Raw genomic sequence first — 57,671 nt, 5'->3', positions numbered from 1 at the left:
ATCTTGTCGGTCTCGGGCGCCTGCGTGACCGGGTTCGAGTTCCAGCACATCATCGACATGATCGGCGGATCGAGCTTCATCTCGCCGGTGAGCGCGCGTCCGATCTGCAGGTTCGAGACGACGCGGGTCCCCTCCGGGATCAGGTCGGGCCGGCACATCACGTCGAACTTGTAGGGGTGCTCCCAGACGCCGAACTGGGTGACGCCGCCGCCGACATGGCGCCAGGCGCCCGTCAGGGCCGGGATGGACGACACCGCCCTGATGGTCTGGCCGCCGCCGTAATGACGCTCCAGCGCCACGCCCATGCGGATGCCGACCGGCTGCTCGGTCGCCATCTCGCGGGCGAGCGTGCGGATGTCCTCGGCAGGCACCCCGGTGATCTCGGCCGCCCATTCCGGCGTGCGGGTGCTGGCCCGCTCCTTCAGCTCCTCGAAGCCGACCGTATAGTTGTCGACGTAGTCCTGATCGACGAGACCTTGTTCGATGATCGAGTTGATCAGCGCCATGGCGAGCGCGCCGTCCGTGCCGGGCTTCGGCGCGATGTGCCAGTCGGCGGCCTTCGCCGTGCGCGACGCGTAGGCGTCGATCACGACGACCTTGGCACCCTTCTTCTGGGCATCCTTGACGATGGCCCAGTGGTGCAGGTTCGTGCTGACCGAGTTGCAGGCCCAGATCACGATGTACTTGGAGTGGATGTAGCTGTCCGGGTCGAGGCCGGCGGTCGGGCCGACAGTGAGCAGCCAGGCCGTGCACGAGCCCTCACCGCAGAAGGTGCGCTCGGTCACGGTGGCGCCCATGCGGTTGAAGAAGGCATCGCCGCCGTTCAGCCCGTGCACCAGACCCTGGTTGCCGAGATAGCTGTAGGGCGCGATGGCCTGCGGCCCGTACTGGTCGATGATCGCCTTCCAGCGCGTGACGATGGTGTCCAGCGCCTCGTCCCAGGTGATGCGCTCGAACTGTCTCTCACCCTTCGGCCCGACCCGCTTCATTGGGTAGAGCAGCCGGTCCGGATGATAGTGGCGCTTCTCGTAGTCCTTCAGCTTCACGCACAGGCCGCCGCGTGTCATCGGGTGGTCCGGGTTGCCGCGCACGCCGAGCAGCTCCCCGTCCTTGACCTCGAAGATCATCGAGCAGGTGTCCGGGCAATCGTGCGGGCAGCCGCCGAAGAAAGTCTCGGTCAGGCTCTCGGCCTGGGCGACCAGCGGGGAGTCGGGCTTGACGATCTCGTTCATGTTTCCTCCACGGCCGAGCGTCCCGCCTTATGTTTCCTGACGGGCCGGCCCGGTGCGTCAGCAGAATGCACTCAAGTGCAAACAATTCCAAATTTTGGTCCGGTGGAAGGACCAAAAGAGTGCTGGGCCATGGTACCAACCGTTTTGTCGCGGATCGGCGCCGTGCGCCTGAGATCTGGTTCGTGCCGACAGGGATGGGGTACGTCACGGCAGGCCGGCGACCTCGGGCAGGATGGACCGTGTGGAACTGACGCTCACCCTGGACGCCAAGTCCGAGAAGCCGCTCCAGGCGCAGGTGTTCGACCAGGTTCGGGAGATCATCCTGGATGGGCAGATCAAGGCCGGCATGGCACTGCCTCCGAGCCGCCTTCTGGCGGAGCGACTCCGGGTGTCCCGCAACACGGTGATGCTGGCCTATGAACGCCTGGCGGCGGAGGGCTACGTTAGGGCGCGCGGTACGGCGGGCCTGTTCGTGGAGCCGATCTCGCCGGATAGTCTCCTCCTGATCCAACAGGGCAGTCGGTCAATTACGAACGGCCCGGTGCCGGACACGTCGAGCGAGCCCTTGCTTTGCTTCGCCGGCTCGCCCGGCGGCGGCGGCGACCGGCCGGAACTCGATTTCTGGGTCGGACGGTCCGATCCTGCCGGGTTCCCGCTGGCCATCTGGCGACGGATCGTGGCGCGGCTTCTGGCGCGGGAGACGCCATACCTGACCGATTACTGCGATCCGGCTGGCCTCCCGGATTTGCGCGTGGCCATCAGCACGCACCTACGGCGTGCCAGAGCGGTGGCTGTGACCGAGGATCAGGTCATCGTGACCACGGGTGGGCAGGACGCTCTCAACCTCGTGTTCAACCTGCTGAAGGGACATACCCGACAGCTCTGCATCGAGAACCCCTGCTACCTCGGAGCCTCGCTGATCTTCAGGAACGCCGACCTGGAGATCCATCCGGTTCCGGTCGACGGCGAGGGGCTGCGAACGGACCTCCTGCCAACGTCCAAAGGTAGCCTGCTCTACGTGACGCCGTCGCACCAGTTCCCCACCGGGGCCACCATGCCGCTGACGCGGCGCCTGGCCCTGCTGCGATGGGCGGAGGAAACCGACAGCTACATCGTCGAGGACGATTACGACAGCGACTTCCGGTACGACGGGCCGCCGCTGACGGCCTTAGCCGGTCTCGACGGAGGCCGGCGCGTCTTCTATGCCGGGACGTTCTCGAAGTCCGTGGGCGCCGGTCTCCGCATCGGCTTCGCCACGGTCCCGCGCCTGTTTTGGGACGAGGCGCGAATGCTGAAAGCACGGATGAGCAACGGCCAGGCCTGGCTCGAGCAGGCCGCGCTCGCCGCCTTCATCGACGAGGGGCACTTCGACCGGCACCTGCGCCGCCTGAGGCAGGTCTACAAGGCACGCCGGGACTGCCTCGTCCGGGCGCTATGCAAGACGTTCGACGGGGCCGCCATCCTCGGCGGCGAGAGTGGCCTGCATCTGGTCTGGCGCCTTCCGCCCGGGTTTCCGCCCGCCCGGCAGATCCAGCTCCTCGCACGCGAGCAGGGCCTCGGGGTCTACGCCCTTTCGAGCGGGGCCGCCTACGATTTCGACCCCGGGGCACGGGACGACATTTTGGTCTTCGGATATTCATCGCTCAACGAAACGCAGATCGAGACGGCAGTCGGCGCGTTGCAGCAGATATTGCTTGGGCAAGCAGACCGCGGCGAAGGCACGGTTTGAGTCTGCTTCAGACCACCCAACGAAATGACTTCTTCGGCGTAGTTGGGCCGACACTCGCAAGTCCGCTCTGCGACCGAGATGGGCGATTTCGAGACTGTCCGCTTCCGGGTGACGATGCATCGAAACGGACTTTGCCGCCTCACTCGGTTGTCTTCCTCCTACTGCGCGAAGTCGCTTCGGTTGAGGCCATAACGCTGCATCTTCTCGTTCAGTGTGCGACGGGGCAGGTCGAGCAGGCGCATCGCCTCGGCGATGCTGCCCCGGGCCTTCTGCAGGGCCTGACGGATCAGGTCGCGCTCGAAGGCCTCGACTCTGGCTGCAAGCGGCCGTGCGTCGTCCGCCTCGGGTTCCGGCGCGGCGGCGAGCCGGTCCAGGCCGAAGGCGTGGCGCTCGGCGGCGTTGCGCAACTCGCGCACGTTGCCCGGCCAGGCATGATCGACGAGCTCTTGGACGAGACGGGCGCACAAGGGGCGCATCGCGCGCCCATGCGACTGGGCGGCGCGGCTCGCGAAATGCTCGAAGAGCAGCGGGATGTCCTCGCGACGCTCGCGCAGCGGCGGGATACGTAGTTCTGCGACGCCGAGGCGGTAATAGAGGTCGGCCCGGAACCGGCCGGACGCCGCCTCGCCCCGCAGATCGACCTTGCTGGCACAGACCGTGCGCAGATCGGCGGGGACCGACTGGTTCGAACCGAGGCGCTCCAGACTGCGCTCCTGCAACACGCGCAGGATTTTCACCTGGCCCGAAAGCGGCATCGCCTCGATCTCATCGAGGAAGAGCGTGCCGCGATGGGCATATTCGAGCTTGCCGACCCGGCGCTTGACGGCGCCCGTGAAGGCGCCGGCCTCGTAGCCGAACAGCTCGCTCTCGACCATCGTATCGGGGATGGCCCCGCAATTGACGGCGACGAAGCGGGCGTCCCGCCGCCCGGAGAAGGCGTGTAGGCATTGCGCGACCAGTTCCTTGCCCGAGCCGGTCTCGCCGTTGACGACGACGTTGACCGGCGTCGCGGCCAGATCAAGCACCTCACGCCGCAGGGTCTCCATCGCCCGCGATGTGCCGACGAGGCGGCTCTCGATGCCGGGGGCGTCGGCGACTGCGTGGAGGCGGCGCAGCCGCAGGGTGAGGTGACGCTTCTCCCGGGCTCGCCCGATCGCCCCGACGAGGCGCTCGGGCTCGAACGGCTTTTCGATGAAGTCATAGGCACCACGCTGCATCGCCTCCACCGCCATCGCCACGTCGCCATGGCCGGTAACGAGGAGGATCGGCAGGTCCGGGTCGCGCCGCAGGGCCTGTTCGAGTACCTCAAGGCCGCCGATGCGCGGCATGCGCACATCGGTGACGAGGATGCCAGGGAAGCGCTCATCGATCCGGGCGAGCGCACCGTCCGGGTCCTCGAAGGTCGTGACATCGTAGTCGGCGAGCGTCAGCCACTGGTGCAGCGCCTCCCGCACGGTCTCGTCGTCGTCGATGAACAGCACTTGGTTCGGCAGAGGTGCCATCGCGCTCACGCCTCCGCGGCCGGCAGGACGAGGGTGAGCACCGCACCCCGTGCGCCGTTCGCGGCGGCGAGGCTGCCGCCGAAGTCGCGCACGATCAGAGACGACAGCGACAGGCCGAGGCCAAGGCCCTCGCCGGCTGCCTTCGTGGTGAAGAAGGGATCGAAGACGTGCGGCATGTGCTCCTCGGAAATCCCACTACCGCTGTCAGCGACGCACAGGCGCCAGCAGGATGCCGCCTCGCGCATCGCTGTCAGGTCGAGCCGGCGTTCGGGGGCGTCGCGCATGGCATCAAGGGCGTTGACCATCAGGTTTAGGATAACCTGTTCCAGGCGCACCGGCTCGGCCCGTACCGTCGCTTCGGGCGGGATCGCGCAGGTCACCTGGACGGCCTCGACGCGGATCCGGGCTGCGAGCAGGTCGAGCGCCGCCGCGGCGGCAGCGTCGAGCCGCACCGGCTCCCAGTGCTCGGGGCCTGTCTTGCGGGCAAAGACCTTGAGGTGACGAATGATCTCGGCGATGCGCTGCGTCACCTCGGTCATGCGCTTCAGGTTCCGGCCCACGGTCGCGGTGTCGCCGCGCTCCAGGAAGACGGAGGAGCTCGACAGGAAGGTGCGCAGGGCCGCCAGCGGCTGGTTGATCTCGTGGTTGATCGCCGTGGAGATCTGACCGAGCGCCGCGAGCCGGCCGGCATGGATCAGCTCATCCTGCGTCGCCCGCAAGGCGGCGGTGGCGCGTTCCCGCTCAGCGATCTCGCCGCGCAGGCGCGCGTTGGCGGTGCTGAGGTCGGAGGTCCGCTCCGCCACGCGTCGCTCCAGGGTGAGGCGCATGGCCTGCTCGCTGCGCAGACGCTGCCGTCTCTGGCTCGCCGCCGCGAGGGCGAACGCGAACGCGAGGCACGCGATCCCGGCAGCGAGCGATGCCAGCAGAGCCTGACGCAGCGTAGCGTCGGTCTCGGCGACGTACCAGAGCGTCCAGCCGAGATCCGGCATCGCGGCCCGCTCGACGATCCCCGACATGGTACCGTCGCCGCAGGGAAGTTCGATCGTGCCCCCGTCGATCCACTCCGAGAGCAGGGGCCGCAGATCACTGTCGCCGTACTGACGCGCCGCTTGGATGCGAGCCGTGTCGACCTGCGTGAGGGGACGGAACGGGCGATACTTCCAGGCGGGCTCACTGGCCAGGAAGACGACGCCGGCCGCGTCGGAGACGAGGACGTGCTCACCGGCTTGGCGCCACTCCCGCTGCAGGCCTTCGAGGTCGATCTTGACGACGACGACCCCCGCAAAGCCGCCGTCGCGGGCCGGCACCGCCTTGCCGATGAACAGACCGGGCCGGTTCGTCGTGGTCCCGATGCCGAAGTAGCGTGAAGCGCCGGTCGCGACAGCCTCGGTGAAGTACGGTCGATAGGCGTAGGACGTTCCGACGAAGCTGAGCGGCTGGTCCCAGTTACTCGCGCTACGGGTCAGCCCGTCCCGGTCGAGGAGGTAGATCGCGGCGACGTCCGATGCCTCGGCGATAGCCTCCAGCTTCGCGTTGACGGCGGCGATACCGGCAGGCGCATCGAGGTTTCCGAGGAGGCCGCGCACTTCGGTGTCGAGGGCGAGGACACCCGGAAGGTACCCGTAGCGTTCGACGGCCGCGCGCAGCACCGCCTCGCCGATGACGAGGCGCTGGCGCGCGGCGCGGCGCACCTGCTCGTGGCCCGCCTCGAGGGTGACGCCGAAGACGGCGGCCGTGGCCACCAGGGTGAGGACGGCCAGCCCCCACCCCCAGGCGGCGAGGGGGGTCCCGCGGCGCGTGATCCGCCGTAAGGCCGCCGTCACGACAGGGGACACGCTCAAGACATCCTCGATCCCCTGATCCGACCCGGTGCCGGCTCACCACGGATCATTCCACCCGAGCAGACGGCTGTCATGCGCTATCGCCACTCAGGCGCATGAGCGCGCCGTCGGCCGGCCCGTCAACGGCGCAGGACAACCATCTTCTCCTGTGTCATGTCGCGCATCGTGTAGGGAATGCCGCCGACCCCGTAGCCCGAGTTGCGCCGCCCCGCGAAGGGCATCCAGTCGGTGCGGAAGGCTGTCGCATCGTTGACCATCACCGCCGAAGCGTCGAGGCGCTCGGCGGCGCGCAGGGCGACGCCGAGATCCTGTGCGAAGACGCTCGCCTGGAAGGCGAAGGGCAGCGCATTTGCCGTCGCGATGGCGGCATCGAGGTCGTCGTAGCGGTACAGGCAAGTGACGGGCCCGAACACCTCCTCCCGCGACACCCGCGCTTCACGCGCAGGCGACTGCAGAACGGCTGGGTTGAGGGTCGTCTTGGAGAGGCGTTCGCCCCCGGTCAGGCGTGCGCCCCTTGCCACGGCCTCGTCGATCCAGGCGCGGACGCGATCGGCTTCGCGCGGCTGGATCAGGGGACCGACCTCGGTGTCCGGCAGGAGCGGGTCCCCGACCCGGAGTTCCGCGACGCGCTCCAGGAACCGCTCGGTGAAGGCCGCCTCGATCTCGGCATGGACGAAGATCCGCTGCGTCGACACGCAGACCTGTCCGGCATGGTAGTAGCCGCCCTTGACGAGCGGCGTGATGATCGCGTCGAGGTCGGCGCTCCGATCGACGATGGCGGGGGCGACGCCGCCATGCTCCAGCGCGGAGCGCGTGCCCGGCGCCAGACGGCCATGCAGGTGCCAGCCGACGCGAGCCGAGCCGATGAAGCTGACGAAGGCGACGCGCGGATCAGTCGCCAGCGCCTCGGCGAGGTCGTTCGTCGCCGGAAGAAAGGTCTGGCACCACGGTTCGGGCAGGCCGGCCTCATGGACGAGCCGCACGAAATCGAAGCAGGACAGCGGCGTGGCGGACGCCGGCTTGACGATCACCGGGCACCCAACGGCGATGGCCGGCGCGACCTGATGGACGATCAGGTTGAGCGGATGGTTGAAGGCCGAGATCGCCGCGACGACGCCGATCGGCTCGCGGGTCGTGAAGGCCCAGCGTCCCTCGCTCGCGGGGGTGAGGCCCATCGGGATCTCGCGACCCGCGAGATCGCGTAGAGCCTCGGCGGCGTTGCGGACGCCGTCGACGGCGCGGTCTACCTCGATCCGCGCATCGGTGAGCGGCTTTCCGCCCTCGCGTGCGATCTGGCGGCTGAAATGGTCGCGCTGCTCGGCGATGCGGCGGGCGACCGCCTGAAGAACGGCGATCCGGGCATGCGCCGGCAGTCGCGCATCGCGGTCCCGGACGGCACGCTCGGCGGCGGTGAGCTTCCGCTCCAGGGCCGAAGCGTCGTCGTAGGGTAATTCAGCAAAGGGCGTGCGGTCGTAGGCCTGGACGATCTGCAGCACGGGCAACCTCCTTGCTCCACGGCTCCGCTTGAGCGTGGAACCGGTTCGCGGAATCGTGTCGGGTTCATGGATGGGATCGGCGCCGCCGCTCCGGTGGGGGCGGCGCCGTACCGGATTATTCGGCTGCGCCGAGCGCCAGGTCCGCGACTTTGGTGCGTAACTCGTCGACCAAGACGCGGGTATTCTCCGAGTAGTCGATCGGCACCGCCACGAGGTGAACGCCACCGGCCTGGAAGGCATGATCCAGCGTCGGCACCAGATCCTCGACCGCGCCGACCCGATGGCCCATGGCACCGTAGGATTCCGCGTACTTCACGAAGTCCGGGTTCTTGAAGGTCATTCCGTAGTCCGGGAACTGATCCACGGCCTGCTTCCAACGGATCATGCCGTAGGCCGAGTCGTCGAGGATCAGGACCACGAGGTTGAGCCCGAGGCGCACCGCAGTCTCCATCTCCTGGCTGTTCATCATGAAGCCGCCGTCGCCGCACACCGCCATGACGCGGCGCTCGGGGTAGAGGATCGCGGCCATCATCGCCGAGGGAAGCCCTGCGCCCATCGTGGCCAGGGCATTGTCGAGCAGCAGCGTGTTGGCGACGTAGGTGCGGTAGTTCCTGGCGAACCAGATCTTATACATCCCGTTGTCGAGGCAGACGATGCCGTCCTGCGGGATGACCGCGCGCACGTCGCGCACGAGGCGCTGGGGCGTGACGGGGAAGCGATCCTCGTCGTTGCGGTCGGCGATGCGCGTCAGGATGTGGTCGCGCAGGTGGAGCAGCGCGCCCGCGTTCGGCAGCCTGTCCTCCAGACGGTCGGCGATCAGCTTCAGGGTCGGACCGAGGTCGCCCACCACTTCGGCGTCGGGGTAGTACACCTCCTCGACGTTCGCGGGCGTGTAGCTGATGTGCAGCACCTTCTGGCCCAACTGGCCCATGAAGAAGGGCGGCTTCTCCACCGTGTCGTGGCCGATGGCGATGATGAGGTCGGCCGCGTCGATCGCCTCGTGCACGTAGTCGCGCTCGGAGAGCGCGGCGGTGCCCATGTAGAGGCGGGTGCCGTGGGCCACCGTGCCCTTCCCCATCTGCGTCGTGAAGAACGGGATGCCGGTGCGCTGCACGAACCCGCCGAGATCGCTCGTGGAGCGCGGGCGGCTCGCGGCGGCCCCGAGCATGATCAGCGGACGCTCGGCCGCCTGGATCATCCGGGCGGCGCGCTCGATCGAGGTTGGGTGGGCGACCGGGATATCGATCGGGTGCCGCGGTACCGTGTAGGCCTCGGCTTCCTCGGCGGCGATGTCCTCGGGCAATTCGAGCAGGACCGGACCGGGCCGCTCCTCCATGGCGACGCGGAAGGCGTCGCGCACGATGGTGGGGATCGAGGAGGCGGAGACGATCTGGCGGGCCATCTTGGTGATCGGCTTCATCGTTGCGATGATGTCGACGATCTGGAAGCGCGCCTGCCGGGCCTTGAGGATGCCCTTCTGGCCGGTGATGATGATCATCGGCATGGCGCCGAGATGGGCGTAGGCCGCGCCCGTGGCGAAGTTCAGCGCACCGGGGCCGAGCGTCGCGAGGCAGACGCCGGGCTTGCCCGTCAGACGGCCGTAGGTGGCGGCCATGAAGGCCGCGGCCTGCTCGTGCCGGGTCAGGATCAGCTCGATCTTCGACGTGCGCAGGCTCTCGACGATGTCGAGGTTCTCCTCGCCGGGGATGCCGAAGATGCGTTCGACGCCTTCGTTCTCGAGAGCCTGGATGAGTAGGTCGGATCCTTTGGGCACGACGCCCTCCTGTTGTTGGCTTGAGTCCGGCCGATCACGCAGGGGTCGACCGTCAGTTGCGCGAGTTCGTCGCTGGCTGAGGAATCTTCAGGGGTGATGGAGGTTGGGGTGCCGCGCGCGCCGGGCCCGCGGCAGCAATGCGCACCGGTGTTAGCCGCTCATCCGACCGTTGCCGTCGAGGTAGCCGTACTTGCGCGTGTCGGGCATCCAGAGCGAGGCGGCGAAGGCGACCGCAGCCATGGCGGCGACGTACCAGAAGAACAGGCTCTCGTTGCCGTAGGACTTGAACGAGAGCGCCACGTATTCCGCGGTTCCGCCGAACATGGCGTTGGCGATGGCGTAGGGCAGGCCGACGCCCAGCGCGCGCACCTCGGCCGGGAACAGCTCGGCTTTCACCACGCCGCTGATCGAGGTGTAGAAGGTCGCGATGACCAGGCCGACCATGATCAGGCCGAAGGCGGCGTAGGGGCTCGTGATCAGCGACAGCGTCGAGAGCAGCGGCACGGCGCCGAGCATCGCGAGCCCGCTGAACAGGATCATGTTGTTGCGCCGTCCGATCCGATCCGAGAGCAGGCCGAACAGCGGCTGCAGCAGCATGAAAGCGACCAGCGCCAGGGTCATCACCGTCGAGACTGATTTAAGATCGAGCTTGACCGTGTTGACGAGGAACTTCTGCATGTAGGTCGTCATCGTGTAAAAATAGAGTGAACCGCCCATGGTGAAAGCGAAGGTGATCAGTAGCGCGCGCTTGTGCTGCATCAACGCCCGCATCGAACCGGCGTCCTTGCTCTGCATCGTCTCGTGCGAGACCGATTCCTTGAGCGAGCCGCGCAGCATCATCGCGACGATGGCGGCGGCGGCACCGATGAGGAACGGGATGCGCCAGCCCCAGGCCCGCATCTCCTCGCCGGTGAGGATGTGCTGAAGGGCGAACACCACGAGCACCGCGAGCAGCTGACCGCCGATCAGGGTGACGTACTGGAACGAGGACAGGAAGCCGCGCCGCCCCTTGCCGGCGATCTCGCTCATGTAGGTCGCCGCGGTACCGTACTCGCCGCCGACCGAGAGCCCCTGGGCAAGGCGCGCCACCAGCAGCAGCACGGGGGCCAGCACGCCGATCGACTCGTAGGTTGGCAGCAGCCCGATCATCAGCGAGCCGGCGCACATCAGCAGCACCGAGAACACCATCGAGGACTTGCGCCCCCGTCGGTCCGCGATCCGCCCGAAGATCCAACCGCCGAGCGGGCGCATGAAGAAGCCGACCGCGAAGATGCCGGCCGTGGCGAGCAACTGTCCGGTCGTGCTGCTGGAGGGGAAGAAGGCGGAGGCGAAGTAGATCGACGTAAATGCGTAGGCGTAGAAGTCGTACCACTCGACGAGGTTGCCTGATGAGGCGGCGACGATGGCCTTGATCTTCTGGCGGTCCGTTGCTTCGGCGCGGGCGGGGATATCCCCGATCGCCGCGGGTGCAGCCGTGTTCATGGACGTTCTCCCTGTTGTGAACTTCGGCCTCACCGGAATGTGGCCGTGATCGACCCGCCCCACGAACCCGGGCCTTCGGCCTCTTCACGGTCAGCACCGACGGGATGCAAAGGAGTGATGGCAACCGGGATGCCAACCATCACGATCGCCAAAAGTCACGACGATACAGTACCTTAGGGGAATATGTCGTGAGACGGGTAGGCCAACTCTCGCCGATCGGGAGCCACCGTCGGCGGAATCTTGCCGATCACGTCAGGTCGTGTCCCCTGGCGTGGTGTAGCTCGCTGAGAGCCACCACGATCGCCGGCATGGGCCGGGAGGATCAGGCTGCCAGGGTCGGCAGGCTGACGGGGGGATCATCGCCGAACGGGGCGATGCTTTCCAGGGTCATGAAACGGGACCGCTGGACGGCCCATTCGTCGTTTTGTTCGAGCAGGATCGCGCCGACGAGACGGGTGATGGCAGCCTCGTGGGGGAGGATGCCGACGACCTCGGTCCGGCGTTTGATCTCGCCGTTCAGGCGCTCCAGCGGGATCGTGCTGTGGAGCTTAACCCGGTGAGCGGCCGGGAAGCCCATGTAGGCCAGTACGCCGGGCCCGGCGGTGTCCATCAGGGTCGCGCGCTTGGGCACCTCGACCCGGAGCTGATCGGCCACCTGCACCCTTGCTGACGGGCCACCTCCGCGTCGTCCTGGGCGAAGGCAGTGGCGAGGAAAACCGAGACGACGCGGCGACTCGCGTGGCCGGTATAGGCCAGCACGTTGCGCATGAAATTGGACGCGCCACCGCCTCACGACCCACGCATCCCACACGCGTCGACCCTATGGCCCTTGCCTGCGGAGCCCGCGCAGACATCCGTTCGAGCCTGAAGGCTTCCACTGACCCGTTGCGCAAGGCCGCCGCATGGGCTACCAGAGCGACACGGTCAGCACCCGTAGCTCAGCTGGATAGAGCGTTGCCCTCCGAAGGCAAAGGTCACACGTTCGAATCGTGTCGGGTGCGCCAATTCGATCAAGCACGTAACTGAATTTCGCCTGGGCTCTTGAGGGGCCGCGGAAGCGCTGCGGAAGCAAGCTGCAGAAAATCAGTGCGTGCCATCCCCTCGCTCGCATACCGCCTGACACTGCAGCTGCTTCGGTGACGTCGAATCACGGTGTGCCGACATGCGCTCCGTCGAGGCGTAGCGGCAGACCCCAACTTAAGGAAATCCTTTGTCCGATCACCTCCAGAGCCGAGAGCGGAAGCAAGCTGAGGCGGCCTTTGCGAGAGAGCAGAACCAGCCCATTCCTATGCCCGACGATGTGCCGCCCCAAAGCTCGGCTGATGAGAAAATGGCAAAGCAGAAGGCTGCACGCTTAGCGCGGGATGCCGCCCAGCCGACGGCGAAGAAATGTTAGCTGGGCAAATGAAGGCGAAGGGCTATTTGAGAAGAGCATCGGCAGCCCCTACCAGAGGAGCTAGCGTGTGGCTGCGGAAGGATAGGACTAACTTGTGTTAGTGGGTATATCATCATTGCAAAGAGGCGATCCTGCAACACCAACTGAAATTTACTGCGCCTAGGTTGTAGGACACAGGAATTTGAACAAATGTCTGCGCATCTGAGCACGTGCGGAGACGAAACGTGACCTTCAAGCTATTCTCACCTGATGGATTTACAGGAACTTCTTTTTATCAGACAAGAAATTTAAATCTCGCGGAAGCCGTAGCCTCCACCAATAATCAATAAAATTAACAATTACGAATAATCTCTCAAACAGCTGAGATATATCAGACTTTTTAAATTATGGCGGGTCGACATTAAAAATCACAACAATACTAGAAAACGGCGAGAACAATGGGCTCGTTAGATTAGAAGCTGGACTTTCGAATGGTGGGGGTATCTTACCTGGAGGCGGAAGTCGACCGATCGTGTTTATCAATGGCGGAACCCTTCAGGCGCGACAAACAGGGTTCCAAACGTTCGAAGGTATCAACGTCCAGCAAATCGGAACGAATATTATTTTATATCTGAGTTCCGTCACCAATCACCAGCCAGGACAGACGTTTACCCTCACTACCAATAGTTCATCAGGCTCATTCCCCGATCGGTTCAACTTCAATCCCTGCTTCGCATTAGGCACTCAGATTGCCACGGCAGAGGGTGAAGTCCCCGTTGAGAAGCTCACCGCCGGAGCCATCGCTATCACCGCCGGCGGTACACATCGGCCGGTCCGCTGGATCGGACGCCGTACCCTTTCGTACAACCATCATCCGCGTCGTGAGGCCGTCTGGCCCGTGCGTGTGTCGGCTGGAGCCTTCGGAGAAGGCCTGCCGCGCCGAGATCCGCCTGCACTCGCGCAGCTTCGTGCCCGAGCGCGTGCGTGTCGGTTCCGGCGATGGGCGCCGCCCCGGCGTGCCCCTGCGCGGTCTGTCGGTGGTGGACGGTGCCGGTGTGACGCGATTGCTGCCGATCGCGAGCGAGGCTCTGAGCCAGGGCTTCTCCGTTGTGCAGGGCGAGGCCGATCGGCCCTGGCGCTGGACGACGGGCGAGGCTGTCGTGCCTCCCATCCTTTGGGCCGGGACCGAAGGAGGCTTCAGCCTCGTCGTCGAACTGGCGCCTGAGGAGGGAACCATACAGGCTTGGCAAGCGCCCGCGATGGCGACGAGCCAGGATGCGTCCGAAGTCAGCCTTGAAGCCGCGGCGGCGTAGCAACTGACGGTCGGATTACAATCCGTCGTGATCATGCCTGGCCGCTGCAAGGGCGCGTCGGGCATTTCTATGCCGATCTGTCAGAGGTTCGAATGCGGATCTGTCATTCGAACCCGTGCCCCTCCCTTACGAAGGTTGTGCTCGCGGGGCCACACAGACGATCCGCCTCCTTCGACACGGACAAGCTGCCACACTCCGTGCAAAGGCCTCCCTCAAGCCTCCCTGATCGAGGTCAGCGGAGAAGAGTCGCCATGAGCAACCAGGGACAGCCGACCGGCGCCGAGGTCATCACGTTTCCGCCCCGCGTGGCGTCGACGACGCCGGATGCCGACATCGCCTCTATGATCGAGGTGCTTCAGGATCAGCTCACCTTGGCGCGCGAGGGGAAGTTGCGCTCCGTGGCCGTCGTGTCCGTTTCCGCTGACGGCGAGGCTATCGGCACGCAGTGGTCGTGCAAGGGGGCTGACGTCACCGGCCTGATCGGCAAGCTGACCGTGCTGACGCATGACTTGATGGCGGCTCGAAGGTAATCAGCGTAAGCTGCCCTCGTTCGGCTCGGGCGAGCAGGCAGACTTAACGCAACGCCAGTGGCAGAACGGCAGCCCTATGGTTGCGAACGAACCTCAAGGCGGCGTCGCCCCCATGCGTCACTGGGATATCGCCCGCCAGCCCCGGAGGTGTTCGTGCCAGTCTTCACCGCTTGGCCGGGTGCGCTCGCCCGACCGGCTCCGCCGGCCAAGTGACCCGTGGTGGAGCGGCCCACCGCGCACCAACTCTGCTCTCGAACCACCTCGTGGGGGCCGATCATCGAGCCAGCGCCGGCAATGGCGTTTTGCAGGGCGATGCAGCCGTGAGGGGCCTGTCCCATAACGCCTCCCGGATTGCGGCGGCCTCCGCCAACCGGATTCCGCCACATTCGGGACTGCACGCCCGGGACGCGAACGTGGCGTAGAGCGGCCCGTGCACGGGATCTCGAGCCGTGGCCTCGGTTCGAACGACAGCGCTCGTTCCTCGGGCCCAAGCGCGACGATCTCATCGGCAACCGATGTTCAGGGAGCGAATGGCGCGGGATCGCGTTGAACCTGACTTCCCGCGATGTCTGGACAGCCACGATGCCCATGAACCGATTGGCTGAGACCGAAGCGTGCCTTGCCCGCACCGACAGCGTCTGGCGCTCCGAGATGACGCGGCGGTTCGGTCCGGATGGCGTCCTGGAGTTCGGATACCGCGCGGAGGGCCGCGGGGAGGATGGAACGCCGATCCGCCGGGCCTTCGAGGCGCGGCGACAGGCCGTCGCACTCTGGCGTCACGAGCGGCGCACGGAAAGCTAGAGCGGCGGGAGACCGATCGAGCCCATGTGGTTCACCTCCGTCCTCGCCCTGTGGGCCGCCTACTGGGCCGCGATGTTCGCCCAGGTCGCGCACCTGCGCTCGCTGGACGATGGCGCGGGCGCCGTCACCTTCTCCTGGCTGTCCAGGGGCCTTCTCGCGGTCGGCGCTGGGCTCTTCCTCATCGCCAAGATCTCTTCACACGGCCAGAGCCTCTAGGCCCGGAGCCTCCGGGCTGAGGCCGTCGCGGGTCCGGGCGAAAGCGTCCGGCGCGCGTCGCCCTGCGATGTCCCGCCGGGACGGAATTCTCGCCGATGGACCAGCCTCGTTTCCGGCGTCTCCGCCGGGGGGAATGTCAATGGCCGCAGAGAGAAGAGGAGGTCTGTCAAATGAATTGAGCTTTTCCGAACCGTTTCATCAAGAACTCTGCTAGGACTTTCCCTTCGGCTCATGAAATAGGGACGCGCCGGGGTCCATGCGGTGAACGCGTCCAGCGAGAAAGACCCTTTATGACCCACGAGAACCCGAGCATGGAATTCTCGAATCTCACCGGACGAGCGACCCAGGACGGCATCACCGTGACGGTGAACGTCTACCGCTTCGCCGGCACCCAGGATCCCTGGACCCTGGAGGTTGTCGATCCGGCGGGATGGTCGACGATCTGGAGCACCACATTCGCGTCCGACGAGGATGCCCTCGATGCCTTCACCGAGGCCGTCGAGGAGGGGGGTGGCATGCGCGCCTTCCTGGAACCGCCCCCGACGCTGCACTGAGCGGCGGCGCGCCCGCGAGCGACAACGGCTCGCGCACGCGGCCGGCCCGCACGGCCATGCGCGGACATCACCGCGGTGGTGACACCTTCGGAGAAAGCCTATGCGCATCCTTGTCGGCTGCGAGATGACCTACGCGTTTCCTCAACCCACGCCGGTCATCGCGACGCTCAACGTGCATGCGTCGCGGGTCTCCGACCTCGAGCGCCCGGACTACCTCGTCACGAGCCCCTCCGTACCTCTGGAGGGCTACCGCGACAGCTTCGGCAACTGGTGCCAGCGCATGACGGCGCCGGCCGGCACCTTCACGCTGAAGACCGAGACGGTGGTGCGCGACGCCGGACGCGGGGACCAGCCCTGCGCCGACGCGCCGGAGACGCCCGTGGCGAAGCTGCCCACCGACAGCCTGCTGTTCCTGCTCGGGAGCCGCTACTGCGAGACGGACCGTCTCTCGCAGATCGCCTGGGACCTGTTCGGCCATCTTCCCCCGGGCTGGAGCCGCGTCCAGGCCATCTGCGACTACGTGCACGACCGAATCACCTTCGGGTACGAGCATGCGCGCGCCACGCGGACCGCCTTCGACGTGTTCGAGGAGCAGCGTGGCGTCTGCCGCGACTACGCGCATCTCGCCATCGCGTTCTGCCGCTGCCTGAACATCCCGGCCCGCTACTGCAACGGCTACGTCAGCGACATCGGCCTGCCGCTGCCGCACACCCCGGGCGACTTCGCGGCCTGGATGGAAGTCCATCTCGACGGCCGCTGGCACACCTTCGATCCACGCAACAACGCCTCGCGGATCGGCCGCATCCTGATCGCCTACGGGCGCGATGCGGCGGACGTGCCGCTCACCCTGACCTTCGGGGCCAACACCCTGACCCGGTTCGTGGTCACGACCGAGGAAGCCCCGCCCATCGCCTGACACGCGTGCCGCGCGCGTTCCCTCGAGCCCCGGCGCCGAGAGGCGCCCCACTCCAACATCCCGGCGCCGAGAGGCGCCCCATCCCACCCCGGAAAGACCCAACATGAGCCAGACCGACATGCTCGCCGAGAACGTCACGATCGCGGACCTCGCGGGCCGCAAGGCGGACCGCCTCGAGTATCTGAAGGGCGTCTACCTCAACATGGTCCCCGACCAGGCCAGCAATCCGACCCTGCGCGTCCGCCTCAGCCGCCTCGGCGTGGGGGTTCGGCCGGCCTACCGGATCGAGCGCGACGACACCGATGGTCAGACCGTCGTCATGGGTTTCTACCAGGGCGACAAGCACAAGCCCCTGCCCAAGCGGCTGCACGATTGCGACGGGCCGACCTGGAGCAACGAGACCATGAGCTACGTCGATCTGCGCACCCTCCACAACGGTGCGATCGGAGCATGAGTCGTCGATGATCGAGTTCTTCGACCGCGCCGGCGCCGAGGCGGCGTTCTGCCAGGACGGCCGCTCCCTGTACCTCTGGAACGGCAAGGCGGCGGCCTTCATCCAGGACGACAAGGTCTATGCCTATGACGGCCGCTTCATCGGCTGGGCGGACCGGGGCTGGATTTCGGATGCGGACGGCGCATGCCTCCTCTTCGAACACGACGCGGTCGGCGGCCCCCAGAAGCCGGAGCGGCGGGCGAAGACCACGCCCGGCCCACGCGGCGCGCGGCCGTCCCGCGCCGAACCGCACGACGCCCCACCGCGGCCCACCGCATCCCTGGTCTGGTCCGACAGGGTTCTGTCCGATCTGATCTGACGTCGCGCCGACCCCATCGGCCCACCGGCTCAACTCTCTGAGCTGTGCGCCGGTGAGGTCGCTTCTTTCAGGATACGAACCCGGCGGACCCTGGCCTGCTCCCCGGATTGCGGTTCTGCGTGCGGCCGTCCCGGCGCCTCAGCCGCCGGCCGCTCCGGCCATGATCGTGACGTAGACCGGACGCCCCTCCGGGCCGCCCCGGGTCAGCCGCACGCGCCAGAGCGGCGGCACCCGCTGCCAGCCGGCCTGCGGGCCGACATCCGTCACGCTCAAGGTCCAGGGCTCGCCGTTGGAGAAGGTGCCCTGCTCGATCCCGGCCTGCAGGCCGCGCGCGGCGCGCAGCGCCACGATGCCGGGCGCCTCGTCGCTGACGATGTCCGCGGACGCGACCCGGCCCAGGCCGAACTGCGTGCTGCCCGCGACCTGGAGCGCCGTGACGAGGCCGACGGCCACGATGGCGAAGGCCACCAGGACCTCCACCAGGGTGAAGCCCGCTTCCGCCTCCGCGGCCGGCGTCGCGTTCCGCATCACATACCCTTCGCTGGGCCCTGCCCTTCGCTGGACCTGCGCGAGGCCGGCCCGAGGCGCGTCTCGGGGTCGGGCCGCCGGACGATCCTGACACAGGCGCGTCGCGCAGGCGAGCCGGGCATCGGACCACGGGGTGAAGCCGGAGTTGTGGGATCGCCGGGACGCGGTACTCTGTCGGACAGGGAGACACGCCGATGACCACCTCGACGACGGCCGGCAGGGCCGCGCCCTCGATCTATGACCGGGACCTGGACAAGAACCCGGCCAATTACCAGCCACTGACGCCGCTCAGCTACCTCGACCGGGCCGCGCGGGTGTTTCCCGACCACACGGCCGTCATCCACGGCCCCCTGCGGCGCAGCTACGCCGAGCTCTATGCGCGCTGCCGCCGCCTCGGCGCGGCGCTGGCGGCGCGGGGCATCGGGCGGGGCGACACCGTCGCGGTCCTCCTCGCCAACACGCCCGAGATGATCGAGTGCCATTACGGGGTGCCGATGACAGGGGCCGTCCTCAACACCCTGAACACCCGCCTCGATGCCGCCGCCCTCGCCTTCTGCCTCGACCACGGCGAGGCCCGAGTCCTGATCACCGACCGGGAATTTTCCAAGGTGGTGGTCCCGGCGCTGGCCCAGGCCCGGGTGAAGCCCCTGGTGATCGACGTGGACGACCCGGAATTCACCGGCCCCGGCGAGGCCGTGGGCAGTCTCGGCTACGAAGCCCTGCTGGCGGAGGGCGACCCGGCCTGGGACTGGGCGATGCCCGGCGACGAGTGGGACGCAATCTCCCTGAACTACACCTCGGGCACCACCGGGGACCCGAAGGGGGTGGTCTACCACCATCGCGGCGCCGCCCTGCTCTGCCTCGGCAACGTGCTCACGGGCGCGCTCGGGCAGCACCCGGTCTATCTCTGGACCCTGCCGATGTTCCACTGCAACGGCTGGTGCTTCCCCTGGACCCTGTCGGTGGTGGCCGGCACGCATGTATGCCTGCGCCAGGTCCGCGCCGGCGCGCTCTACCAGGCGCTCGCCGAGCACGGCGTCAGCCATCTCTGCGGCGCGCCGATCGTGATGCAGCTCCTGCTCAACGCGTCCGATTCCGAGCGCCGTCCCCTGCCCCACCGGGTCGCCTTCCTCACGGCCGCCGCGCCCCCGCCCCAGGCGGTCCTCGGCGCCATGGGAGCCGCCGGCTTCGACGTCACCCACCTCTACGGCCTGACCGAGACCTACGGCCCGGCGGTGGTCAACGCCTGGCACCGGGACTGGGACGCCCTGGACGCGGACGCCCGCGCGGAAAAGATGGCGCGCCAGGGCGTGCGCTACCCCGTGCTCGAAGGCTTCGACATCCGCGATCCGGAGACCTGCGAATCGGTGCCGGCGGACGGCCAGACCATGGGCGAGGCGATGTTTCGCGGCAACGTGGTGATGCGCGGCTACCTGAAGAACCCGGAGGCGACCCAGGCCGCGTTCAACGGCGGCTGGTTCCGCTCCGGCGACCTCGGGGTGAAGCACCCGGACGGCTACATCCAGCTCAAGGACCGCTCGAAGGACATCATCATCTCAGGGGGCGAGAACATCTCGTCGATCGAGGTCGAGGACGCCCTGTTCCGCCACCCCGCCGTCTCCGCCGCCGCCGTGGTCGCCCGGCCGGACGACAAGTGGGGCGAGACCCCGATGGCCTTCGTGGAGCTCAAGCCCGGCGCCACCGTGGAGGTCGACGCCCTGATCGCCTGGTGCCGCGAGCGGCTGGCCGGCTACAAACTGCCCCGCCACATCGTGTTCGGCGAACTGCCCAAGACCTCGACGGGCAAGGTGCAGAAGTATCTTTTGCGGGAGCGGGCGCGGGAGGGGTGAAGCGCCGCTCCGCTCGATGGCTTGGATTCACCGAACCGGGAAACGTCTGGCGTCTCCCGGAACGTGATCCCCCTCCCCCTTGTGGGGAGGGGTCAGGGGTGGGGGTGGCTCCGCCAGCCTCCGCAGCCCAAACAGGGTCGCCCGACCACCCCCACCTCCGGCTCTCCTCCCCACAAGGGGGAGGAGGGACCCGCGCCCTTTGACAAAGCCGCAAATCGCTAAAAGAAAAGGCCGGGACGATGCCCGGCCTCCTCGATCGATCCTGAAAACGCGGTGGCTTACGCAACCCCGCCCGAACGCTCGAAGCGCTTGCGCTCGTTCGGGTCGAGGTAGGTCTTGCGCAGGCGGATCGACTTCGGCGTGACTTCCATGAGCTCGTCGTCCTGAATCCAGGCCAGCGAGCGCTCCAGGGTCATGCGGATCGGGGGCGTCAGGCGCACGGCCTCGTCCTTCGAGGTGGTGCGGATGTTGGTGAGCTTCTTGCCCTTGAGCACGTTCACCTCGAGGTCGTTCTCGCGGTTGTGCTCGCCGATGATCATGCCCTGATAGACCTTGGCGCCGGGCTCGATCATCATCGGGCCGCGATCCTCCAGGTTCCACATGGCGTAGGCCACGGCCTCGCCCTTGTCGTTGGAGATCAGCACGCCGTTGCGGCGGCCGGGCATCTCGCCCTTGTAGGGCTCGTAGGCCTTGAACAGGCGGTTCATGATCGCGGTGCCGCGCGTGTCGGTCATGAGCTCGCCCTGGTAGCCGATGAGGCCACGGGTGGGCGCATGGAAGACGAGGCGCAGGCGGGAGCCGCCCGACGGCTTCATCTCGATCATCTCGGCCTTGCGCTCGGACATCTTCTGCACGACGACGCCGGAATACTCCTCGTCGACGTCGACCACGACCTCTTCGACCGGCTCCAGCACGCCGTCGTTCTCGTCCTTGGAGAGCACCACGCGGGGACGCGAGACCGCAATCTCGAAGCCCTCGCGGCGCATGGTCTCGATGAGGATGGCGAGCTGCAACTCGCCGCGGCCCGAGACGAAGAACGAATCCTTGTCGGCCGCCTCCTCGATCTTGAGCGTGACGTTGCCCTCGGCCTCCTTGAACAGGCGGTCGCGGATCATGCGGCTCGTGACCTTGTCGCCCTCGGTGCCGGCGAGCGGGCTGTCATTGACGATGAACGACATGGTGACGGTGGGCGGATCGATCGGCTGGGCCTGGATCGGGGTCTCGACCTGGGGATCGCAGAAGGTGTCGGCCACCGTGCCCTTCACGAGGCCCGCGATGGAGACGATGTCGCCGGCTTCACCCACGTCGATGGGCGCGCGCTCCAGGCCGCGGAAGGCCAGGATCTTCGAGACGCGGCCGGTCTCCACGAGCTTGCCGGTGCGGTCCATGACCTTGATGGCCTGGTTCGGCTTGACCGTGCCGGACGCGATGCGGCCCGTGATGATGCGGCCGAGGAACGGGTTGGCTTCGAGAAGCGTGCCGAGCATCCGGAACGGACCCTCCTCCACCTTCGCCTGGGGCACGTGCTCAAGCACGAGATCGAAGAGCGGCGCGAGGCCCTGGGTCTGGTCGCCGTCCGGCGCCGTCGCCATCCAGCCGGCGCGGCCCGAACCGTAGAGGATCGGGAAGTCGAGCTGCTCGTCGGTGGCGTCGAGCGCCGCGAACAGGTCGAACACCTCGTTCACCACCTCGGTGATGCGGGCGTCCGGACGGTCGACCTTGTTGATCGCCACGATCGGCTTCAGGCCGATCTTGAGGGCCTTGCCGACCACGAACTTGGTCTGGGGCATCGGGCCTTCGGCGGCGTCGACGAGCACGATCACGCCGTCCACCATCGAGAGGATGCGCTCCACCTCACCGCCGAAATCGGCGTGGCCGGGGGTGTCGACGACGTTGACGCGGGTGTCCTTCCAGACGACCGAGGTCGCCTTGGCCAGGATGGTGATGCCGCGCTCCTTCTCGAGGTCGTTCGAGTCCATGGCGCGCTCCTCGACGCGCTGGTTCTCGCGGAACGATCCGGACTGCGACAGCAGCTTGTCGACGAGCGTCGTCTTGCCGTGGTCGACGTGGGCGATGATGGCGATGTTGCGAAGCTTCATAGGGTATCCGGAAGCGAGAAGAGCCCGTCACGCGACGGGCCGCAGGAATGCGGCCGGCTGCGCCGGGTCACGGGATCGAGCTATCGCGTCGCAATATAAGGTGTGGGCCTCCGGGGCAAGGGGGCGGGCGGCATCCCCCTCCCCCGCCGGACGCGGGTGCAGCAGGGGTCGTAGGATTGTGCGACCGGCCGTGGCCGGGATCGTGCGTCGACGTTGTGCGGCGGCACAGGGGCGGTCGTGCTTGATACGGAGACCGGGCGCGATGCTTCAACCTTCCTCATGGAAATGGGCCCGTGATCTTCTTCGGCGCGCATGGACCGGTAGGACGCCGGCGTTTCGCGCGGGACTTTTGCCGGGGACGCCCGATGCTCGGCATGACCTGCAAATGGCGAGCGGCAGACTGATGACTCTCCAGTCCAACATTGAGAGTAGCAGACGCTTAACCTTGGCATTAAGACCTTCAGAGCGTTCATCTATCGGTGACTTTTACAACCCATGGTTATATTCAGCCATCCGGGGGAGCTACTGATGTTAGGACGCGTATTTGGCCGCAGAAAGATAAATCCGGCCGTACCGATTTTAGATAAGATATTATTGACAAAGGAGGCGACAAATGATACTGACAATCAATGTATCTTATCTCTCAATGCAAGCATAGTGAATTACTTTATTACAGAGTTTAAATATCTTATTCCGGAATTGCCGCCTGCGGCAATCGAAAGTTACTCCGTCGATTACTACGCGGCGCAAGTTAAAAATGGAGGCCATGGACAATTCGCGCACAATGCCAATGGCAAGCCCATCTCCTGGGCTTTCGCGCGTTCCGGATTGCTTGCCATGGGTGCGACGAAGCACCTTTCGGTGTTTGATCGCTTCGAGGCAATCATTAAACGCAATGACGCTCGGGCGCGACGCATCATAGAGCAGGGCGGCTTCGGCGAGATGGACCCTGAGGTCGAAGAACTCGATTCCGCCTTTTATGCCAATGACGTGACCTCCTCACTTACGGATATCAACGCTCGATGGCTTAAATCACGACCGAACTTGTACATCCTTCCGTTTTCCGAGATGCAAAACTACATCGAAGGGTTTAGTGTCTATCCCGGCATCCTTGCCAGAATGGCGAAGCCTTAGGCTTTCCGAGAGACAATCGTTAGGCCATCTGGGCGCAACGGTTCTAAGTTCGTAGTTCATCTTTCATAACAGCGACGACGCAACGATGTGGATGTTTGGGTGACTGACCGCTTTGCGGGATCAGTATTGATTCCTGGGTCAGCAACCGTTGGTCGAACCCGGGCAAACTGAACATCCGCCTTTCCTTTCCATCACTCGCTGGCGGCGAACCAGCCACTCCGTGAGGCACGGGCCGATCAGGCCCAAGCCGATCGCGGCCGGCGGCCGACTACTCAAGAGAGAATCCTGTCTCAGGTGATCGGCGCCGGGTTGAACAGGGTCAGGTCGTTGAACAGGCCCCAACGGTCCGACCAGGGCCGCTTGCGCCCGCTCGCCACGTCGAGGATGAGGCGGAAGAGTTCCTCGCCCATCTCTTCAATGGTGGCGTGCCCCGTGGCGATGCGGCCGGCATCGAGGTCGATGAGGTCGGACCAGCGCTCGGCCAGTTCGGTCCGGGTCGCGACCTTGATGACCGGCGCGTGCGCGAGGCCGTAGGGGGTGCCGCGCCCGGTGGAGAAGACCTGAAGGGTGATGCCGGACGCCAACTGGAGGGTGCCGCAGACGAAGTCGCTCGCGGGGGTCGCCGCAAAGATCAGGCCCTTGTCGCGCACCCGTTCGCCCGGCGCGAGGACCCCCGTGATGGCGGAGGTGCCGGATTTGGCCACCGAGCCCAGCGCCTTCTCGACGATGTTGTTGAGCCCGCCCTTCTTGTTGCCGGGCGACGGGTTGGCGCGCCGGTCGGCGCCGCCCTTGGCGAGGTAATCGTCGTACCAGGCCATCTCGCGGATCAGCGCATCGGCGATCTCGGGGCTCGCGGCCCGGGGGGTGAGCAGGTGGATGGCGTCGCGCACCTCCGTCACCTCGGAGAACAGCACCGTGGCACCGCAGCGGACCAGCAGGTCGGCGGCATGGCCGAGGGCCGGGTTGGCGGTGACGCCCGAGAAGGCGTCGCTGCCGCCGCATTGCAGACCCACCACGAGGTCGGCGGCCGGGCAGGTCTCGCGGGTGCGCCGGTTGAGCACGTCGAGGCGGGCCTCCGCCATGGTCATGATGCTGTCGAGCATCATGCCGAAGCCCGCGTGGCGCTCGTCCTGCAGGCGCACCACGCCCGTATCGGCGGCGACGTCGCCGGCCGGCAGCAGGCGCTCGGAGACGAGCTTCTCGCAGCCGAGGCCGACCACCATGACCTCGCCGCCGAAATTCGGGTTGCGGGCGAGGCTCTGCAGGGTGCGGATCGGGATCACCGCCTCCGGGGCGTTGATGGCGACGCCGCAGCCATAGGCGTGGGTGAGGCCGACGACATCGTCGACGTTGGGGTAGCGCGGCAGCAGCTCCTGCTTGATCCGCCGGATGGCGACGTCGAGGGTGCCGGCCACGCATTGCACGCTGATCGAGATCGCCAGGATGTTCTTGGTGCCGACCGAGCCGTCCGGGTTGCGGTAGCCCTCGAAGGTGTAGCCGTCGAGCGGCGGCAGGGGGGCAGGCACGCGGGTCGCCTTCTCCAGGGCGTCGAGGTCGGGCGCCACCGGCGTCTCGACGCTCGATTCCTCGACCCAGGACCCGCGCGGCAGGGGGCGCAGCGCGATGCCCACCACCTCGCCGTAGCGCACCACCGTGCCGCCCTCCGGAATGTCCACGAGCGCCACCTTGTGCCCCTGCGGCACGAACTCCACCAGGGTCAGTCCGTCGGCGAAGACCGTGCCGGCCGGCAACCCGAAGGCGTTGACCACGATGGCGACGTTGTCGTGCTCGTGCAGGCGCAGGGTGCGGGGCGTGTCCCCGGTGTTCTCAGTCATGGCGGCCGGTTCACCGAGCATGGTCGTTCTCCTCAGGTCTTTCCCGGTTCAGGACTTGCGCAGTTCGACGCGCCGGATCTCGCCGACGATGACGAGGTAGGCGATCATCGCGATCAGCGCGTTGCAGCCCACGAAGACCAGGGCGCCGTTGAACGAGCCGGACGCCTGGACGAGGTAGCCGATGACGATCGGCGTTGTGATGCCGGCGGTGTTGCCGAACATGTTGAAGATGGCGCCGCTGAGGCCCGCCGCCTCTTTCGGCGAGGTATCCGAGATCACCGCCCAGCCGAGCGCGCCGATGCCCTTGCCGAAGAAGGCCAGCGCCATGAAGCCGATCACGAAGGCCGGCGAATCGACGTAGTTGCAGGCGATGATCGACATCGAGAGCAGCATGCCGGCCACGATCGGAATCTTGCGGGCCTTCGTGAGCGAGCCGGTGCGCTTCAGGATCGCGTCCGAGATGACGCCGCCCAGGATGCCGCCGAGGAAGCCGCAGAGCGCCGGCAGCGAGGCGACAAAGCCGGCCTGGAGCACGGTGAGGCCGCGCTGCTTGACGAGGTAGATCGGAAACCAGGTCAGGAAGAAGTAGGTCATCACGTTGATGCAGTGCTGTGCCACGTAGATGCCGACCAGCATGCGGTTGGACAGGAGCTGGCGCACGACGCCCCAGTCGAAGCCCTTCCTCTCGGCGGGCTTGGCCGCATCGAGGGCGAGGAGCGCGCCGCTGGAGGCGATGTGGTCGAGCTCGGCCTTCGTCACGGTCGGATGGTCGGCCGGATCGTGGATGACGCGGACCCAGATCGCCGCGAGCACGATGCCGATCACCCCCATGACGATGAAGGCGTAGCGCCAGCCGAATTCGTGCGTGACCCAGGCCGTCAGCGGCGCGAACAGCACGGGGGCGAAATATTGCGCGGAATTGAAGATCGCGCTGGCCTTGCCGCGCTCGGCGCTGGGGAACCAGGCGGTAACGATGCGGGCGTTGCCGGGGAAGGACGGCGCCTCCGCGATGCCGACGAGGAAGCGCAAGACGAAGAGCGCGGCCACCGCGCCGCCGCCGAGGAAGCCGACCCAGCCCTGAGCCAGGGTGAACAGCGACCAGAAGAAGATGCCCCCCGCATAGACCCACTTGGAGCCGTAGCGGTCGAGCATCCAGCCGCCGGGCATCTGCGCGGCGACGTAGGACCAGGAGAAGGCGGAGAGGATGTAGCCCAGGGTCACCGGGGTCAGCCCGAGTTCCTGGGACATCGGCGTGCCGGCGATCGAGATGATGGCCCGGTCGGCGTAGTTCACGACCGTGGTCACGAACAGCATCAGGAGGATGCCCCAGCGCACGCGACCCTGCGCGCGCGCCTCCAGCGTTAGAGCCAGCGCCATCGTTCCCACCCGGAATGATTGTTGTGTCGGCGCTGCGTCGAGCCCAGCGTCCTTTGAGGACCAGGGTTATGGTGGGACTTATAATTCGTCCAATGCGATCAAGGGATCGATCGATGCCTAACGGGTATCGATCGGGCGCGGACGCGCGGACGCGGAGCGGTCCGGATATTGCAGGCCTGAATCGCGCGAACTCGAATCTTGCGAGATGACGCGTGCCGGCCGCCGTGCCGGCGCCTCACCGATCCCCTGCTGCGGGCCGCGCAATGGAGCGTGGCCGGAAGGTGGGCTTGCCCCCGCCCGTCCGGCGAGCACCGCGAAAACGCCAAACCGAAAAGGAACCGCTATGGCCTACCTCGCCCCTGCTGAGTTCGTCACCAAGATGGTGGATGCAGGCGAAGCCAAGATCTTCATGTCGACCCGCGACACCATCATCCGCGCCTACATGGCCGGGGCGATCCTGGCGCTGGCGGCGGTCTTCGCGGTCACGATCACGCAGCAGACCGGCATCCCGATCCTCGGCGCCGCCCTGTTCCCGGTCGGCTTCTGCATGCTCTACCTCCTGGGCTTCGACCTGCTCACGGGGGTCTTCGTCCTGGCGCCCCTCGCGCTCCTCGACGGACGGCCCGGCGTGACCTGGGGCGGCGTGCTGCGCAACTGGGGGCTCGTCTTCCTCGGCAACTTCCTCGGCGCGCTCACCGTCGCCTTCATGATGGGCTTCGTGTTCACGTTCGGCTTCACGGCACCGGCCGACAAGGTCGGCGAGTTCATCGCCCATGTCGGCGAGCGGCGCACGGTCGGCTATGCCGCGCACGGGGTCGGCGGCTGGTTCACGATCTTCATCCGCGGCATGCTGTGCAACTGGATGGTCTCCACCGGCGTCGTCGGCGCGATGATCTCGACGACCGTCAGCGGCAAGGTGATCGCCATGTGGATGCCCATCATGGTGTTCTTCTACATGACCTTCGAGCACTCCGTGGTGAACATGTTCCTGTTCCCCTTCGGCCTGCTCATGGGCGGCCAGTTCTCGATCGCCGACTACTTCTTCTGGAACGAGATCCCGACCGTGCTCGGCAACCTCATCGGCGGCCTCGCCTTCACCGGCCTGACCCTCTACACGACCCACGTCCGCACGGCCCCGAAGCGGAACGCCGCGCAGGCCGAGCGCCGCCTCGCCGCCTGACACGCGACCGGCCGGGCCCCGCGCCGCGGGGCGCCGGACCCGACCGCCGGGAGCGACGGATGCCCGCGACTCTGACGCTCTCCCTCGGCCAGCACAGCACCCGGGGCCGCAAGGAGACCAACCAGGATTTCCACGGCGCCCTCGTGCCCGAGCGCGCCGCACTCCTGCTCAAGGGCGGCGTGGTCGCCATCGCGGACGGGATCGGCAGCAGCCCCGTCAGCCACGTCGCCAGCGAGACGGCGGTCCGCAGCTTCCTCGCCGATTACTACGACACGCCCGATTCCTGGTCCGTCAGGACGGCGGCGAGCCGGGTCATCGCCGCCACGAATTCGTGGCTCCACGCCGAGACCCGGCGCAACCGTCACCTGCACGATCCCGACGGATCGCGGGATCGCGGCTACGTGACCACTTTCACGGCCCTCGTCCTGAAGTCGCGGACCGCCCACATCTTCCACGTGGGCGACGCCCGCGTCTCGCGCGTGGTCCGGCGCTCTCTCGAGGCGCTCACCGAGGACCACCGCGTCGTCGTCTCGGCCCAGGAATCCTACCTCGCCCGCGCGCTCGGCGCCGCCGCCCATGTGGAGATCGATCACCGCACGGTCGCCCTCGAGGCGGGCGACGTCTTCGTCCTGACCACGGACGGCGTGCACGAGCACGTACGGCCCGAGGCGATCGTCGCGGAGATCACCCGCCACGGCGACGATCTCGACCGGGCTGCCCAGGAGATCGCCCGACATGCCTACGAGAACGGCAGCGACGACAACCTCACCGTCCAGATCGTGCGCATCGATGCCCTGCCGGACGGCCAGGCGGCCGAGCTTTCGGGCCGGGTCGACGACCTGCCCCCCGCCCCCGTCCTCGATCCGCCGACCACCTTCGACGGCTACCGGGTGCTGCGCACGCTGCACGCCAGTCACCGCAGCCACGTCTACCTCGCGACCGACCCGGAGAGCGGGCGCCCAGTCGCCCTGAAGGTGCCGTCGACGGACCTGCAGGCCGATCCGGCCGGCCTTCGGCGCCTGATGATGGAGGAGTGGGTCGCGCGGCGCATCGACAGCCCGCACGTGCTGTCGGCCCCGCCGCAGACGCGGCGGCGCAGCCACCTCTACACGGTGATGGACTACGTCGAGGGCCGGACCCTGGCGCAGTGGATGCGCGACAACCCCAGGCCGGAGCTGGAGGCGGTGCGGGGCATCGTCGAGCAGATCGCGGTCGGGGTGCGGGCCTTCCACCGGCGCGAGATGGTGCACCGGGACCTGCGCCCCCACAACATCCTGATCGACGCTGCGGGCACCGTCCGGATCATCGATTTCGGCTCCACCCGGATCGGCGGGCTCGCGGAGGACGATCCCGTCATCGACGAATCGGTGCAGGGGACGATCCAATACGCCGCGCCGGAATGCCTCGCGGGACGTCCTGCCACGCCGGGCTCGGACATCTTCTCTGTGGGCGTGATCGCCTATCAGATGCTCACCGGGCATCTGCCCTACGGCACGGAGGCAGCGCGGGCCTTCAGCCCGGCGCGGGCCGACCGCCTGCATTACCGCTCCGTCGCCGCCGCGCGCGCCGGCCTGCCGGCCTATGTCGACGCGGCTCTGCGCAAGGCGGTGCATCCGAGGCCCGCCCAGCGCTACGACGCGCTCTCCGCCTTCGTCCACGATCTGCGGCACCCCAACCCCTCGTTGCCGGGGGTGCGGCGGGCGGCCCTCCTGGAACGCGATCCGGTGCTGTTCTGGAAGCTCGTGTCCCTCGTTCTCGCGGTGGTCGTCGTCTACCTCCTGGTGCGATCCAGGGCCTGATCCGGGTCGCGGACGCCACAAGGACCGATGACCGGCGCAAGCGCCCGCGAAGCGTATAAGCTGTCTTGCGCTTACGATCGGGTGGGAGCCGCGATGGAACTCAAGTGGATCGAGGACTTCATCAGCCTCGCCGAGACCCGCAGCTTCTCGCGCTCGGCCGAGTTGCGGGCCGTGACCCAATCGGCCTTCAGCCGCCGCATCCGCTCCCTGGAGGTCTGGCTCGGCACGGTGCTCCTCGACCGCAGCACCTACCCGATCACCCTCACGGCGGATGGCCGCCAGTTCCTCGAGACCGCCGAGGAGGTCTCACGCCTCCTCACCCTGAGCCGCGCGGATTTCCGCAATCGCAGCGAGCGCTCCAGCCTGCCGGTGGTGACGATCGCGGCGCTGCACTCCCTCTGCCTGTCCGTGCTGCCCCGCTGGCTCAACGGCATCCGCGAGGCGGTGGGGCCGATGGCGAGCCGGGTCCTGCCCGACAACTTCAACATCTGCGTCCAGGCCCTGGTGGAGGGCGGCTACGACCTTCTGCTGACCTATCACCATCCGGGCATCCCGATGCCCCTCGACCCGGCGCGCTATCCCTACCGGATCATCGGGCGCGACAGCCTCGTGGCGGTGGCCGCCCCCCACGGCCTCGCCCCGGATGCCGAGGGCCGGCGGCCCCTGCTGCAATATTCGCGCGGCTCGTTCCTCGGCCTGCTCGCGTCGATCGCCCAGTCCAAGGAGGGAGCGCCCGTCACCTACCCGATCCACACCAACGAGAATTCGATGGCGGAGGCCCTGCGCTCCATGGCGCTGGCCGGCCACGGCGTGGCCTGGCTGCCCGTGAGCCTGGTCGCCGCCGAGATCGCCTCGGGCGCCCTCGACGTGGTCAGTTCCGAGATGCTGATGGAGATCCGGCTCTACCGCAGCGCCGAGCGGGCGCGGCCCTTTCTCGACCATGTCTGGGCGGCGGCGGCCCTCGACGAACCAAACTATGCACTTCAAGAATAATCTCGGTCGAAACTAGCATTGGCGGCGATCGAGGTGCGGGCGTAATCCCCTCCTCAGCGGCGACCTGAGCCGCGGCCGACCCGCACCACGGTGCGGGGGCGACGTCCATCCGACCTTCCACGAAGACCCGAGGCTCGGCCGCCAGCGGCCGAGCGCCGAGGCGTCCGCGTGCCCGTTCTCAACCAGCACAGCGTGCCGGATCGCATCCGCACGCCCGAGGAGCGACCCGTGACCCAGGTTCCCGCCAGCACCCGCACCGAGCACGACCTCCTGGGCGACCGGGAGGTGCCGGGGCAAGCCTATTACGGCGTCCACACTCTGCGGGCGGTCGAGAACTTCGCGATCACCGGCCGGACGCTCGCCGATTGCCCGGACCTCATCAACGCGCTCGCGGCGATCAAGCAGGCGGCGGCGCTCGCCAACCGCGAACTCGGCCTCCTCGACGCAGCCCGCACGGACGCCATCGTGGCGGCCTGCGAGGAGATCCGCGCCGGTGCCCTGCACGAGCAGTTCGTGGTCGACCTGATCCAGGGCGGGGCCGGCACCTCCACCAACATGAACGCCAACGAGGTCATCGCCAACCGGGCCCTGGAGATCCTGGGGCATCCGCGCGGGGCCTATGAGCACCTGCACCCCAACGAGCACGTCAACATGGGCCAGAGCACCAACGACGTGTACCCCACCGCCCTGAAGATCGCCGCCACCGGCGCCATCCGCCGCCTGATCGACGCCATGGCGGGCCTGCGCGCCAGCTTCGCGGCGAAGTCGGTGGAGTTCGCCGACATCCTGAAGATGGGCCGCACCCAGTTGCAGGACGCCGTGCCGATGACGCTGGGCCAGGAATTCGGCACCTACGCGCTGATGCTGCGCGAGGACGAGGCCCGGCTCGGGGAGGCGGCGCTGTTGATCCGCGAGATCAACATGGGCGCCACCGCCATCGGCACCGGCATCACGGCGCATCCGCTCTACGCGGCCCTCGTCTGCGCGCGGCTCTCCGAAATCACCGGCATTCCCCTGGAGACGGCCGAGGACCTCGTCGAGGCGACCCAGGATTGCGGCGCCTTCGTGCAATTGTCCGGCGTACTCAAGCGCGTCGCCGTCAAGCTCTCGAAGACCTGCAACGACCTGCGGCTCCTCTCCAGCGGCCCCCGCGCCGGCTTCAACGAGATCAACCTGCCGGCCCGCCAGGCCGGCTCCTCGATCATGCCCGGCAAGGTCAACCCGGTCATCCCGGAAGTCGTCAACCAGGTCGCCTTCGAGGTGATCGGCAACGACGTCACCATCACGTTCGCGGCCGAGGCCGGCCAGCTCCAGCTCAACGCCTTCGAGCCGGTGATCGCCTACAGCCTGTTCAACAGCCTCACCCACCTGCGCGCGGCCTGCATCACCCTCGACGTCCACTGCGTCCGGGGCATCACCGCCAACCGCGAGCGCCTACGCGCCAGCGTCGAGCAGTCGATCGGCATCGTCACCGCCCTCAACCCGTATATCGGCTACCGCAACGCCACGGCCGTCGCCCTCGAGGCGCACGCCACCGGGCGGGGCGTCTACGAGCTCGTGCTCGAGAAGGGCCTGATGGCCAAGGAGCAGCTCGACGCCGTGCTCCAGCCGGACCGCCTGACCCGGCCGCAGGCCTTCGCGGCGGCCTGAGGGCTCAAGTCTGCTGACCCTTCGTGCGCATCCCCCTCCCCCGCAGAGGGGGGAGGGAAACGCTGCACCTAACCGGGTCACGCCATGACCCGCGATCGAAAGCGCCGACGCGGCGCCAACAGCATTCATCGGGAGGAAACACCATGACCAAAAGCGACATCAAGGCGGACGGGAAGAAACCCGGCCGCCTGACTCTCTACACCGGCATCGGCCTCGTCCTCGGCATCGCCGTCGGCGCCGTCCTGCACGGGACGGCGGCCGGGCCGGCGGAAGCCAAGGAGATCGCTGGATACTTCACCCTCTGCACGGACATCTTCCTGCGGCTGATCAAGATGATCATCGCACCCCTGGTCTTCGCCACCATCGTGTCGGGCATCGCGAGCTTCGGCGACACGCGCTCGGTGGGCCGGGTCGCCGCCATGGCGATGGGCTGGTTCCTCACGGCCTCCATCGTGTCGCTGTCGCTGGGCTTCCTCGTCGCCAACCTGTTCCAGCCCGGCGCGGGCCTCGCCCTACCCCTGCCGGATGCGGGCGCGCAGACCGGGCTGAAGGCCGCCTCCCTCAACCTGCGCGACTTCCTCACCCACGTCTTCCCGACGAGCATCGTCTCGGCCATGGCCACCAACGAGGTGCTGCAGATCCTGGTCTTCTCGATCTTCTTCGGCTCGGGCCTCAGCGTGATCGACCGGCGCTACGCCGACCCGATGGTGCACATGATCGACGGGCTGGCCCGGGTGATGTTCGCCGTCACCGACGCGGTGATGCGGCTGGCGCCGCTCGCCGTCTTCGCCGCCATCGCGGCCGTGATCACCGTCCAGGGCCTCGGCGTCCTCGTCGATTACGGCAAGTTCATCGGCGCCTTCTACCTCGGCCTCGCCATCCTCTGGGTGATCCTGATCGGCGCCGGCTGGCTGGTGCTGGGCAACCGGGTGGTGCGCCTGCTGGACCTCCTGCGCGCGCCGATGATCCTGGCCTTCTCCACTGCATCGAGCGAGGCCGCCTTCCCGCGCACCGTCGAGGTGCTGGAGAAGTTCGGCGTACGCCCCCGCGTCACCGGCTTCGTGCTGCCGCTCGGCTACTCGTTCAACCTCGACGGCTCGATGATGTACCAGGCGATGGCCGCTCTCTTCATCGCCCAGGCCTTCGGCATCCATCTCGGCGTCGCCGAGCAATTTACCATGCTCCTCGTGATGATGGTGACGAGCAAGGGCATCGCCGGCGTGCCGCGCGCCTCCCTCGTAGTGGTGGCCGCCACCGTGCCGATGTTCGGGCTGCCCGCGGCCGGCATCCTGCTCATCATGGGCGTCGACCAGATCCTCGACATGGGCCGCACCGTGACGAACGTGCTGGGCAACGGTCTGGCGACGGCGGCGGTGGCGCAGTGGCAGGGCGAGATGGGCGAGGAGACCGGGGCGGAGCCCGCCGATGCGGGAACCGCCCCGACGGGGGTCGACGCCCTCGCCCTCGGCGGCGCCCAGGCCTGACGCCTATTCGGCGTCCCGGCCGCCCGCCAGGGCGGCCCGGTAGGCCGGCGCCAGCCGCAGGCCGAGAGGGACGGGCTGGCGCGGCGGCGGCTGGCGCACGCATTCCTCGAAATAGGAGAGCGTGTCGAAGACCACGGCCTCGGTGTAGGGCTTGGGGATCACGCCGGCCGCACCTTCGAAATCCTGCGCGATGTGCTGGGCGTTGGCGGTGACGAAGACCAGGGTCACGCCGGGATCGTCACGCAGCCCCCGCACGATGTCGATCCCCGAGGAGCCGCCCCGCAGTTGGAGGTCGACGAAGACGAGGTCGGGACGCGTCTCGCGGGCGACGCGGATCGCCTCGTCGGAGGTCGCCGCGGTCCCGACGACCCGGTGCCCCGCATCCTCGACGAGGAATTCGAGCTGCATCAGGATGAGCGCTTCGTCTTCCGCGATCAGAACCCGGAGTGGCTCGCTCACGGACTGGCCTTCGGGTCAGGTGATTCCTGCGGCAGGCGGACGTCGATTACGGTTCCGGGATCTCCCGCCTGCCAGGCGATGCTGGCGTTCAGCTGCCGCGCCAGGCTCTCGATCAGGCGCTTGCCGAAGGAGCGCGCGCTCACGACCTCCTCGGGCATGCCGATGCCGTCATCGACGATCCGGATGCCGAAATAGCGGCCGTCGGGCCGCACCGTGATCGAGAGGCGCCCGGACCGGTTGTCCGGAAAGGCGTGCTTGAGGGCGTTGGTGATGAGTTCGTTCATCATCAGCGCCACCGGCGGGGCCTTCTCCACCGGCACCTCCACGGGTTCCAGGTCGAGATGCAGGGTGATGCCGGCCCGGCCGGAGCCGCGTACGAGGTCGGTGGCGAGTTCGCGGGCGAACTCGGCGACATCGAAGCGCTCGACGTCGTGGGACTGGTAGAGGCGCTTGTGCACCGTCCCCAGGGCCTCGACCCGGGTCAGCATCGACTTCATCGCGTCGCGCGCGACCGGGTCGGTGATGCTTCGGGTCTGCATGGTCAGCAGCGAGGCCACCATCTGCAGGTTGTTCTTCACCCGGTGGTCGACCTCGTGGACGAGCATGGTCTTGGCCGCCAGGGCCTCGGACAATTCACGCGTCCGCTTGGCAACCTCGCGCTCGAAATGCTCCTTCTCGGTCTGCGTGCGCATCTGCGCGTCGACCCGGTCGGTCACGTCGAGCTGCGAGGCGAAGAAGTAATGCAGGTCGCCCCCCTTGGTGACGACGGGGCTCATGTAGAGGGCGTTCCAGAACGGACTGCCGTCCCTGCGGTAGTTCAGGATGTCCAGGGCGATGTCGCGGCGGGCATCCACCGCCTCGCGGAGCTGCCGGATGGCGTCGGGATCGGTGTCCGGGCCCTGCAGGAAGCGGCAGTTGCGGCCCATGATCTCGTCGCGCTCGTAGCCCGTGAGGCGCAGAAAGGCATCGTTGACGAAGACGATGGGGTTGTCGGCGCGGCGCGGGTCGGTGACGATCATCGCCATCCGCGTCGCGCGGATGGCGGCGGCGAAGGGATCGCCCTTGCCGTCCTCGACCATCAGGTCGTCCGTCATGTGCCACGCGTCGTCTCGTTCCATCGCCTCCGTCTCCTCCTCGTGCCGCGCACGGATGTTTGGTTCACGCCCGCGACGCTCACGACCGCGGTCCGCCCCGGACATGTGGCACGGCCCGCGCAGGGGTACGGGCGCACGACGGGGACCAGGCGCCGCGGTGAGAAACCGGGATGTCGGATGATGACTGCGACCTGCAACCGTCGCGATACGGATTTCTCAACTGGCCATCGCCGAGTTGGTTCATTCTGCGTTGAAACCGGACGCTGCGACGCCTCCGGCCCACACGTTTGCGCGAGGCGCCCGCGACCGACGGCATTTGTGGCCCGGGCGACACATCCATCCCCTGTCGTGAAGCGTGGCCGGAACGCGTGAACGGCCAAGCTCGTTTTCCGTGCTACGCTCACAAGCGGGCGGGCGTACGAATTCCTCGATTCGAATTCTTGGCAGTGGAATTCTTGGCAGTGGACATGTCGAACATGCGTCGTCTCGGATGGTCGCGGGGCCTCGTCGCCCTGCTCCTCGCCGGCCAGCTCGCCGCCTGCGGGGCGACGCCACGGATTCCCTACACCGCCAGCGAGGCCGCCGCCGCCGTGCCGGTGGGGCTGGACCCGACGGTGCGCGCCTACGCGGACGCCTCGGAGCAGACCTTCACGGAGATGTCGGCGCGCCCGCAGAACGGCCGGGTGCCGTTCGCCTACCTCGCGCTCTCGGGCGGCGGCGGCGACGGGGCCTACGGCGCCGGCCTCCTCAACGGCTGGACCGAATCCGGCAAGCGCCCGGAATTCTCCCTGGTCTCCGGCGTGTCCACGGGCGCGCTCATCGCGCCCTTCGCCTTCGTGGGCCCGGAATACGACGCCTACCTGAAGGACATCTACACCAGCGGCGTCGCCTCGACCCTGGTGCAGTCGCCGAGCTTCGCCAACGTGCTGTTCGGTTCCGGCCTGTTCGGGGACGGGCGCCTGCGCAACCTCGTGCGCCGCTACGTGACGCCGGACCTGCTGGCGGCGATCGCGGCCCAGCACGCCAAGGGCCGGCGCCTCCTCGTGGTGACGACGAACCTCGACACCCAGCGCGCCGTGATCTGGAACATGGGCGCCATCGCCACCAGCGGCGGGCCCGCGGCGATCGACCTGTTCACCGACGTGCTGACGGCCTCGGCCAGCATCCCGGCGGTGTTCCCGCCCCAGCTCATCGACGTGCAGGCCGCGCAGCGCACCTTCCAGGAGATGCATGTCGACGGCTCCGTGGTGACGCCGGTCTTCACGCTCCCGCAATCGTTCCTGCTGCGCGACGGCCGCTTCAAGGCCGGGGCGAAGTCCGACATCTACGTCATCATCAACGGGCGCCTGGAGCCGGAATTCGATCTGGCTCAGAACAACACCCTCTCCATCGTCGAGCGCTCGTTCACCACGGCGAGCCGCGCCCGCAGCCGCGCCACCCTCGCCTCCACCTACGCCTTCACGCGTGCGAACGGCATCGGCTTCAACCTCGCCTATATCGACGAGACGGCGCCCAACACCTCGAACGCGCGCGGCTTCGACACCGGCTACATGCGCAGTCTCTACGAGGCGGGCTACGCCAGCGGCCGAACCGGTACATTCTGGCGCAAGAGCGTGCCGGTGGCGCCCCTGGTGAAGGCCTCCGTCACCGTCGCCCAGTAGGGTCGCGCCACGCAAGGTCGCGTTTGACGAGGGGGCCGGTTGCGTCCCGCCCCCTCGCGCCGGATGGTGCAGTGCAGTAGGGTTCGCCGCGCGTATGGGTCGTTTCGGTGCCCGCGCCTCCGGCGAGCCCAGCATGATCCAGATCGAAGACCTCACCTTCAGCGCCTGGGGTCGGCGCTTCTTCGACCGCGCCAGCGTGGCCGTGCCGCCGGGCGCCAAGGTCGGGCTGGTCGGCCGCAACGGTGTGGGCAAGTCGACCCTGTTCAAGATCATCCTCGGCGAGCTCCAGCCCGATGGCGGCGCGATCCTGCTGCCCAAGACCGCCCGCATCGCCTCCGTCGACCAGGAGCACCCGGCCACCCCCGTCAGCCTGATCGACACGATCCTGGCGGCGGACCTGGAGCGCGAGGCCCTGAACGCCGAACTCGAGACCGCCGCGCCCGAGCGCATGGGCGAGATCTACGGCCGCCTCATCGAGATCGACGCTGACCGGGCGCCGGCCCGGGCCGGCGAGATCCTGGCCGGTCTCGGCTTCTCGGTGGAGGATCTGACCCGCCCGATGGCGGAGTTCTCCGGCGGCTGGCGCATGCGGGTGGCGCTCGCCGCCGCCCTCTTCGCCGAGCCCGACATGCTGCTCCTCGACGAGCCGACCAACTACCTCGACCTCGAGGGCGCCCTCTGGCTGGAGGCGCGGCTGAAGCGCTACCCCCACTCGGCCCTCATCATCAGCCACGACCGCGAATTGCTGAACAATTCGGTGGACGCGATCCTGCACGTGGCCGGGGGCAAGCTCGAACTCTACACGGGCGGCTACGACGATTTCGAGAAGCGCCGGGCCGAGAAGGCCCGCCTGCAAGCCTCGACCAAGCAGAAGCAGGAGGCCGAGCGGGCGCATCTCCAGAGCTTCATCGACCGGTTCAAGGCCAAGGCCTCGAAGGCCGCGCAGGCCCAGTCCCGCGTCAAGCGGCTGGCCAAGCTGGAGCCCATCGCCACCACCATCGAGGAGCACGTGGCCCCGTTCCACCTGCCCTCGCCCAAGCGCCCCCTCGCCCCGCCGCTGATGCATCTCACCGACGCCACCATCGGGTACGGCGACGACGCGCCGGTGCTGCGCGACCTCAACCTGACCCTCGACGTGGACGACCGCATCGGGCTCCTCGGCGTCAACGGCGCCGGCAAGTCGACCTTCGCCAAGATGGCGGCGGGCGCGCTCCAGGTGCGGGACGGTCGGATGGTGCGCGAGGGCCGGGTGCAGGTCGGCTGGTTCCACCAGCACCAGATCGAGGCCCTCGACCCGAAGGACACGCCCCTCGCGATCATCCGGCGCGAGCGGCCCGACGACAGCGAATCGGCCCGGCGCGCCAAGCTCGCGAGCTTCGGTCTGGGCTTCGACAAGCAGGAGACGACGGTGGATGCGCTCTCGGGGGGCGAGCGGGCGCGTCTGCTCCTCAACCTCGTGGCGATGCAGGCGCCGCACCTGCTCATCCTCGACGAGCCGACCAACCACCTCGACATCGACAGCCGGCGGGCGCTCCTCGACGCGCTGAACGATTACGGCGGGGCGGTCATCCTCATCACCCACGACCGCTCGCTGATGGAGCTGGTGGCGGATCGCCTGTGGCTGGCGGCCGACAACACGGTCAAGCCCTTCGCCGGGGACATGGACGACTACGCGAAGCTCGTTCTGGACCGGACCCGCGCCGGCCAGCGCGCCCCCGGACAGGGGCGCGAGAAGAAAACCAAGCGCCGGGCGGCGTGAACCGCCCGGCTCGCAGGGAAAGGTTACTTGCGCAGGATCTTGGTCACCAGGCGGCCGAGCGGCGTGCCGGAATCGTAGTTGCGGTCGTCGCGGACGACGGGACGGTCCTCGTTGCCGAGGAGCTTGGTGACGATGCGTCCGATCAGGCTCATGGGTGGACCCTCTGGCTGTGTGGGGCGCCGGGCAGGCCGGGCTCCCGGCCCGCGAAATGGCGCAGCTTGCCCTTCAACCCGCGGGGGGCCGCCCCCGTTCCCTCGCCCGACTCCGGCATGTGCGGCGGCGTATCAAGCCTGTCATGAATCCGTGATCTAAGCCCGGCCGGCATTTCGGCAGGACGGGGCTTCGACATGGACAGCGCACAGCGGGCAGCGGAGGTCGAGGCGATCCGCCGTGAGGTCGCCGACGACTTCGACGAGGAACTCGAACTCGAGATGGAGGACGAGCGCCTGGAGCGCCTGGCCGACGAACTCGGGCAGCCCGCCCGTCCCCCCGGCCTCGACCGCAAGGTGTATTTCCGCGAGCTGTTCCGCCTGCAGCACGAGCTGGTACGCCTGCAGGACTGGGTCCAGGCCCAGAAGCTGCGCGTCGTGGTCATCTTCGAGGGCCGGGATTCGGCCGGCAAGGGCGGCGTGATCAAGCGGATCACCCAACGGCTCAACCCACGCGTCTGCCGCGTGGCCGCGCTGCCCGCGCCGAGCGAGCGCGAGCGCACGCAATGGTACTTCCAGCGCTACGTCACCCACCTGCCGGCCGGGGGCGAGATCGTGCTGTTCGACCGATCCTGGTACAACCGCGCCGGCGTCGAGCGCGTGATGGGCTTCTGCTCGGCGGACGACGTCGAGGAGTTCTTCCGCTCCGTGCCCGAGTTCGAGCGCATGCTGACCCGCTCCGGGATCATCGTGCTCAAGTACTGGTTCTCGATCACCGACGAGGAGCAGGAATTCCGCTTCCACATGCGCATCCACGATCCCCTGAAGCAGTGGAAGCTCTCGCCGATGGACGTGCAGTCCCGCCGCCGCTGGGAGGACTACACCAAGGCCAAGGAGGACATGCTGGCCCGCACCCACATCCCGGAGGCGCCCTGGTGGGTGGTGGAGGCCGTGGACAAGAAGCGCGCCCGCCTCAACTGCATCAGCCACCTCCTGACGCAGATCCCCTACGGCGACGTCGAGCATCCGCCCGTCCACCTGCCGGAGCGCGAGCGCCACGACGACTACACCCGCCACCCGGTGCCGCCCGAGATGTTCGTGCCCTCGGTGTTCTGAAGCGCCGGACGAGAGCCGGCCGCTTGCGCCGGCCGGCTCCGCCGGGCGAGAGGATGGGGCTTTACCGCGCCGCGCGCCCAGGGATCCGGCATGCCCCATACCGACGAACTCCTCTTCACGGTCACGGGCGGCATCGCCCGCCTCACCCTCAACCGGCCGCAGGCTCGCAACGCGCTCACCTTCGGCATGTACCAGGGGCTGATCGACGCCTGCGCGCGCATCGCGGCGGATGGGAGCGTCAAGGCCGTGATCGTCACGGGGGCGGGCGACAAGGCGTTCGCGGCCGGCACCGACATCGCCCAGTTCCGGAGCTTTGCGACCGCGCAGGACGCGATCGACTATGAGCGCTTCATGGACCAGGTGATGGGTGCCCTGGAACGCCTCTCCGTGCCCACCATCGCGGCGATCGCGGGCGCCTGCACCGGCGGGGGCGCCGCCATCGCGGCGGCCTGCGACCTGCGCGTCGCCACCCGCGACGCCCGGCTCGGCTTCCCCATCGCCCGGACGCTCGGCAACTGCCTGTCGCTCGGCAACCTGCGCCGGCTCTCCGCCCTGATCGGCCCGGCGCGGGTCAAGGACATGATCTTCACCGCCCGCCTCGTCGGGGCCGAGGAGGCCCATGCCATCGGCCTCGTCGGCGAGGTCGTGGCCGACGCGCCAGCCCTGGCGGCCCGCGCCACCGAACTCGCGACCCTGATGGCCGGGCACGCGCCCCTGACGCTCCGGGCCACCAAGGAGGGCCTGCGCCGCCTCCAGGGCGAGGACGCGGCGGGCGAGGACCGCCCCGGCGACGACCTCATCCGCCTCTGCTACACCAGCGCGGATTTCCGCGAGGGCATGGAGGCGTTCCTGGGGAAGCGGGCGCCCGTTTGGACGGGGCGGTAGCGGCCCGTCGCCGCGACCCGTCGGAGAGGAGGCTGACCGAACCGCTCAGATGTCCCGACCCTGATACGTTTCAGGCGGATCGAGCCGCGAGCCCCTCCCTGGCCGGGTTCGCACCAGCCTCAAGGGGCGACCGTCGATGGCGGCGAGTCCGCAGCCGATGAGCGCCATGCCGAGGTAGTGCCGGCCATCAAGGCGCTCGCCCAGCACCAGGGCGCCGAGCAGGATGGCCGAGACCGGAACCAGGAACGTGACGAGCAGCAGGTTCGTCGCGCCCGCCGTCGCCAGGATCCGGAAGTAGAGTACGTAGGCCAGTGCGGTCGACAATGCGGCGATGCCCAGCACCGCGCCCCAGACCGACAGGCCCGGAACGGCGAGCGTCCAGGGCCTGTCCATCAGGATGGCGACGGGGAGGAGCAGAAGCGTCGAGGCCGTGACCTGCCCCGCCGCCGTCGCGACCGGCGGAACGCCCATGCGCTTGAAACGACGCCCGAACACCCCGGCCAGCGCATAGGAGAACGCCGCGGCCAGGACCGCGACCTGCGCCAGGACGTTTGCCGCCAGCCCGGTGAGCGCGGCGGGCCCGATCACGACGGCCACGCCAGCGAGGCCGACGAGAACGCCCGCGAGGCGGCGGCCGGTCATGCGTTCGTCGGAGGTCGCCAGATGGGCAACGGCAACGGTGAAGAGCGGCGTCGTGGCATTCAGGATGGCGGCGAGCCCGGAGGCGATCTGCGTCTGTCCCCACACGATGAGGCAGAACGGTACGACGTTGTTCAGGAGGCCCATGCCGACGAACGCCATCCAGATTTCGGGCCCGCGCGGCAGGCGCGATCCCGTGAGGGGCAGGACGAGATTCAGGATGAGTGCCGCCAGCCCGACCCGCAGGACGACGAGGGTCAGGGGCGGCAGGGCCTGGAGCGCCACGCTCGTGAAGAAGAACGATCCACCCCACAGGATCGACAGGACCATCAGCATCGCCCATTCGGGCGCGGACAGGGTGCGGTTCACGGTGCGCGGCACGGCGGAGTTCCTTCCGACTTGATCGTGCTCACGCCTACGACGCGCCTCCACGGCACGGCTTCCCGTTCCTTGCGCTGCAAATCCCGTTCGGCAGGAATCCAGCCGAAGCCCGATCCCATCCCGCGGGCGTCGGCGCCGACCCAACCCCGTTCCTGTGCAGGCGTCGCGCTCCCGCCGAGCGGGCACGGATGCTCGGACATGCCCGGGTCTCGTCGGGGCGGCGCCGGGGCGTGTCCGAAAACAGCCCTTCGGCGCCGGGTGTCCGTGCCTCGGATCAGGTCCGGTTTCGCCCGAGACCGGCAAGGATAACCCGCTCTGCGGACGGCCTCGACGAGGCAGGTTCGGGGCTACTCCAAGGCAGCGGCGCAGGCGTGAATGCGACCGCGTGCCGTGACAAAGCCTGCGCCAGGGCTATCCTTCGATCCGACGACGGATCGGCCGCGACGGAACAGGCCGGGCAGGGAGAGGCTCATGCCGAACGGCTACTGGATCGCGCGCATCACCGTGACGGAGCCGGAGGCGTACGCGGCTTACGCGCAGGCCCTCCCGGCGTTGGTGGCACGCTTCGGAGGACGGTTCCTCGTCGCGGGCGGCCGACTGGAGGCGGTCGAAGGCGAAGCGAGGCCGCGGAATGTCGTGATCGCCTTCGACGATTACGACACGGCGCGCGCCTGCTGGCATTCGCCGGCCTATGCCGAGGTGGCGCGCCTGCGCGCGGGTGCGGCGACCGTCGACGTCGTGATCGTCGAAGGCGTCGATCCGTCGGATCGTCCAAGGGTGGAGACCTGACGCGTTTTACCGTCTGCATCCGACCCGTCATCTCCCTTGCGCCTGCTTTCTACTCGTCCGGAAAGCGGTCGCTTGGGCGACGTCATGAATCGGCTTCGTCATCGCCCGCGTTGCTAGCCGCCAGTCTGCTGCGCAAAACGCTCAGGACGCGAAGGGCTGTCGCGAGTTCGTCCGAGGACAGACCCATCGCCAGATCGTCGGCGGCCGGGTCCCAGGCCTGGATTGCGTCATCGTAGGCCTGCCTCCCCGCCGCCGTCAGCGCCACCAATTGGGCCCGCTTGTGGTGCGGATTGTTCTCGAACCTCACCAAACCCTCCTGCGCAAGCTCGTTGACGATGCGCTGGACGTTCTGCCGGTTCGCTCCGAGGTCACGGGCCAGCCACGCCACGGGTTGCGGTCGATCGGCGTAGGCGATGGCCCCCATGATCTGCCAGCGGGCGCTGGTCAGGCCGAAGGGCCGAACCAACCGGTCGCCCCAGACGAGGGTCGCGTTGTTCACCCGGAAGAGCGTGAGGACGAGATCGGTCAACGTCTCGGCGGAAGGCGTTCTGCTAGGCAAGTGCGCAACCCCTATTGACATCATAGTGTCAATATAAAATTTTGACATCACGATGCCATGTTGGCTTCGTTATGACAAGGAGAGCGGCATGCCGAGGTTTGTCGAAATGGACGCGACTGTCACGCTCGCCGATCAGCTTCGCGACGACACGAACGATCCCGTGGTGCTCATCAACACGTTCGTCGTCCCGGATGAGGACGCCGACGCGCTGTTGAACACCTGGAGCCGCGACGCCGCGATCATGAAACGTCAGCCGGGCTTCATCTCGACCCAGCTTCATCGCGGCATCGCGGGGAGCGGCACCTTCCTGAATTATGCGGTCTGGCAGTCCGTTGCGCATTTTCGCGAAGCCTTCGCAAACCCGGAATTCAGGGCGCAACTCGGCGCTTATCCGGACAGCGCAACGGCGAGCCCGCACCTGTTCCGCAAGGTCGAGGTCCCCGGCATCTGCGTGGCATGAGCGGTAGAAGCACCCAGCGGCCCTCCCACGCCTGAAACACTGCGGCTACCGGAAGGGGTTAGCTTTCCCGCGAACTTCGCGAAAAGCGGACCTTCTCATTTCCACCCTACAGCGACATCCAGCGCAGCATCCGCCCCGAGCAATCGGTGCAGGGCCGAAGGGACACAGGGGTCGTCGCGCTTTCGACGGGCGCCGCATCGGTCGGAAGGGCCGCATCGGTTCGGCCCCGCCGGGGCCGCAGGTGGAGCGGTGCCGAGGCGCCGCCGTCCGCCCTTAGTCCAACCCCGCCACCTTGATCGCGTCCCCCTCCAGGCGGACCTGGGCGGGCAGCCCGCGCTGGACGGGGCCGAGATCGTCGGCGGTGCGGTAGAGGCCGTCGATGGCGATGAGTTCGGGCTCGAACCGGCGGCAGGTGATGCGCGCCTCCGGATTGCCGGCAGCCCCCGCGATGGCCCGGCCGCGCAGCGCCCCGTAGACGTGGAGCGAACCGCCCGCGATCACCTCGGCGCCGGAGGCGACCGAACCCATCACGGTGATGTCGCCCTCGAGATGCAGGATGGTCTGGCCGGAGCGCACCGGTGCGTCGACGATCAGGGAGCGGAACGGGGCTGGGGCCGGCGGCACCACCGGCGCGTCCACGTCCGGATCGGGAATCGCGACCTCCTCCACGGGCCTACCGCCGGCCGGAGGCGGCGGCAGGCCGGCGCCGAGCTGGCCGGGGGCCGCGCCCTCGATGCCCATCACGGCGACGTCGCGGGCGGCCAGATCCGCCACGAGCCCGACGAGCCCGTCCCGGTCGAGGCCGAGCCCGGCCACATCGAGGATCACCGGCCGCCCGACGAAGAAGGCCGGCGAGCGCCGGGCCAGGGCGTCGAGCTCGTCGAGCCAGTCGGCGACGGGCAGCACCGGGGCGAGCACCAGCGCCATGAACGAGCGGCCGCGAAAACGGATCGGGGGACGGGGGGAGCTTGGCGTCACGGTGGGGTGTCTTCGCGGTTCTCGGGCGGCCGGACGGAACGCGGGCGCGTTCGGTCACCTTATCCGAACCTGTGCCCCGGGGGACAGGCGAAGGTCGGCGATGCGGAAAAAAGTCCCGCGCGCCGCCGACCGCGCGCAGCCCCCCTCAATCCGCCGCGGCGGACGGGTCCGGATGCGCCTGACCCGCCGCGCGGGCGAGGCGCCGGGCCAGCGCCGCGCGCGGCCGCGCGACCCCGAGGTGACGCGCCATGCGCGCGGGCAGGTCGTCGGGCTCGCCTCCGAGCTGCGCCGCGAGCCCCGCGAGTTCGGCGAGCGGGATGTCGGCCGGATCGCGCGGCTCGCCCGCGGCGGACCGGAACGGCACCGGGGCCTGCGGATCGACCCCGACCGGCCAGAGCACTTCGCGCGCATCCTCCCAGGCACGCAGAACCTCCGCGCCGACGCGCGCCAGGATGCGGGCGCGCAGGCGGGCCGTGGTCCGGTTGATGCCATGGGCCCGCGCCACCCGGGCGACGAGGCGGTCGGCGAACAGCGGCCCCTCCTGCGCGATGACGTGCGCGACGAGGGCGTCGAGAACCGCGTCGTAATCCGGCGCGTGGAAGCGGGACGCGTCGAGGGCGAAGCCGGCGGTGTCGGCGGCGACGGAGGGGCTCGGCGGCGGCGCTTCGTGTGGCGGCTCCGGCGCCGGCTTGGCCCGGTCGGATTCCAGGTCCGCCCGCAGGTCCGCGTCCAGGCGGTCGAGGGCGCCGTCCGCGTCGATCCACCAGTCGGTGCTCCAGACCCGGTGCAGGCGCCAGCCGAGATCGGTGAGCACCCCGTGGCGCAGGCGGTCGCGGTCGCGGGCCGTGGCGGCGCTGTGGTAGCTGGCCCCGTCGCATTCCACCCCCGCGAGGTAGCGCCCGGGGGCGTCCGGGTGGACGATGCCTAGATCGATCCGGAAGGCGGCGACGCCGACCTGCGGCACCACCCGCCAGCCGCGCGCCTCCAGGGCCGCCATCACGCTGGCCTCGAAGGGGGATTCGACGTCGCGTCCGGTCGGCGCGGCGGCTCTCTCCAGGGCGGAGGCGCCGTGGGCGGCGAAATCGAGGAAGTGCTTGAAGTCGCGGATGCCGCGCGCCGCCCCCCGCCCGAGGTCGATCTGCTCCGGCCGCAGGGACGCGAAGACGAGGAGTTCGCGCCGCGCCCGGGTGATCGCCACGTTGAGCCGGCGGTGCCCGCCGCTCCGGTTGAGGGAGCTGACCTGCCCGGTGATCCGCCCGGCGCCGTCCGGCCCCACCGCCACCGAGAACAGGATCGCGTCGCGCTCGTCGCCCTGCACGGTCTCGAGGTTCTTCACGAAGACCGGCTCGGGAGTGAGGCGGGCGTCGAAGTGGCGCTCGAGATCCGGGTCGGCGCGCCGCTCGGCGTCGAGCAGGTTCTCGATCAGGCGCTGCTGCTCCCCGTTGAAGGTGACGATTCCGAGGGAGCCCGACCCCGCGTCCGCCCGCAGGCGTGCCAGCACCTCGGCCACCACCGCCCGCGCCTCGGGGCGGTTCACCCGGGCAGCCCCGCGCTCGTAGAGGCCGTCCGCCACCGGCAGGAGGCGAACCGCCCGGTCCTGCGTCACCGGAGACGGGAAGGTGATGAGGCCGCCGCGATAATAGTGCCGGTTCGAGAACGCGATCAGGCTCTCGTGCCGGCTGCGGTAGTGCCAGGCGAGGCGGTGCCGCGGCAGGTGGGCGGCCAGGCACTCGTCGAGGATGCTCTCCTGATCCGGCACGTCGAGGTCGTCCGCATCGCCCTCGCGCTCGCCGACGCTGGTCGGGGGCAGTTGCTCGGGGTCGCCCACGATCACGGTCCGGCGCCCCCGCGCGATGGCGCCGATGGCGTCCCAGGGCGCGATCTGCGAGGCCTCGTCGAAGATCACGAGGTCGAAGGGCGGGGCATCCGCCGGCCAGTGCTGGGCCACCGAGAGCGGGCTCATCATCACGCAGGGGGTGAGGCGGGTGAGCGCGCCCGGCAGCCGGGCAAAGAGCTGGCGCAGGGCGAGGTGGCGCCCGCGCTTGGCGATCTCGCGGGCGAGGAGGCCCCACTCGGCCTGCTGCCCGAACGCCACGGGGGACGGCACCCCGCCAAGGCGCCCCCGCGCGGCGGCCCCCGCCAGGGCGCAGACCCGGGCATCCGCCGCCCGGAACGCCGCGATCTCCGCCTCGTGGGACGGCCCCTGGAAGCCGCGCAGGACCGGGTCGTGCGTGACCACGTGGTCGATCCACCAGCCCGCATAGGCGCGCTCGAAGGCCTCGGGGATCGCATCCGGCTCCAGCGCCCCGGCCTCGACCGCCGCCACGAGGGGGCCGAGCCCGGCCTCCCGCGCGGCCTGTACCGCGCCCTGCCAGCGCAGCCAGACCTGCGCCTTGGGCAGGGCGGACGCCCAGCGCGCGGCCTCGTCCAGGGTGCCGGCCACCCAGCCGGGACCGGTGGCGAGGGGCCGGTCCGGGTGCCGGCGGGCGGCCAGGCGCCCCAGGGTCTCGATCGCGCGCAGGGCCGGCAGGCGCAGCGGAGACAGGGCGGCGCGAGCCTCGGCAACGGCCCTGCCCACCCCTCCCCCGCCGGGGGCCAGCCGGTCGAGGCAGCGCCGGCGCAGGGCCTCCACCCCCGCCCCGTCCCCGGCGAGGGCGGCGAGCGCCGGGGCGATCCGCCCGGCCCAGGCCAGGGGGGCGGCGAAGGCCTCCGCCGGGCTGTCCGGCCGGTTCCAGGGCGGGCCGAGATCGGCGAAGGCCGCCTCCAGGATCCCGGCCAGGGCCGGGCCGGCGGCGCGCAGACCCTGGATCTCCAAGAGGGTCGCGAGGTCCGGCCCGAGATCCTCCGGCAGGGGCGCCAGGGCGTCCGCCTCCAGCATCCGGCGCAGGCGCCGGAGCCGCGCCCCGCGCACCAGCAGGTTGGCGCCCTGCGCCGCGCGCCAGGCGTCGCGGGTGGCGGACAGGTCGGTGGCGAACAAGGCCTCGGCGTAGCGCCCAAGCAGGCGCGCGGCTGCCCGCGCGAGGGCGGCCTCGTGCTGCCGGCGCGCCTCCACGGCTTGCCGCAGCGAGTCGGCATCGGCGGCGAGGCAACGCAGGCCGGCGGCCGCCTCCGGGCGGGCGAGCCCGCTCGCCAGGGCGAGGAGGGCGCGGGTGCCGGCCCAAGTCTCGCTCGCCCCGGGGAGGCCGAGGGCGGCGCCGAGCCGATCCGCGGCCGCCCCGAAGGCCGGCAACGCGCCTGCGAGGTCCGCCAGCGCCCGCTCCATCTCGGCGCGCCAGAGCGGTGACCAATCCGCCGGGCCGATGCCGCGCAGGGGATGACGTGCAGGATCGCCCACGAGGGGCAGCAGGGCGGCGAGCCCGGCCGCGCGGGCGCGAAGCCCTGCCAGGGTCTCGGGCGTGTGCGCGGCGTGATCGGGCCAGGACAGGGCGATGCGCGGCGCTCCGGCGGCGCGCTCCGCGATGATGCGGCCGAGGGCGGCCTGCGCGCTGAGGCCGTTGGCGCGGGGAGCGTGCAGGCGCGCGACCACGTCGTTGAGCGCGGCCCGGCGGCGTTCGAGATCGGCCCCGGCCTCGTGCCAGGGCACCGTCTCGGGACCGCGCGCCGCCCAGGCCTCGCGGAGCTGCGCGAGGACATGGGCCTTCTGCGCCCGGGCCGCATGGACCTCCAGGCAGCAGGCCCCGAGCCCGGCCGCGTCGAGGCGGCGGCGCACCACGTCGAGGGCCGCCGCCTTCTGCGAGACGAACAGGACCGTCCGCCCGAGGGCCAGGGCATGCGCGATGATGTTGGCGATGGTCTGGCTCTTGCCGGTGCCAGGCGGGCCGAGCAGGACGAAATCCTTGCCCGCGCCCGCCGCCAGGATCGCGCAGAGCTGCGAGGAATCGGCGGGAAGCGGGGTGAACACGGTCTGCGGCGGATGCGCGGCATCGAGGCGTTCGGGGGCCGGAAAGCCGGTGGCGTCGCCGTAGGCGAGCGTCGGCGTCTCGAGGAGGTGGCGCACCACCGGGTTGCGCTTCAGGAGGTCGGTGCGCTCGGCCAGATCGCGCCACATCAGGACCTTGGTGAAGGCGAAGGTGGAGAGAACGACGTCCGTCTCGACCTCGAACCCCTTGAGGTCGCGCACATGCCCGCGCACGATCCGCCAGAGGCCCGACACGTCGAGGCCGTCCCCGGACAAAGCGGCGTCGAGGTCCGGCAGGGTCAGGCCGAAATCCTGGCGCAGCATCTCGATCAGCGTCGGGTTCACCCGCGCCTCGGCGTCGTGGCGCACCAGCCGGAAGCCGGCGCGCACGCTGGCGCGGGTGAGCGCCACCGGCACGAGGAGGAGCGGCGCCCGCACGGGGGCCATCGTCCCGCCCCGCGTCCAGGACAGGAAGCCGACGGCGAGGTGGAGCACGTTGGCGCCGCCCTCCTCCAGTGCCGTCCGCGCGAGGCGGAACAGATCGGTGAGGCGCGCGTCGAGATCGTCGGCGGATGCGTGCGTGACGATCTCGCCGGAGCGCGCGGCCTCCCGCCTGAGCGCGTCCCGCGCGGCGGCATCCCCGGCCTCCGGCCCCTCCTGCTTCAGCTCTTCCGGCTTCGGCAGCAGCCGGATCGCGGCGCCCTCGACGAGCAGCGCCGCCAGGGCGTCCGGGTCCGGAACGCAGAGGCTGAAGCTGGCCTTGCCCGGCCGGAAGTTGAGGAGCTTGTTACGCAGGGTCAGGTCGAGGAGGCGCAGCTTCCAGGCCTCCAGGCGGTCGCGCGGCCGTGTCTCGGCGGGGCGCGGCGGGATCGCGGGCGGGCGATCCTCCGCGAAGGCGGGAGTCGGCGCACGGGGATACGCGCCGCGCGGCGGCAGCCGGGGCGCCTCGGCGGCGGCCTCCAGGGCCAGCGGCGCCAGGCCGCGCAGGCGGGCGGCGCGCAGATCGACCACGAGGTCGAGGGCCGCGCCGGCCTCCACCATCCGCGCGCCGGCCGCCAGGGCCTCAGGGAAGGCGGCGGGACCGGTGGCGATCAGGATCAGTTCGTCGAGGTCGCGGTGCTTGCGCAGGCCCTGCGCATCCACGGTCTCGGCCGGACGCGCATCGACGAGCCGGAGCCCGGCCGCGACCGTGGCCGCGCCGAGGACGAGGAGCGCGTCGAGCCCCGCCCGCTCGAAGCAGGCCGCCAGGATCAGGCCCCGGTCGAGGGGGCTGGCCCACCCGTCCCCGAGCACAGCGCCCGGGCTCCGCATCCGCTCGGCACCGGCGACCGGGGCGCTTTCCGCGAAGGCTTGGTCGCGCAGGGCCTGGTCGCGCAGGGCCGCGTGGATGGCCTGGGCCGTCTCCCAGACCCGCGCCCGTCCGTCCGCATAGGTCGCGAGCCGATCGCGCCCGGGCGGAAGGTGCTCGGCCGCGCGGGCGAGGAGCGCGTCGATGGCCGGATCGTCGGGGCGCACGAAGGTGGCGAGGGCATCCGGCCCGGTCTCGATGCCCGCCCAATACGTCGCCGGCAGGAGGTCCAGCGACACCGTCGCGCGCCCGACGGGACGCCCCTCCACGGTGGCCACCAGGGTCAGCACGCAGGCCGTCACCGCCTGCAGGGCGTCGAGGGCGGCCTCGTCCAGGATCATGGGCGGCGCCGCGCAGGCCCGGGACGCGCCGGCCTCCAAGCCCGGAATCCGCAGGGGCTCGGCCCGCAGGAGCGGCGGCTCGGCCGTCAGCGTGAGCACCAGTCCGGGCAGATCCGCGCCGGCCTTGCAGGTCACGGTGAGCGAGCGGATCGGCGCGAGGCCCGCGCGGAGCTGCGGGACCCCGATCCGCGCCAGGGCGTCGCAGGCGATGCGGCACGCCGCGTCCGGCGGCGTCGCCATCCCGGCTTGGGGCGCCTCAGCCGTCTCGCCCATCCTGCCGCATCCTCGAGGGTCTCCCCGGTACTAGCCGCGACCCAGGCGCGACCGCAAGCCGAGCCTGCACGCACTGGTTTCGAGTCCGACAGCCCGGTCGGGCGCGGCAGAACCGGCTTCGGCGCGGCCGGCGACGGGATCGCAACCGTCGCCTTGGAATCATTCCACAACATAGGGTTTGCGACCCCAAGACCGGGCTCGCTATAGCGAGGTCGTCATCGTCCGGCGCGATGGTGTTCGGGCCGTAATGCTGCGGTTTCCGGAGATCTGTCCGGGTCGATCCCGTCCCTGTTGCTGCCGGTCCGGCCATGCCTGGATCCGCGCCGCCCGCATCGGAGGTGCTGCCCGTGACGAACCAAAGCCCCATCGACCGGGAACGCTTCAGGGGCGGCTGGCGCTACCGCGCGGCGGTGGCCGGCCGGGTGCTGCTGGCGGCCTTCGGGGGCTACGCGGTGGCCGCGCTCGCTACCGCCTTCCTGTCCCTGACCCTGCCGATGGTCCGCTCGGAGGCCGTCGCGACCGCGACCCTCCTCAGCTTCGCGATCCTGGCAGGCGCCGTGATCTGGGTCTTCGCCGCGCGCACCCTGGCCCGGGCCACCCTGGGCCTGGTCCTGCCGGCGGCGCTGCTCGGCCTCGGCGTCTGGGCGGCGATGACCCTCGCGCCGATGGGGCCGCCGGCATGAGGCAGGCTTTCCGCCAATCCATGGGCTGGCTGCACACCTGGTCGGGGCTTGTGGCCGGCTGGGTGATGTTCGCGGTCTTCGTCACCGGCACCGCCACCTATTACCGCACGGACATCTCGCTCTGGATGCGGCCGGAACTGCGCGCAGGCCCGAGCGAACCCGCACCGGCCGCCGAGCGTGGGCTCGCCTACCTCAAGACCCATGCCCCGAAGGCGATGGCCTGGTACGTCTCGCTGCCGCAGCCGGACCGGCCGTTGCTTGGGGTCTACTGGATGGACAGCCTGGAAGCGCCGCTGGGCCAAGCCATGCTGGATGCCGGGACGGGGGAACCGACCCGGGCGCGGGCGACCCAGGGCGGCGACTTCCTCTACCGCTTCCACTACGAACTTCAGATGATGCCGGTGCTCGGCCGCTGGATCGTCGGCCTCGCCGCGATGATCCTCCTCGTCGCCCTGATCTCCGGCATCGTCACGCACCGGCGCATCATCGCGGACTTCTTCACCTTCCGGCGGGACAGGTCGACCCAGCGCGGCTGGCTCGATGCGCATAACGTCACCGGCGTGCTGGCGCTGCCCTTCCACCTCATGATCACCTACACGGGCATCGTCACCCTCGGCGTGATGTACATGCCCTGGGGCGTCACGGCCGCCTACAAGGGCGACGAGATGCGCTTCTACGTCGAATCCGCCCAGAGCACGACCTGGCGCCCCGCCGCCGGACGGCCCGGCGAGGCCGTGCCGCTGGCGCCCCTCCTCGCGCGGGCGCGGGCGGAGGTCTCCGAGCCCCTCGAGATGGTGATCGTCAACAATCCGGGCGACGCCAACGCGACCGTGGTCGCGGTGTTCGAGGAGCCGCACGGCCTCGCCCACCAGCACCCGCAGATCGCCTTCGACGCGGCCTCAGGCGCGATCGTCGAGCGCGTCGGCGGCATGCGGCCGGCCGCGCACGCCTTCACCAGCTTCATGGGCCTGCACGAGGCGCACTTCGCCAGCGGCGCCCTGCGGCTGCTGTTCTTCCTGTGCGGCGTAATGGGCTCGGCCACCATCGCCACGGGCCTGGTGCTGTGGACCGTCGCCCGGACGCCGAAGGCCGGCGAGGTCCCAGGCTTCGGCCTGCGCCTCGTGCGCAGCCTGAACATCGGCACGATCCTCGGCCTGCCCATCGGCATCGCGGCGCTGTTCCTGGCCAACCGGCTGCTGCCGGTGGAACTGGCGCACCGGGCCACCTGGGAAGGCGCGGCGTTCTTCGGCGCCTGGGGGCTCGCCGCCCTGGTGCCCCTGGCCCGGCCGCATCGCCGGGCCTGGGCCGAAATGGGGCTGGCGGCGGGCGGCCTGTTCGGCGCGGTGCCGGTGGTCGGCTGGCTGACCACGGATCGCGGCCTCGATTTCCTGTGGTTCGACGCCGCCATGCTGGTCCTCGGCCTCGTCCTGGCCCTCGGGGGCCGCAAGGTCGGGCTCTACGAGGCGCGGCGCCGGGCCGCGCGCCCGGCCGGACGCGACGCGGGCCTGACACAGAAGGGGTTCGCCCAAGCATGACGCCGCTCTCCGTCGCCCTCAACCTGACCTTGAGCTTCGCCGGGCTCGCCGCGCTCTGCCTCTCGATGGACCGTCACCACAGGGCCATCGCGGGCCTGCCGCAGAGCCGCGCGCGGGCGAGAGCCCTGCGCCTCAGCGGCTGGGCCGTCATCGCGGTCTCGTTCGCCGCCGCGATCCTGACCTCGGACTGGAATTTCGGCCCCGTGCAGTGGATCGGCTCGCTCACCGGGGCGGCGCTCCTCGTGGTCGGGCTGGTCTCGTATCGCCCGCGCTGGGTCCGGCCCGCCGCGATCCTCGCCCTGCCGCTCGCCCTGGCCGCCGCCCTCCTCGCCTAACCGGACGGGCGCCGCTACCCTGGCACGGCCCCAGCCAGGATACGCCGATGCCCCTCGATCCCGCCCTTGCCGCCCGCATCACCGAGGCCGTCGCGGCGGGATTTCCCGAGCAGGTCGCCCACACACAGGCCCTGGTGCGGTTCGGCTCCACGCGGGGCGCCGAGCACGCGATCCAGGACTTCGTGTTCCGCGCCTTTCGCGCGCGGGGCTACGCGCTGGACCGCTTCACCATGGACGGGGCGGCGCTGGCCGCCCATCCGGGCGGGGCGGCGATGTCGGACACGCATTCGCAAGCCCCCCTCGTGGTCGGCATCCACCGGCCGCGGGCCGAGACCGGGCGCTCGCTGATCCTCCAGGCCCATGTCGACGTGGTGCCGCCCGGGCCCGCCGACCTCTGGACCCACCCGCCCTTCGAGCCCGTCATCGACGGCGACTGGATGTACGGTCGCGGGGCCGCCGACATGAAGGCGGGCCACGCCGCCAACCTGTTCGCCCTCGACGCGCTGGCGCGGATCGGCCTGCAGCCGGCCGCCACCGTCACCCTGCAATCCGTGGTCGAGGAGGAATCCACCGGCAACGGCGCTCTGATGACCCACCTGCGCGGCTACCGGGCCGACGCCGTGCTGATCCCCGAGCCGGAGGACGAGAAGCTGGTGCGGGCCAATGTCGGCGTGCTCTGGTTCACCGTGGAGGTGCGCGGGCGCCCGGTCCATGTCCGCGAGATGGGGGCGGGCGCCAACGCCATCGACGCCACCTACCGGGTCATCGGCGCCCTGCGGGCGCTGGAAGCGCGCTGGAACGCCGAGAAGGCGGTCCATCCGCACTTCGCCGAGGAGCCCGACGCCATCAACCTCAATGTCGGCCGGATCGAGGGCGGCGACTGGGCCTCCTCGGTGCCGGCCTGGTGCCGGATCGACTGCCGCATCGCGCTCTATCCCGGCGTCTCGGCGGCGCAGGCCGCCCGCGCGGTGGAGCAGGCGGTGGCCGACTTCGCCCGGGACGACGCCTTCCTGTCGAACACGCCGCCCCGCGTCGCCTTCAACGGGTTCTTCGCCGAGGGCTACGCCCTCCCCGAGGGCTCGGAGGCGGAAGGCGTGCTCGGCCGCGCGCACCGGGCTGCCACCGGCGAGGCCCTCCAGAGCTTCATGTCGCCGAGCTACCTCGATACCCGGGTCTATGCCCTCTACGACCGGGTGCCGGCACTCTGCTACGGACCGTTCAGCCGGAACATCCACGGCTTCGACGAGTGCGTGAGCCTCGCCTCCGTGCAGCGGATCACCACCGCGATGGCGCTGTTCGTCGCCGAATGGTGCGGGACGGAAGCCCGCGTCGCACCGTGAGGCCGGGGCCTCGGTACTTCCCCGCGCGATCGTGACCCCGCGCGGTGTGGATGGCGCGGCACGCGCGCCTTGCCGAATGCTCCGCGCGCGTTACCCCTGTGTCCCGTGATCGATCCCAAGCCCTCCCCCCTCGCGGCGCACCCGAGCGCCTTCGCAACGGCCGTCGCGGCCACCGTCCTCGCCACCTCGGCCGTGCTCGCCGGCGGCACGGCGGCCGGCGCGCAGACCACCGACACCAGCTGCTACGTGACCGGCGGCGGCAGCCTGGAGATCTGCCGGGGCACCGAGGCGGAGGGCGTGTTCGTGGCCCCGCGCGCCTGCGAATCCGTCAGCGGCGTGCAGATCCTGCGCACGACGCCCGGCACCGGGCCGCTCCAGGCGGTCTACCAGGCGGAGACGCCCCTCGCTGGCCCGTCCCGGCGCGGGGCCGAGACCTGCGCGCCGCGCCGGGCCGGCGACCCCCTCGACGGCGGCTCGGTGCGGGCGGGCGCGATGCCGGAACAGCTCGCCACCACGATGCCGCCGGTGCAGGGGCGCCTCTGGGAGGTGACCCGCGCGGCGGAGCGGCCCCGGGAGGCGCGCGGGCGACGCGGGCGCCGCCGCGAGGCCGCCCCGCCGCCCGAGACCACGGCCGAGGGCATCGCCGCGCGCCACCCGATCACGGTGGCGGGCCGCGACTGGGGCGGGGACGCCTACAGCTACGTGTTTTTCCTCGCGGCGATGCCGACGGAGAACGGCAACCGGCACGCCCTGCTCCAGGCCCGCACCCTCGACTTCACCCGCTTCGACATCCGCGGCGGCGCGGAGGCCGGGACGACCTGGACGCCGCTGGGCAAGACGGACCCGGAGCCGCGCGGGCGCCGTCGCCGCGGGCGGACGGAGGCCGAGCCCGATCCTGGCGTCGTCCTGGACGAGACCGGCGCGCCGGTGGTGGGCCATTGCCAGGGCCAGGGCTTCGACCGGACCGACCTCGTCGGTTCGATCAGCGTGGTCGATCAGGTCTACCACTACTTCTACACCGACGTGCTGCCCTCCGACTGCAACGAGCCGGTGGCGACCCGGCGCATGGGCCTCTACCTGCGCACCAGCCGCGACCTCACCGCCGACCGGCCCTGGTCCGCGGCCCGCACCATCGCGCAGCCCCTGCCGAACAAGAGCCTCGTGCGCGTGGCCAAGGCCCGTGACATGGACCGCTGGGTGGTGGCCTATCGCTGCAACCGCCCGGCCAACACCATGGACGGCCCGGTCTCGGACATCTGCGTGCAGTACACCGCCGACCTCGCGCCGGGCTCGCTGGCGGGCCTGACCTGGTTCTCCGAACCGCAGGCGATCATGCGCTCCACCGCGTATCTCGGCCTGCGCTCGGGGGGCGACGGCTCGGGTCGCTTCGGACGCAGCCAGCACTTCTGGATGACCGACCGCTACGGCAACCTCGCCACGCCCACGAGCTACCGCGCCAAGGCCGGCCTCGTGACCTGGCTCGACCGCCTCGCGCCGGGACAGGCCGGCACGGGGGCCTCCAGCGTGTTCGGCCGCCCGGTCTATTGGGGGACGTGGTCGGTCCGGGCGGTGATTGGGCGGTAGGGGGTTCGCGGCCGGGGGCGGACATGGGCGAGCGGGGGATCGTCGGACCCTGGCCTTCCGCCCCGAAGTGGACGTTCCGTCCCCCCGATTCCATCTCAAAGCCGCAGCCAGTCTGAGCAACTTCCAGAAAGCGTGTGCTCCTGCGGAAGGCATGAGTATTTTGCAGGAAGGCCTTTCGATAGCGAACTTCCGAGGCTGTGCCCGCACCAATATCAACCGCCAGAGGCAAGACGTTTAGCATATTCGTAAGCTGACGATGATCCCTCGATCTAGAGACCGGCTCTGTTCTTCAGCAATGCAATGACACCCTGGTCGGGTCTGAGATGGCCGTCCGACCCAAGGTGGTATTCTTGCAGCCTCGTGCCGAAGCCCACCGTATCGCCGACGTTGCCGCCCAGCACCCGTACCGCATCGGGAGTTACCTCGACCACAATGTCCGAGTGGCTCTCATACTGAGCGTGGTTCTCGGCATACGAGAAGCTGAAGTTGTTGCCGCTCCGATTGCGCTGGATGATGTCGCCGAGGGCAGGCTTTTCCTCGTTGATCCGGAAGCCCCAAAATGGCTTGTCCTTCCGCGCCGTAAAGCGAGCTTTGATGGCGTTGTTCACGAACACCGAGTGGCTCGAGGCGAATTGAAAGTTGGTATAGGCGGGCCCTGCGAGACGCACCACCCAAGAAATGAATGCCGCCGACCATGGGACATCCCGACCGTCAGAATAGGTGCTGCGACCGTCGTAGGGTTCGCCGATCGCGGCCCACATTTCGCGAACGAAGCTGCAGTATGGGTCGACCTTCTCGTTGCCTGCGCCCTTCTCGAAACGAAGCCATTCGTCGATGGCCGTCCGGAGTAACGCCTCGACCTCGGGCCGCTCTGGCGTACGCAGATACTTGCCGAAGCAGAAGCCCTCTTGGGTACCAGCGCGCACCTTCCGCCATCCCGCATTGTCGGCGGCACCGATGGCGGCGAGACGTTCGCCGATCGTGAGATCACGTATGATCATACCGCCGGGAGCGTCCCGCAGTCGGAGTCCCTCGGTCGTAACAAGCAGGTCGGTCGGGGCAGGTGCAGCGGGTACGATGGTCATGATGCGCGCGGCCAGGGTCGCATCCCCGGTCTCGTCCCAGGCCACCATGCCCTTGTCGTCCGCTCCCACCTGAAACGCACCAAGATCCTTGCGGGCGATGCGGATGACATTCCGGTCATACCCGATCCCGCTGCCGGATTCGGTCCTCTCCGGCGGCACTTGGCGAATCGCCCACCTGTTGGAGTAAAAAAACTGCTCAGTGCCAGTGAATGCGCGCGACATGGAGATCCATGGCACCTCTATCAGCTTCTCGGAGAGCAGCTTGCTCAGCGTTGCTCCACTGCCATAACAGCCGATTTTAAAATCCTGTCCAATTGCAGTCTTTACAGCCTTGAAGTAGTCGAGGATCGGGCCGTCGATCTCAGAAACATTGTATTCCTGATCAACAGCAAAAATTATCGTGCTACCTTCGCCGATGGGCTGTCCAACCGATTTGGCGAAGGCGACGGCACTCCGGGCGTTCTTCTTGCCGGATGCGGTTGAGAAATCCGAAATTCTTCGACTGCTGTCCTGAAAAACTGGGAGTATCGCGAAGCCTTCAGTTGAAAGAAATTTTGCCTCGTCCAGAGTAAGCGTCTTTGGACGTTCCGTACTGGCGTAGTACCGTATTATCGTGTCCACGCCATTGCGCTGCAAGAACCGGATAAATATTTTTCCCGCGCTTGTATTGAGCCGCGTACTAGTGCTCTGACTCAGACGGATGGTTCAGGAGCTCGGCTGAGGGCGTCGAAGATTGCAGAGGCGGGTTTAGTCCAGATGAAGGGCTTTGGGCTACGGTTGTGCTCGGCGATGTAGCGATTGATGGCGACCTGCAGGTC

Annotated in this window: 45 protein-coding genes, 1 tRNA gene and 3 pseudogenes (1 of these 49 running past the window's edge); 29 read left to right on the top strand and 20 right to left on the bottom strand. The window is 68.9% G+C overall.

Annotated features, from left to right (window positions below; translation table 11 throughout):
• Positions 1-1,232: the 5' portion of a molybdopterin-dependent oxidoreductase gene (locus MKK58_RS24765; RefSeq protein ID WP_243915616.1), read on the bottom strand. It extends 931 nt beyond the left edge of the window; only the first 1,232 of its 2,163 coding nucleotides appear in the window; the start codon lies at positions 1,230-1,232; the stop codon falls past the left edge of the window.
• A 295-nt stretch (positions 1,233-1,527) separates the two neighbouring features.
• Between MKK58_RS24765 and MKK58_RS24760 the strand changes: the two genes are divergently transcribed.
• Positions 1,528-2,961: a PLP-dependent aminotransferase family protein gene (locus MKK58_RS24760; RefSeq protein WP_243915615.1), complete on the top strand. Its 1,434-nt coding sequence runs from the start codon at positions 1,528-1,530 to the stop codon at positions 2,959-2,961.
• A gap of 158 nt (positions 2,962-3,119) precedes the next feature.
• On the opposite strand, the gene MKK58_RS24755 is transcribed toward MKK58_RS24760, so the two are convergent.
• The 6 genes and pseudogenes from MKK58_RS24755 to MKK58_RS24730 all read right to left on the bottom strand — a co-directional run.
• Positions 3,120-4,463, bottom strand: coding sequence for a sigma-54-dependent transcriptional regulator (locus MKK58_RS24755; RefSeq protein ID WP_243915614.1), 1,344 nt, complete (start codon positions 4,461-4,463; stop codon positions 3,120-3,122).
• Between the two features lie 5 nt (positions 4,464-4,468).
• Positions 4,469-6,298 carry an ATP-binding protein gene (locus MKK58_RS27015; protein ID WP_243915613.1) on the bottom strand — a complete coding sequence of 610 codons (1,830 nt, stop codon included), beginning with the start codon at positions 6,296-6,298 and terminating at the stop codon, positions 4,469-4,471.
• Between the two features lie 125 nt (positions 6,299-6,423).
• Positions 6,424-7,800, bottom strand: coding sequence for an aldehyde dehydrogenase family protein (locus tag MKK58_RS24745; protein ID WP_243915612.1), 1,377 nt, complete (start codon positions 7,798-7,800; stop codon positions 6,424-6,426).
• Between the two features lie 115 nt (positions 7,801-7,915).
• Positions 7,916-9,574: an acetolactate synthase large subunit gene (locus MKK58_RS24740; protein WP_243915611.1), complete on the bottom strand. Its 1,659-nt coding sequence runs from the start codon at positions 9,572-9,574 to the stop codon at positions 7,916-7,918.
• A 150-nt stretch (positions 9,575-9,724) separates the two neighbouring features.
• Positions 9,725-11,056, bottom strand: a complete 1,332-nt coding sequence (locus MKK58_RS24735; protein ID WP_243915610.1) for an MFS family transporter — start codon at positions 11,054-11,056, stop codon at positions 9,725-9,727.
• 322 nt (positions 11,057-11,378) lie between these two features.
• Positions 11,379-11,830: pseudogene (locus MKK58_RS24730) on the bottom strand (transposase); the annotation flags it as partial.
• Between the two features lie 153 nt (positions 11,831-11,983).
• Here MKK58_RS24730 and MKK58_RS24725 point away from each other — a divergent pair.
• From MKK58_RS24725 to MKK58_RS24680, 10 genes and pseudogenes are all read left to right on the top strand, one after another.
• A tRNA-Arg gene (locus MKK58_RS24725) sits at positions 11,984-12,060 on the top strand.
• 903 nt (positions 12,061-12,963) lie between these two features.
• A pseudogene (locus MKK58_RS24720) lies at positions 12,964-13,317 on the top strand (Hint domain-containing protein); the annotation flags it as partial.
• A gap of 16 nt (positions 13,318-13,333) precedes the next feature.
• Positions 13,334-13,744, top strand: a complete 411-nt coding sequence (locus MKK58_RS24715) for a hypothetical protein (RefSeq protein ID WP_243915624.1) — start codon at positions 13,334-13,336, stop codon at positions 13,742-13,744.
• 251 nt (positions 13,745-13,995) lie between these two features.
• On the top strand, positions 13,996-14,274 hold the full coding sequence (locus tag MKK58_RS24710) for a hypothetical protein (protein WP_243915609.1): 279 nt from the start codon (positions 13,996-13,998) through the stop codon (positions 14,272-14,274).
• Positions 14,275-14,862: 588 nt separating this feature from the next.
• Entirely contained in the window at positions 14,863-15,075 is a 213-nt protein-coding gene (locus MKK58_RS24705; protein WP_243915608.1) for a hypothetical protein, read from the top strand.
• A 24-nt stretch (positions 15,076-15,099) separates the two neighbouring features.
• Positions 15,100-15,291 (top strand): hypothetical protein, encoded by a 192-nt coding sequence (locus tag MKK58_RS24700; protein WP_243915607.1) that lies wholly within the window; start codon positions 15,100-15,102, stop codon positions 15,289-15,291.
• Positions 15,292-15,602: 311 nt separating this feature from the next.
• Positions 15,603-15,845 carry a hypothetical protein gene (locus MKK58_RS24695; protein ID WP_243915606.1) on the top strand — a complete coding sequence of 81 codons (243 nt, stop codon included), beginning with the start codon at positions 15,603-15,605 and terminating at the stop codon, positions 15,843-15,845.
• Between the two features lie 100 nt (positions 15,846-15,945).
• Entirely contained in the window at positions 15,946-16,761 is an 816-nt protein-coding gene (locus MKK58_RS24690; protein WP_243915605.1) for a transglutaminase-like domain-containing protein, read from the top strand.
• Between the two features lie 103 nt (positions 16,762-16,864).
• Complete coding sequence (locus tag MKK58_RS24685; RefSeq protein ID WP_243915604.1) at positions 16,865-17,215, top strand: hypothetical protein; 351 nt, start codon at positions 16,865-16,867, stop codon at positions 17,213-17,215.
• A 7-nt stretch (positions 17,216-17,222) separates the two neighbouring features.
• Positions 17,223-17,573 carry a 4-fold beta flower protein gene (locus tag MKK58_RS24680; protein ID WP_243915603.1) on the top strand — a complete coding sequence of 117 codons (351 nt, stop codon included), beginning with the start codon at positions 17,223-17,225 and terminating at the stop codon, positions 17,571-17,573.
• Between the two features lie 138 nt (positions 17,574-17,711).
• Here the strand turns inward: MKK58_RS24680 and MKK58_RS24675 are convergent, their stop codons facing one another.
• Complete coding sequence (locus tag MKK58_RS24675) at positions 17,712-18,101, bottom strand: prepilin-type N-terminal cleavage/methylation domain-containing protein (RefSeq protein ID WP_243915602.1); 390 nt, start codon at positions 18,099-18,101, stop codon at positions 17,712-17,714.
• A gap of 194 nt (positions 18,102-18,295) precedes the next feature.
• On the opposite strand from MKK58_RS24675, the gene MKK58_RS24670 reads away from it, so the two are divergent.
• Positions 18,296-19,951, top strand: a complete 1,656-nt coding sequence (locus MKK58_RS24670; RefSeq protein WP_243915601.1) for an acyl-CoA synthetase — start codon at positions 18,296-18,298, stop codon at positions 19,949-19,951.
• Positions 19,952-20,229: 278 nt separating this feature from the next.
• Here the strand turns inward: MKK58_RS24670 and typA are convergent, their stop codons facing one another.
• On the bottom strand, positions 20,230-22,050 hold the full coding sequence (gene typA / locus MKK58_RS24665) for a translational GTPase TypA (protein WP_238276712.1): 1,821 nt from the start codon (positions 22,048-22,050) through the stop codon (positions 20,230-20,232).
• A 528-nt stretch (positions 22,051-22,578) separates the two neighbouring features.
• Here typA and MKK58_RS24660 point away from each other — a divergent pair.
• Positions 22,579-23,184 carry a DUF4375 domain-containing protein gene (locus MKK58_RS24660; protein ID WP_243915600.1) on the top strand — a complete coding sequence of 202 codons (606 nt, stop codon included), beginning with the start codon at positions 22,579-22,581 and terminating at the stop codon, positions 23,182-23,184.
• Between the two features lie 290 nt (positions 23,185-23,474).
• On the opposite strand, the gene garD is transcribed toward MKK58_RS24660, so the two are convergent.
• Positions 23,475-25,019 carry a galactarate dehydratase gene (garD, locus tag MKK58_RS24655; RefSeq protein ID WP_243915623.1) on the bottom strand — a complete coding sequence of 515 codons (1,545 nt, stop codon included), beginning with the start codon at positions 25,017-25,019 and terminating at the stop codon, positions 23,475-23,477.
• A 48-nt stretch (positions 25,020-25,067) separates the two neighbouring features.
• Positions 25,068-26,396: an MFS transporter gene (locus tag MKK58_RS24650; protein ID WP_243915599.1), complete on the bottom strand. Its 1,329-nt coding sequence runs from the start codon at positions 26,394-26,396 to the stop codon at positions 25,068-25,070.
• Positions 26,397-26,739: 343 nt separating this feature from the next.
• Here MKK58_RS24650 and MKK58_RS24645 point away from each other — a divergent pair, with 343 nt between their 5' ends.
• The 5 genes from MKK58_RS24645 to MKK58_RS24625 all read left to right on the top strand — a co-directional run bounded on the left by MKK58_RS24645 (position 26,740) and on the right by MKK58_RS24625 (position 33,502).
• A complete protein-coding gene (locus MKK58_RS24645) occupies positions 26,740-27,576 on the top strand; it encodes a formate/nitrite transporter family protein (RefSeq protein ID WP_238276692.1) in 837 nt (278 codons plus the stop codon).
• 59 nt (positions 27,577-27,635) lie between these two features.
• A complete protein-coding gene (locus tag MKK58_RS24640; RefSeq protein ID WP_243915598.1) occupies positions 27,636-29,375 on the top strand; it encodes a bifunctional protein-serine/threonine kinase/phosphatase in 1,740 nt (579 codons plus the stop codon).
• Between the two features lie 93 nt (positions 29,376-29,468).
• Positions 29,469-30,368 carry a LysR family transcriptional regulator gene (locus tag MKK58_RS24635; protein ID WP_243915597.1) on the top strand — a complete coding sequence of 300 codons (900 nt, stop codon included), beginning with the start codon at positions 29,469-29,471 and terminating at the stop codon, positions 30,366-30,368.
• Positions 30,369-30,596: 228 nt separating this feature from the next.
• Entirely contained in the window at positions 30,597-32,018 is a 1,422-nt protein-coding gene (gene aspA / locus MKK58_RS24630; RefSeq protein ID WP_243915622.1) for an aspartate ammonia-lyase, read from the top strand.
• A gap of 143 nt (positions 32,019-32,161) precedes the next feature.
• Positions 32,162-33,502, top strand: coding sequence for a dicarboxylate/amino acid:cation symporter (locus tag MKK58_RS24625; protein WP_243915596.1), 1,341 nt, complete (start codon positions 32,162-32,164; stop codon positions 33,500-33,502).
• 3 nt (positions 33,503-33,505) lie between these two features.
• Here MKK58_RS24625 and MKK58_RS24620 read toward each other — a convergent pair whose 3' ends face one another.
• On the bottom strand, positions 33,506-33,961 hold the full coding sequence (locus tag MKK58_RS24620) for a response regulator (protein WP_243915595.1): 456 nt from the start codon (positions 33,959-33,961) through the stop codon (positions 33,506-33,508).
• Complete coding sequence (locus tag MKK58_RS26920) at positions 33,958-35,079, bottom strand: histidine kinase dimerization/phosphoacceptor domain -containing protein (RefSeq protein WP_279578549.1); 1,122 nt, start codon at positions 35,077-35,079, stop codon at positions 33,958-33,960. The genes MKK58_RS24620 and MKK58_RS26920 overlap by 4 nt, the downstream gene beginning before the upstream one ends.
• Before the next feature lie 443 nt (positions 35,080-35,522).
• On the opposite strand from MKK58_RS26920, the gene MKK58_RS24605 reads away from it, so the two are divergent.
• Positions 35,523-36,716, top strand: coding sequence for a patatin-like phospholipase family protein (locus tag MKK58_RS24605; protein ID WP_243915594.1), 1,194 nt, complete (start codon positions 35,523-35,525; stop codon positions 36,714-36,716).
• A gap of 133 nt (positions 36,717-36,849) precedes the next feature.
• Positions 36,850-38,475, top strand: coding sequence for an ABC-F family ATP-binding cassette domain-containing protein (locus MKK58_RS24600; RefSeq protein WP_243915593.1), 1,626 nt, complete (start codon positions 36,850-36,852; stop codon positions 38,473-38,475).
• A gap of 23 nt (positions 38,476-38,498) precedes the next feature.
• On the opposite strand, the gene MKK58_RS24595 is transcribed toward MKK58_RS24600, so the two are convergent.
• On the bottom strand, positions 38,499-38,627 hold the full coding sequence (locus MKK58_RS24595) for a hypothetical protein (RefSeq protein WP_055945825.1): 129 nt from the start codon (positions 38,625-38,627) through the stop codon (positions 38,499-38,501).
• 195 nt (positions 38,628-38,822) lie between these two features.
• On the opposite strand from MKK58_RS24595, the gene ppk2 reads away from it, so the two are divergent.
• Together ppk2 and MKK58_RS24585 are read left to right on the top strand one after the other, a co-directional pair.
• Complete coding sequence (gene ppk2 / locus MKK58_RS24590) at positions 38,823-39,740, top strand: polyphosphate kinase 2 (RefSeq protein WP_243915592.1); 918 nt, start codon at positions 38,823-38,825, stop codon at positions 39,738-39,740.
• Between the two features lie 90 nt (positions 39,741-39,830).
• The gene (locus MKK58_RS24585) at positions 39,831-40,625 is read left to right on the top strand and encodes an enoyl-CoA hydratase/isomerase family protein (protein ID WP_243915591.1); all 795 of its coding nucleotides are present in this window, start codon (positions 39,831-39,833) and stop codon (positions 40,623-40,625) included.
• 45 nt (positions 40,626-40,670) lie between these two features.
• Here the strand turns inward: MKK58_RS24585 and MKK58_RS24580 are convergent, their stop codons facing one another.
• Entirely contained in the window at positions 40,671-41,600 is a 930-nt protein-coding gene (locus MKK58_RS24580; RefSeq protein WP_279578553.1) for a DMT family transporter, read from the bottom strand.
• Between the two features lie 516 nt (positions 41,601-42,116).
• Between MKK58_RS24580 and MKK58_RS24575 the strand changes: the two genes are divergently transcribed.
• Positions 42,117-42,434 (top strand): DUF1330 domain-containing protein, encoded by a 318-nt coding sequence (locus MKK58_RS24575; protein WP_243915589.1) that lies wholly within the window; start codon positions 42,117-42,119, stop codon positions 42,432-42,434.
• An 82-nt stretch (positions 42,435-42,516) separates the two neighbouring features.
• On the opposite strand, the gene MKK58_RS24570 is transcribed toward MKK58_RS24575, so the two are convergent.
• On the bottom strand, positions 42,517-43,014 hold the full coding sequence (locus MKK58_RS24570; protein ID WP_243915620.1) for a MarR family winged helix-turn-helix transcriptional regulator: 498 nt from the start codon (positions 43,012-43,014) through the stop codon (positions 42,517-42,519).
• 67 nt (positions 43,015-43,081) lie between these two features.
• Between MKK58_RS24570 and MKK58_RS24565 the strand changes: the two genes are divergently transcribed.
• Entirely contained in the window at positions 43,082-43,453 is a 372-nt protein-coding gene (locus MKK58_RS24565; RefSeq protein ID WP_243915588.1) for an antibiotic biosynthesis monooxygenase family protein, read from the top strand.
• 273 nt (positions 43,454-43,726) lie between these two features.
• Here MKK58_RS24565 and minC read toward each other — a convergent pair whose 3' ends face one another.
• Together minC and MKK58_RS24555 are read right to left on the bottom strand one after the other, a co-directional pair.
• The gene (minC, locus tag MKK58_RS24560; protein ID WP_243915619.1) at positions 43,727-44,380 is read right to left on the bottom strand and encodes a septum site-determining protein MinC; all 654 of its coding nucleotides are present in this window, start codon (positions 44,378-44,380) and stop codon (positions 43,727-43,729) included.
• Between the two features lie 196 nt (positions 44,381-44,576).
• The gene (locus tag MKK58_RS24555; protein WP_243915587.1) at positions 44,577-50,291 is read right to left on the bottom strand and encodes a DUF3320 domain-containing protein; all 5,715 of its coding nucleotides are present in this window, start codon (positions 50,289-50,291) and stop codon (positions 44,577-44,579) included.
• A gap of 347 nt (positions 50,292-50,638) precedes the next feature.
• On the opposite strand from MKK58_RS24555, the gene MKK58_RS24550 reads away from it, so the two are divergent.
• From MKK58_RS24550 to MKK58_RS24530, 5 genes are all read left to right on the top strand, one after another.
• On the top strand, positions 50,639-50,974 hold the full coding sequence (locus MKK58_RS24550) for an iron transporter (protein ID WP_243915586.1): 336 nt from the start codon (positions 50,639-50,641) through the stop codon (positions 50,972-50,974).
• A complete protein-coding gene (locus MKK58_RS24545; RefSeq protein WP_243915585.1) occupies positions 50,971-52,509 on the top strand; it encodes a PepSY-associated TM helix domain-containing protein in 1,539 nt (512 codons plus the stop codon). The genes MKK58_RS24550 and MKK58_RS24545 overlap by 4 nt, the downstream gene beginning before the upstream one ends.
• On the top strand, positions 52,506-52,844 hold the full coding sequence (locus MKK58_RS24540; RefSeq protein WP_243915584.1) for a DUF3325 domain-containing protein: 339 nt from the start codon (positions 52,506-52,508) through the stop codon (positions 52,842-52,844). Before MKK58_RS24545 ends, MKK58_RS24540 begins: the two co-directional genes overlap by 4 nt.
• 47 nt (positions 52,845-52,891) lie before the next feature.
• Entirely contained in the window at positions 52,892-54,184 is a 1,293-nt protein-coding gene (locus tag MKK58_RS24535) for an ArgE/DapE family deacylase (protein ID WP_243915583.1), read from the top strand.
• A 105-nt stretch (positions 54,185-54,289) separates the two neighbouring features.
• Positions 54,290-55,768 carry a hypothetical protein gene (locus MKK58_RS24530; protein WP_243915582.1) on the top strand — a complete coding sequence of 493 codons (1,479 nt, stop codon included), beginning with the start codon at positions 54,290-54,292 and terminating at the stop codon, positions 55,766-55,768.
• Positions 55,769-56,037: 269 nt separating this feature from the next.
• On the opposite strand, the gene MKK58_RS24525 is transcribed toward MKK58_RS24530, so the two are convergent.
• Together MKK58_RS24525 and MKK58_RS24520 are read right to left on the bottom strand one after the other, a co-directional pair.
• Positions 56,038-57,489, bottom strand: a complete 1,452-nt coding sequence (locus MKK58_RS24525; protein WP_243915581.1) for a DUF2272 domain-containing protein — start codon at positions 57,487-57,489, stop codon at positions 56,038-56,040.
• 56 nt (positions 57,490-57,545) lie between these two features.
• Positions 57,546-57,671: pseudogene (locus MKK58_RS24520) on the bottom strand (IS630 family transposase); the annotation flags it as partial.

It is taken from the genome of Methylobacterium sp. J-078 (assembly GCF_022829285.1).
Taxonomy (GTDB): Bacteria; Pseudomonadota; Alphaproteobacteria; order Rhizobiales; family Beijerinckiaceae; genus Methylobacterium.
This window is presented reverse-complemented; position numbering and strand designations above follow the sequence as displayed.

Excerpts from the sequence above, each read along its gene's own strand:
- MKK58_RS24755 (WP_243915614.1), bottom strand. The coding sequence starts at position 4,463 with ATGGCACCTCTGCCGAACCAAGTGCTGTTCATCGACGACGACGAGACC.
- MKK58_RS24735 (WP_243915610.1), bottom strand. The coding sequence starts at position 11,056 with ATGAACACGGCTGCACCCGCGGCGATCGGGGATATCCCCGCCCGCGCC.
- MKK58_RS24710 (WP_243915609.1), top strand. The coding sequence starts at position 13,996 with ATGAGCAACCAGGGACAGCCGACCGGCGCCGAGGTCATCACGTTTCCG.
- MKK58_RS24705 (WP_243915608.1), top strand. The coding sequence starts at position 14,863 with ATGAACCGATTGGCTGAGACCGAAGCGTGCCTTGCCCGCACCGACAGC.
- MKK58_RS24700 (WP_243915607.1), top strand. The coding sequence starts at position 15,100 with ATGTGGTTCACCTCCGTCCTCGCCCTGTGGGCCGCCTACTGGGCCGCG.
- MKK58_RS24695 (WP_243915606.1), top strand. The coding sequence starts at position 15,603 with ATGGAATTCTCGAATCTCACCGGACGAGCGACCCAGGACGGCATCACC.
- MKK58_RS24690 (WP_243915605.1), top strand. The coding sequence starts at position 15,946 with ATGCGCATCCTTGTCGGCTGCGAGATGACCTACGCGTTTCCTCAACCC.
- MKK58_RS24685 (WP_243915604.1), top strand. The coding sequence starts at position 16,865 with ATGAGCCAGACCGACATGCTCGCCGAGAACGTCACGATCGCGGACCTC.
- MKK58_RS24680 (WP_243915603.1), top strand. The coding sequence starts at position 17,223 with ATGATCGAGTTCTTCGACCGCGCCGGCGCCGAGGCGGCGTTCTGCCAG.
- MKK58_RS24675 (WP_243915602.1), bottom strand. The coding sequence starts at position 18,101 with ATGCGGAACGCGACGCCGGCCGCGGAGGCGGAAGCGGGCTTCACCCTG.
- MKK58_RS24670 (WP_243915601.1), top strand. The coding sequence starts at position 18,296 with ATGACCACCTCGACGACGGCCGGCAGGGCCGCGCCCTCGATCTATGAC.
- typA (WP_238276712.1), bottom strand. The coding sequence starts at position 22,050 with ATGAAGCTTCGCAACATCGCCATCATCGCCCACGTCGACCACGGCAAG.
- MKK58_RS24660 (WP_243915600.1), top strand. The coding sequence starts at position 22,579 with ATGTTAGGACGCGTATTTGGCCGCAGAAAGATAAATCCGGCCGTACCG.
- garD (WP_243915623.1), bottom strand. The coding sequence starts at position 25,019 with ATGACTGAGAACACCGGGGACACGCCCCGCACCCTGCGCCTGCACGAG.
- MKK58_RS24650 (WP_243915599.1), bottom strand. The coding sequence starts at position 26,396 with ATGGCGCTGGCTCTAACGCTGGAGGCGCGCGCGCAGGGTCGCGTGCGC.
- MKK58_RS24645 (WP_238276692.1), top strand. The coding sequence starts at position 26,740 with ATGGCCTACCTCGCCCCTGCTGAGTTCGTCACCAAGATGGTGGATGCA.
- MKK58_RS24640 (WP_243915598.1), top strand. The coding sequence starts at position 27,636 with ATGCCCGCGACTCTGACGCTCTCCCTCGGCCAGCACAGCACCCGGGGC.
- MKK58_RS24635 (WP_243915597.1), top strand. The coding sequence starts at position 29,469 with ATGGAACTCAAGTGGATCGAGGACTTCATCAGCCTCGCCGAGACCCGC.
- MKK58_RS24625 (WP_243915596.1), top strand. The coding sequence starts at position 32,162 with ATGACCAAAAGCGACATCAAGGCGGACGGGAAGAAACCCGGCCGCCTG.
- MKK58_RS26920 (WP_279578549.1), bottom strand. The coding sequence starts at position 35,079 with ATGGAACGAGACGACGCGTGGCACATGACGGACGACCTGATGGTCGAG.
- MKK58_RS24605 (WP_243915594.1), top strand. The coding sequence starts at position 35,523 with ATGTCGAACATGCGTCGTCTCGGATGGTCGCGGGGCCTCGTCGCCCTG.
- MKK58_RS24600 (WP_243915593.1), top strand. The coding sequence starts at position 36,850 with ATGATCCAGATCGAAGACCTCACCTTCAGCGCCTGGGGTCGGCGCTTC.
- MKK58_RS24595 (WP_055945825.1), bottom strand. The coding sequence starts at position 38,627 with ATGAGCCTGATCGGACGCATCGTCACCAAGCTCCTCGGCAACGAGGAC.
- ppk2 (WP_243915592.1), top strand. The coding sequence starts at position 38,823 with ATGGACAGCGCACAGCGGGCAGCGGAGGTCGAGGCGATCCGCCGTGAG.
- MKK58_RS24585 (WP_243915591.1), top strand. The coding sequence starts at position 39,831 with ATGCCCCATACCGACGAACTCCTCTTCACGGTCACGGGCGGCATCGCC.
- MKK58_RS24580 (WP_279578553.1), bottom strand. The coding sequence starts at position 41,600 with ATGCTGATGGTCCTGTCGATCCTGTGGGGTGGATCGTTCTTCTTCACG.
- MKK58_RS24575 (WP_243915589.1), top strand. The coding sequence starts at position 42,117 with ATGCCGAACGGCTACTGGATCGCGCGCATCACCGTGACGGAGCCGGAG.
- MKK58_RS24570 (WP_243915620.1), bottom strand. The coding sequence starts at position 43,014 with ATGTCAATAGGGGTTGCGCACTTGCCTAGCAGAACGCCTTCCGCCGAG.
- MKK58_RS24565 (WP_243915588.1), top strand. The coding sequence starts at position 43,082 with ATGCCGAGGTTTGTCGAAATGGACGCGACTGTCACGCTCGCCGATCAG.
- minC (WP_243915619.1), bottom strand. The coding sequence starts at position 44,380 with ATGGCGCTGGTGCTCGCCCCGGTGCTGCCCGTCGCCGACTGGCTCGAC.
- MKK58_RS24555 (WP_243915587.1), bottom strand. The coding sequence starts at position 50,291 with ATGGGCGAGACGGCTGAGGCGCCCCAAGCCGGGATGGCGACGCCGCCG.
- MKK58_RS24545 (WP_243915585.1), top strand. The coding sequence starts at position 50,971 with ATGAGGCAGGCTTTCCGCCAATCCATGGGCTGGCTGCACACCTGGTCG.
- MKK58_RS24540 (WP_243915584.1), top strand. The coding sequence starts at position 52,506 with ATGACGCCGCTCTCCGTCGCCCTCAACCTGACCTTGAGCTTCGCCGGG.
- MKK58_RS24535 (WP_243915583.1), top strand. The coding sequence starts at position 52,892 with ATGCCCCTCGATCCCGCCCTTGCCGCCCGCATCACCGAGGCCGTCGCG.